The 56,069-nt window shown below is 70.1% G+C and carries 54 protein-coding genes and 2 pseudogenes (1 of these 56 running past the window's edge); 28 read left to right on the top strand and 28 right to left on the bottom strand.

Annotated elements, in window-relative coordinates; genetic code table 11:
* The 6 genes from C468_RS19230 to C468_RS14705 all read left to right on the top strand — a co-directional run.
* Positions 1 to 237 carry the end of a GTP-binding protein gene (locus C468_RS19230; protein WP_008849696.1) on the top strand. 372 nt of this gene lie to the left of the window's left edge, so the window shows 237 of its 609 coding nt (coding positions 373–609); the start codon falls outside the window, past its left edge; the stop codon is at positions 235 to 237.
* Between the two features lie 81 nt (positions 238 to 318).
* The gene (gene hisC, locus C468_RS14725; RefSeq protein ID WP_049912257.1) at positions 319 to 1,413 is read left to right on the top strand and encodes a histidinol-phosphate transaminase; all 1,095 of its coding nucleotides are present in this window, start codon (positions 319 to 321) and stop codon (positions 1,411 to 1,413) included.
* On the top strand, positions 1,410 to 1,952 hold the full coding sequence (locus tag C468_RS14720; RefSeq protein WP_008849694.1) for an adenylate kinase family protein: 543 nt from the start codon (positions 1,410 to 1,412) through the stop codon (positions 1,950 to 1,952). Before hisC ends, C468_RS14720 begins: the two co-directional genes overlap by 4 nt.
* Before the next feature lie 26 nt (positions 1,953 to 1,978).
* Complete coding sequence (locus C468_RS14715) at positions 1,979 to 2,581, top strand: CDP-alcohol phosphatidyltransferase family protein (RefSeq protein ID WP_008849693.1); 603 nt, start codon at positions 1,979 to 1,981, stop codon at positions 2,579 to 2,581.
* 298 nt (positions 2,582 to 2,879) lie between these two features.
* On the top strand, positions 2,880 to 3,224 hold the full coding sequence (locus C468_RS14710) for a carboxymuconolactone decarboxylase family protein (RefSeq protein ID WP_008849692.1): 345 nt from the start codon (positions 2,880 to 2,882) through the stop codon (positions 3,222 to 3,224).
* A 95-nt stretch (positions 3,225 to 3,319) separates the two neighbouring features.
* Positions 3,320 to 3,556: a hypothetical protein gene (locus C468_RS14705; protein WP_008003406.1), complete on the top strand. Its 237-nt coding sequence runs from the start codon at positions 3,320 to 3,322 to the stop codon at positions 3,554 to 3,556.
* A 48-nt stretch (positions 3,557 to 3,604) separates the two neighbouring features.
* Here the strand turns inward: C468_RS14705 and C468_RS14700 are convergent, their stop codons facing one another.
* Entirely contained in the window at positions 3,605 to 4,789 is a 1,185-nt protein-coding gene (locus C468_RS14700; RefSeq protein WP_049912265.1) for an MFS transporter, read from the bottom strand.
* A gap of 69 nt (positions 4,790 to 4,858) precedes the next feature.
* Positions 4,859 to 6,067, bottom strand: coding sequence for a M24 family metallopeptidase (locus C468_RS14695; RefSeq protein WP_008849690.1), 1,209 nt, complete (start codon positions 6,065 to 6,067; stop codon positions 4,859 to 4,861).
* A 312-nt stretch (positions 6,068 to 6,379) separates the two neighbouring features.
* On the opposite strand from C468_RS14695, the pseudogene C468_RS19030 reads away from it, so the two are divergent.
* The 3 genes and pseudogenes from C468_RS19030 (at position 6,380) to C468_RS19440 (ending at position 10,555) form a co-directional block, all read left to right on the top strand.
* Positions 6,380 to 7,494 (top strand): annotated as a pseudogene (locus C468_RS19030) (transcription initiation factor IIB).
* 88 nt (positions 7,495 to 7,582) lie between these two features.
* Positions 7,583 to 8,080 carry an NUDIX hydrolase gene (locus tag C468_RS14685; RefSeq protein ID WP_008849687.1) on the top strand — a complete coding sequence of 166 codons (498 nt, stop codon included), beginning with the start codon at positions 7,583 to 7,585 and terminating at the stop codon, positions 8,078 to 8,080.
* 1,158 nt (positions 8,081 to 9,238) lie between these two features.
* The gene (locus C468_RS19440) at positions 9,239 to 10,555 is read left to right on the top strand and encodes a DUF7527 domain-containing protein (protein WP_008849686.1); all 1,317 of its coding nucleotides are present in this window, start codon (positions 9,239 to 9,241) and stop codon (positions 10,553 to 10,555) included.
* A 256-nt stretch (positions 10,556 to 10,811) separates the two neighbouring features.
* On the opposite strand, the gene C468_RS14675 is transcribed toward C468_RS19440, so the two are convergent.
* Entirely contained in the window at positions 10,812 to 11,117 is a 306-nt protein-coding gene (locus C468_RS14675; protein ID WP_004045854.1) for a hypothetical protein, read from the bottom strand.
* Between the two features lie 271 nt (positions 11,118 to 11,388).
* Between C468_RS14675 and C468_RS14670 the strand changes: the two are divergent.
* Both C468_RS14670 and C468_RS14665 read left to right on the top strand, forming a co-directional pair.
* Positions 11,389 to 12,793: pseudogene (locus tag C468_RS14670) on the top strand (adenylosuccinate synthase).
* 87 nt (positions 12,794 to 12,880) lie between these two features.
* A complete protein-coding gene (locus C468_RS14665) occupies positions 12,881 to 13,696 on the top strand; it encodes a hypothetical protein (RefSeq protein WP_008849685.1) in 816 nt (271 codons plus the stop codon).
* A gap of 46 nt (positions 13,697 to 13,742) precedes the next feature.
* Here the strand turns inward: C468_RS14665 and C468_RS14660 are convergent, their stop codons facing one another.
* Positions 13,743 to 14,606, bottom strand: coding sequence for an aldo/keto reductase (locus C468_RS14660; RefSeq protein WP_008849684.1), 864 nt, complete (start codon positions 14,604 to 14,606; stop codon positions 13,743 to 13,745).
* 135 nt (positions 14,607 to 14,741) lie between these two features.
* Here C468_RS14660 and C468_RS14655 point away from each other — a divergent pair, with 135 nt between their 5' ends.
* From C468_RS14655 to C468_RS14640, 4 genes are all read left to right on the top strand, one after another.
* Positions 14,742 to 15,230: an Lrp/AsnC family transcriptional regulator gene (locus tag C468_RS14655; RefSeq protein WP_008849683.1), complete on the top strand. Its 489-nt coding sequence runs from the start codon at positions 14,742 to 14,744 to the stop codon at positions 15,228 to 15,230.
* Positions 15,227 to 16,366 (top strand): pyridoxal phosphate-dependent aminotransferase, encoded by a 1,140-nt coding sequence (locus tag C468_RS14650; RefSeq protein ID WP_008849682.1) that lies wholly within the window; start codon positions 15,227 to 15,229, stop codon positions 16,364 to 16,366. Before C468_RS14655 ends, C468_RS14650 begins: the two co-directional genes overlap by 4 nt.
* Positions 16,367 to 16,479: 113 nt before the next feature.
* Positions 16,480 to 17,634, top strand: coding sequence for an acyl-CoA dehydrogenase family protein (locus tag C468_RS14645; RefSeq protein ID WP_008849681.1), 1,155 nt, complete (start codon positions 16,480 to 16,482; stop codon positions 17,632 to 17,634).
* A gap of 70 nt (positions 17,635 to 17,704) precedes the next feature.
* Positions 17,705 to 18,616, top strand: coding sequence for an ATP-binding protein (locus C468_RS14640; protein ID WP_008849680.1), 912 nt, complete (start codon positions 17,705 to 17,707; stop codon positions 18,614 to 18,616).
* Between the two features lie 36 nt (positions 18,617 to 18,652).
* Here C468_RS14640 and msrB read toward each other — a convergent pair whose 3' ends face one another.
* The gene (msrB, locus tag C468_RS14635; protein ID WP_008849679.1) at positions 18,653 to 19,072 is read right to left on the bottom strand and encodes a peptide-methionine (R)-S-oxide reductase MsrB; all 420 of its coding nucleotides are present in this window, start codon (positions 19,070 to 19,072) and stop codon (positions 18,653 to 18,655) included.
* A gap of 95 nt (positions 19,073 to 19,167) precedes the next feature.
* On the opposite strand from msrB, the gene C468_RS14630 reads away from it, so the two are divergent.
* Positions 19,168 to 19,404 carry a CDGSH iron-sulfur domain-containing protein gene (locus C468_RS14630; RefSeq protein ID WP_049912263.1) on the top strand — a complete coding sequence of 79 codons (237 nt, stop codon included), beginning with the start codon at positions 19,168 to 19,170 and terminating at the stop codon, positions 19,402 to 19,404.
* An 83-nt stretch (positions 19,405 to 19,487) separates the two neighbouring features.
* On the opposite strand, the gene C468_RS14625 is transcribed toward C468_RS14630, so the two are convergent.
* The 3 genes from C468_RS14625 to C468_RS14615 are packed head-to-tail and all read right to left on the bottom strand — an operon-like array spanning position 19,488 to position 24,065.
* Positions 19,488 to 20,504, bottom strand: coding sequence for a PfkB family carbohydrate kinase (locus C468_RS14625; protein WP_008849677.1), 1,017 nt, complete (start codon positions 20,502 to 20,504; stop codon positions 19,488 to 19,490).
* A gap of 13 nt (positions 20,505 to 20,517) precedes the next feature.
* Entirely contained in the window at positions 20,518 to 21,603 is a 1,086-nt protein-coding gene (locus C468_RS14620; RefSeq protein ID WP_008849676.1) for a DNA topoisomerase IV subunit A, read from the bottom strand.
* On the bottom strand, positions 21,603 to 24,065 hold the full coding sequence (locus C468_RS14615; protein WP_008849675.1) for a DNA topoisomerase VI subunit B: 2,463 nt from the start codon (positions 24,063 to 24,065) through the stop codon (positions 21,603 to 21,605). Before C468_RS14615 ends, C468_RS14620 begins: the two co-directional genes overlap by 1 nt.
* A gap of 170 nt (positions 24,066 to 24,235) precedes the next feature.
* Between C468_RS14615 and C468_RS14610 the strand changes: the two genes are divergently transcribed.
* Positions 24,236 to 25,243: an oxidoreductase gene (locus C468_RS14610; protein ID WP_008849674.1), complete on the top strand. Its 1,008-nt coding sequence runs from the start codon at positions 24,236 to 24,238 to the stop codon at positions 25,241 to 25,243.
* A 42-nt stretch (positions 25,244 to 25,285) separates the two neighbouring features.
* On the opposite strand, the gene C468_RS14605 is transcribed toward C468_RS14610, so the two are convergent.
* On the bottom strand, positions 25,286 to 25,870 hold the full coding sequence (locus C468_RS14605; RefSeq protein ID WP_008849673.1) for a hypothetical protein: 585 nt from the start codon (positions 25,868 to 25,870) through the stop codon (positions 25,286 to 25,288).
* 104 nt (positions 25,871 to 25,974) lie between these two features.
* Entirely contained in the window at positions 25,975 to 26,169 is a 195-nt protein-coding gene (locus C468_RS14600) for a cold-shock protein (RefSeq protein ID WP_004045866.1), read from the bottom strand.
* Positions 26,170 to 26,271: 102 nt separating this feature from the next.
* Here C468_RS14600 and C468_RS14595 point away from each other — a divergent pair, with 102 nt between their 5' ends.
* On the top strand, positions 26,272 to 26,928 hold the full coding sequence (locus C468_RS14595; RefSeq protein ID WP_008849672.1) for an SDR family oxidoreductase: 657 nt from the start codon (positions 26,272 to 26,274) through the stop codon (positions 26,926 to 26,928).
* Between the two features lie 8 nt (positions 26,929 to 26,936).
* Here C468_RS14595 and C468_RS14590 read toward each other — a convergent pair whose 3' ends face one another.
* From C468_RS14590 to C468_RS14545, 11 genes are all read right to left on the bottom strand, one after another.
* Positions 26,937 to 27,206 (bottom strand): hypothetical protein, encoded by a 270-nt coding sequence (locus tag C468_RS14590; RefSeq protein WP_008849671.1) that lies wholly within the window; start codon positions 27,204 to 27,206, stop codon positions 26,937 to 26,939.
* 87 nt (positions 27,207 to 27,293) lie between these two features.
* The gene (locus C468_RS14585) at positions 27,294 to 27,755 is read right to left on the bottom strand and encodes a universal stress protein (protein WP_008849670.1); all 462 of its coding nucleotides are present in this window, start codon (positions 27,753 to 27,755) and stop codon (positions 27,294 to 27,296) included.
* Positions 27,755 to 29,518, bottom strand: a complete 1,764-nt coding sequence (locus C468_RS14580) for a VC_2705 family sodium/solute symporter (protein ID WP_008849669.1) — start codon at positions 29,516 to 29,518, stop codon at positions 27,755 to 27,757. The genes C468_RS14585 and C468_RS14580 overlap by 1 nt, the downstream gene beginning before the upstream one ends.
* A complete protein-coding gene (locus C468_RS14575) occupies positions 29,515 to 30,018 on the bottom strand; it encodes a DUF4212 domain-containing protein (RefSeq protein ID WP_008849668.1) in 504 nt (167 codons plus the stop codon). Before C468_RS14575 ends, C468_RS14580 begins: the two co-directional genes overlap by 4 nt.
* Before the next feature lie 112 nt (positions 30,019 to 30,130).
* Positions 30,131 to 32,125 carry an acetate--CoA ligase gene (gene acs, locus C468_RS14570; RefSeq protein ID WP_008849667.1) on the bottom strand — a complete coding sequence of 665 codons (1,995 nt, stop codon included), beginning with the start codon at positions 32,123 to 32,125 and terminating at the stop codon, positions 30,131 to 30,133.
* Positions 32,126 to 32,235: 110 nt separating this feature from the next.
* Positions 32,236 to 33,018, bottom strand: coding sequence for a bacterio-opsin activator domain-containing protein (locus tag C468_RS19360; protein ID WP_394295481.1), 783 nt, complete (start codon positions 33,016 to 33,018; stop codon positions 32,236 to 32,238).
* 7 nt (positions 33,019 to 33,025) lie between these two features.
* Positions 33,026 to 34,063 (bottom strand): tyrosine-type recombinase/integrase, encoded by a 1,038-nt coding sequence (locus C468_RS19355; RefSeq protein WP_394295480.1) that lies wholly within the window; start codon positions 34,061 to 34,063, stop codon positions 33,026 to 33,028.
* Between the two features lie 218 nt (positions 34,064 to 34,281).
* Complete coding sequence (gene acs, locus C468_RS14560) at positions 34,282 to 36,237, bottom strand: acetate--CoA ligase (RefSeq protein WP_008849666.1); 1,956 nt, start codon at positions 36,235 to 36,237, stop codon at positions 34,282 to 34,284.
* A 129-nt stretch (positions 36,238 to 36,366) separates the two neighbouring features.
* Positions 36,367 to 37,704, bottom strand: coding sequence for a GTPase HflX (gene hflX, locus C468_RS14555; RefSeq protein ID WP_008849665.1), 1,338 nt, complete (start codon positions 37,702 to 37,704; stop codon positions 36,367 to 36,369).
* A 22-nt stretch (positions 37,705 to 37,726) separates the two neighbouring features.
* The gene (locus C468_RS14550) at positions 37,727 to 38,041 is read right to left on the bottom strand and encodes a DUF2209 family protein (protein ID WP_049912261.1); all 315 of its coding nucleotides are present in this window, start codon (positions 38,039 to 38,041) and stop codon (positions 37,727 to 37,729) included.
* A 317-nt stretch (positions 38,042 to 38,358) separates the two neighbouring features.
* Positions 38,359 to 39,597: a mandelate racemase/muconate lactonizing enzyme family protein gene (locus C468_RS14545; protein WP_008849663.1), complete on the bottom strand. Its 1,239-nt coding sequence runs from the start codon at positions 39,595 to 39,597 to the stop codon at positions 38,359 to 38,361.
* Positions 39,598 to 39,758: 161 nt separating this feature from the next.
* On the opposite strand from C468_RS14545, the gene C468_RS14540 reads away from it, so the two are divergent.
* Positions 39,759 to 40,226: a TRAM domain-containing protein gene (locus C468_RS14540; protein WP_008849662.1), complete on the top strand. Its 468-nt coding sequence runs from the start codon at positions 39,759 to 39,761 to the stop codon at positions 40,224 to 40,226.
* A 37-nt stretch (positions 40,227 to 40,263) separates the two neighbouring features.
* On the opposite strand, the gene C468_RS14535 is transcribed toward C468_RS14540, so the two are convergent.
* Together C468_RS14535 and C468_RS14530 are read right to left on the bottom strand one after the other, a co-directional pair.
* Positions 40,264 to 41,373 (bottom strand): geranylgeranyl reductase family protein, encoded by a 1,110-nt coding sequence (locus C468_RS14535; protein ID WP_008849661.1) that lies wholly within the window; start codon positions 41,371 to 41,373, stop codon positions 40,264 to 40,266.
* Positions 41,374 to 41,467: 94 nt separating this feature from the next.
* A complete protein-coding gene (locus C468_RS14530; RefSeq protein ID WP_008849660.1) occupies positions 41,468 to 43,690 on the bottom strand; it encodes a thioredoxin domain-containing protein in 2,223 nt (740 codons plus the stop codon).
* 130 nt (positions 43,691 to 43,820) lie between these two features.
* Here C468_RS14530 and purD point away from each other — a divergent pair, with 130 nt between their 5' ends.
* Positions 43,821 to 45,194 carry a phosphoribosylamine--glycine ligase gene (gene purD, locus C468_RS14525; protein ID WP_008849659.1) on the top strand — a complete coding sequence of 458 codons (1,374 nt, stop codon included), beginning with the start codon at positions 43,821 to 43,823 and terminating at the stop codon, positions 45,192 to 45,194.
* A gap of 183 nt (positions 45,195 to 45,377) precedes the next feature.
* Entirely contained in the window at positions 45,378 to 45,887 is a 510-nt protein-coding gene (locus C468_RS14520) for an acyltransferase (protein WP_049912260.1), read from the top strand.
* Positions 45,888 to 45,925: 38 nt separating this feature from the next.
* On the opposite strand, the gene C468_RS14515 is transcribed toward C468_RS14520, so the two are convergent.
* Positions 45,926 to 46,297, bottom strand: coding sequence for a DUF5798 family protein (locus tag C468_RS14515; protein ID WP_008849657.1), 372 nt, complete (start codon positions 46,295 to 46,297; stop codon positions 45,926 to 45,928).
* Positions 46,298 to 46,431: 134 nt separating this feature from the next.
* Here C468_RS14515 and surE point away from each other — a divergent pair, with 134 nt between their 5' ends.
* Positions 46,432 to 47,241, top strand: a complete 810-nt coding sequence (gene surE / locus C468_RS14510) for a 5'/3'-nucleotidase SurE (RefSeq protein WP_049912256.1) — start codon at positions 46,432 to 46,434, stop codon at positions 47,239 to 47,241.
* A 16-nt stretch (positions 47,242 to 47,257) separates the two neighbouring features.
* Here the strand turns inward: surE and C468_RS14505 are convergent, their stop codons facing one another.
* Complete coding sequence (locus C468_RS14505) at positions 47,258 to 47,932, bottom strand: nucleotide exchange factor GrpE (protein WP_049912255.1); 675 nt, start codon at positions 47,930 to 47,932, stop codon at positions 47,258 to 47,260.
* Between the two features lie 211 nt (positions 47,933 to 48,143).
* Between C468_RS14505 and C468_RS14500 the strand changes: the two genes are divergently transcribed.
* Both C468_RS14500 and menD read left to right on the top strand, forming a co-directional pair.
* Positions 48,144 to 49,112, top strand: a complete 969-nt coding sequence (locus tag C468_RS14500) for a DUF1028 domain-containing protein (RefSeq protein WP_008849654.1) — start codon at positions 48,144 to 48,146, stop codon at positions 49,110 to 49,112.
* Positions 49,113 to 49,172: 60 nt separating this feature from the next.
* Positions 49,173 to 51,026 carry a 2-succinyl-5-enolpyruvyl-6-hydroxy-3-cyclohexene-1-carboxylic-acid synthase gene (gene menD, locus C468_RS14495; protein ID WP_008849653.1) on the top strand — a complete coding sequence of 618 codons (1,854 nt, stop codon included), beginning with the start codon at positions 49,173 to 49,175 and terminating at the stop codon, positions 51,024 to 51,026.
* A gap of 11 nt (positions 51,027 to 51,037) precedes the next feature.
* Here the strand turns inward: menD and C468_RS14490 are convergent, their stop codons facing one another.
* Positions 51,038 to 51,421 carry a BsuPI-related putative proteinase inhibitor gene (locus tag C468_RS14490; protein WP_008849652.1) on the bottom strand — a complete coding sequence of 128 codons (384 nt, stop codon included), beginning with the start codon at positions 51,419 to 51,421 and terminating at the stop codon, positions 51,038 to 51,040.
* 110 nt (positions 51,422 to 51,531) lie between these two features.
* Between C468_RS14490 and C468_RS14485 the strand changes: the two genes are divergently transcribed.
* Entirely contained in the window at positions 51,532 to 52,284 is a 753-nt protein-coding gene (locus tag C468_RS14485; RefSeq protein ID WP_008849651.1) for a DUF2797 domain-containing protein, read from the top strand.
* Positions 52,285 to 52,314: 30 nt separating this feature from the next.
* Here the strand turns inward: C468_RS14485 and C468_RS14480 are convergent, their stop codons facing one another.
* Positions 52,315 to 52,656 (bottom strand): ASCH domain-containing protein, encoded by a 342-nt coding sequence (locus tag C468_RS14480; RefSeq protein ID WP_049912254.1) that lies wholly within the window; start codon positions 52,654 to 52,656, stop codon positions 52,315 to 52,317.
* 188 nt (positions 52,657 to 52,844) lie between these two features.
* Between C468_RS14480 and pyrB the strand changes: the two genes are divergently transcribed.
* From pyrB to C468_RS14465, 3 genes are all read left to right on the top strand, one after another.
* Positions 52,845 to 53,786, top strand: coding sequence for an aspartate carbamoyltransferase (pyrB, locus tag C468_RS14475; protein WP_008849649.1), 942 nt, complete (start codon positions 52,845 to 52,847; stop codon positions 53,784 to 53,786).
* Positions 53,783 to 54,241 carry an aspartate carbamoyltransferase regulatory subunit gene (pyrI, locus tag C468_RS14470; protein WP_008849648.1) on the top strand — a complete coding sequence of 153 codons (459 nt, stop codon included), beginning with the start codon at positions 53,783 to 53,785 and terminating at the stop codon, positions 54,239 to 54,241. Before pyrB ends, pyrI begins: the two co-directional genes overlap by 4 nt.
* A 259-nt stretch (positions 54,242 to 54,500) precedes the next feature.
* Positions 54,501 to 55,361, top strand: a complete 861-nt coding sequence (locus C468_RS14465; RefSeq protein WP_008849647.1) for a hypothetical protein — start codon at positions 54,501 to 54,503, stop codon at positions 55,359 to 55,361.
* A 337-nt stretch (positions 55,362 to 55,698) separates the two neighbouring features.
* On the opposite strand, the gene C468_RS14460 is transcribed toward C468_RS14465, so the two are convergent.
* Positions 55,699 to 56,069 (bottom strand): beta-eliminating lyase-related protein (locus C468_RS14460; RefSeq protein WP_008849646.1); only part of this gene is annotated, 371 nt, incomplete at its 5' end.

Here is a 56,069-nt window from a genome sequence, read left to right as displayed (position 1 = left end):
GCGCGCTCCGGTGAGGGAGTCGACGCGGTTCGGAACGCGGTCCGCGCGGCGCTGCCGACGGCCGAGACGACGCTGCGACTCCCGAATACGGGGGAGACGCAGTCGCTGCTGTCGTGGGCGTACGACCGCGGCGAGGTCCGCGCCGTCGACTACGGGCCGGACGGCGTGGCTATCGACTTCGCCGGCCGCCCGTCACTCGTCGCGGAGGCGGAGCGCCGGGCGTCGGACATCGCTTGAGGCGCCGCGAGCGTCGGTGGTCGCCGATGTCTGCGACCCGGTTCGGCCACTCTTAAGAGCGCCCCGCCCGGATTAGTGGCTATGCAACCACGGGATCTCTCCGATCACTCGCCGTACGTGCCGGGTCGGGGCGTCGAGGAGGTCGCCCGCGAGCGCGGGCTGGACCCCGACGACCTGATCAAGCTCTCCTCGAACGAGAACCCGCACGGCCCGAGCCCGGCGGCCGTCGAGGCGCTCCACGAGCACGCCGATCGCGTCCACCAGTACCCGAAGTCTTCCCACACCGACCTCACCGCGAAGCTGGCCGAGAAGTGGGACGTGACGACCGAGCAGGTGTGGGTCTCGCCGGGCGCCGACGGCTCGATCGACTACCTCTCGCGGGCCGCGTTAGCGCCCGGCGACGAGGTCCTCGTCCCGGAGCCCGGCTTCGCCTACTACGCGATGTCCGCCCGGTACCACCACGGCGGGGTCTCCGAGTACGCGCTCTCGCCCGACGACGGGTTCGCGCAGGACGCCGAGACCGTGCTGACCGCCTACGGCGGCGAGCGGATCGTCTACGTCACCTCCCCGCACAACCCCTCGGGCTCGGTCATGCCCCTCGACGAGGTGCGGGCCATCGCGGACGCGACCGCGGAGGAGACGCTCGTCGTCGTCGACGAGGCGTACGGCGAGTTCGCCGCGGTCGACAGCGCGATCCCGCTGGTCGACGAGCGCGACGACGTGGCGGTGCTCCGCACGTTCTCGAAGGCGTACGGCCTCGCCGGGCTCCGGATCGGGTACAGCGTCGTCCCCGAGGCGTGGGGGGAGGCGTACGCCCGGGTGAACACCCCCTTCGCGGCGAACGAGCTCGCGTGCCGGGCCGCGCTCGCAGCCCTCGACGACGAGGACCACGTCGCGGAGTCGGTCGAGACGGCGCGCTGGGCGCGCGGGTACATCGCGGACGAGCTGGACGCCCCGACCGTCGAGTCGGCCGGGAACTTCGTGCTCGCCGAGGTCGGCGACGCGGAGCGAGTCGCCGAGGCGGCACAGGAGCGCGGCGTGATCATCCGCGACTGCACCTCCTTCGGGCTCCCGAACCACGTCCGGATATCGACCGGTACCCGCGAGGACACGCGCGAGGCGGTCGAGCGGCTCAACGAGACGCTCGCCGACCTCGGACTGGGTGTTCGGGCGTGAGCGAGGGAGCGGATCGCACCGACTCGGCGCCGACTCGCGTCGCCGTCACCGGCACTCCGGGGACCGGGAAGTCGACCGCGACGGACCTGCTCGCGGACGACTACGACGTGATCCACCTCAACGATCTTATAAAGGGCGACGACGCCCTCTGGACCGAGCGCGACGCCGACCGCGACACGCTCGTCGCGGACCTCGACGCGGTGCGCGAGCGCCTCGGCGACTGGACTGGCGTGCTCGACTCGCACCTCGCGCATCGGTTCGACGTCGACCGCGTGATCGTCTTGCGCTGTCACCCGGAGACGATCGAGGCGCGGCTCGAGGCGCGGGGCGAATCGCCGGAGAGCGCCGCCGAAAACGCGGAGAGCGAGGCGCTCGACGTGATCCTCTCGGAGGCCGTCGCCGAACACGGCGCGGAGAACGTCTACGAGATCGACACCACAGACCGCGACCCGGCGGCCGTGGCCGCCGCGATCCGCGCGGCGATCGAGGGCGAGCGCGAGCCGAGCGCGGGCACCGTCGACTTCATCGATTATATATGAGCCCGCCGCGACGGTCGGATCGATAGATGACTCTCGACCAGTACCGGTCCGTCGCCGACCGCCTGCTCGGCCCCTGGGTCCGCGCCGCGGCGCGGCTCGGCCTCTCCCCCGACCAGGTGAGCGTCCTCGCGTTCGGCGTCGCGGTCGCCGCCGCCGGCGCGTTCGCGGTCGGCGAGCCCCTCTTTTACCTCGCCGGGGCGGTCGGCGTCCTGCTCAACGGCTGGCTCGACCTCGTCGACGGCGCGCTCGCGCGTCACCTCGAGGTCTCCTCCGACGGCGGCGACCTCCTCGATCACGTCCTGGACCGCTACGCCGACATCGCGGTGATCGCCGGCTTCACCGTCGGGATCGAGGCGTACGCGCTCGGCTTCGCCGCAGTGACCGGGGTCCTGATGACCTCGTACATGGGCACGCAGATCCAGGCGGTCGGCATCGGCCGCGAGTACGGGGGGCTGCTCGGCCGCGCCGACCGGCTCGCGCTGATGGGGATCGTCGGCGTCGCCGCCGCGGTGTACGCCGCGCCGATCGTCGCCGGCCTGAACGTCGTCGGGCTCCTCCTCGTGCTGTTCGCGGCCGTCGGCCACCTCACCGCGGTCCAGCGGTTCCTCGGCGCGTGGCGCGATTTATAAGCTTCCTCCCGGGGAGCGTTCGGTCACCGGTCTGAGAACGCTTGACTCCAGGATCACGGCGACCGGCTTCGTCGCCGTCGACGGGATCAGCGTGAACGACTGACACAGTGTTCACACGGCATGAGCACCGGACGAGCAGACCGGGTCGGCGCTTTGACCGTGCGTCGGGAATCCGCGAATCGAATCGCCCGAACCGGTGTGATGGGCCCCGCCCCGTCGTGTCACATAGATGACTCCCTTACCGCTCGGTGAGAACGCCCGCCGGCGTATAAATTGTCTCTGGACGACACGTAGACTGATGTCGTACGCCCAAGACCTCGCGGAACTCAACGAGACGTTAGGTGACCTGATCGAAGAGGCTCCGGAACTGGGATCATTCGCCGGGTTCGTGGAATCGGCCGAGGCGACCGGAGCGATCGACAACAAAACGAAGGAGCTGATGTCGCTCGCGATTGCGGTGACGATCCGGTGTGAGGACTGTATCCTCTGGCACACCGACGCGGCGCTCGATGCCGGGGCGACTCACGAGGAGGTCGTCGATGCACTAACAGTCGCCGTCGCGATGGGCGGTGGTCCCGCGATGACCTACGCGGTCGAAGCCTACCGCGTGCTCGACGCGTTCGAGGCGGAACGCGCCGAATAGCGGAACATCCGCCCGGACGCGTGTTCCCGGAACTCCGGCGCGCGCCGGTCACCGGCGAGGGAACGCTTAAAAGCGTCCGGCCGGAACGAGTGCGTATGCCCACCTTCGAGTTGAACCTGTCCGACGACGTGTACGCGGAGTTCCAGCAGCTCGCCGAACAGGAGTTCGTCTCCGAGGAGCAGGCCGCAGAGGACCTGATCGCCTCCGGAATCGAGGCGTACAACGTGAGCGTCGTCGACGACGACCCCCGCGACGAGATGCTGGACGGCGCCGAGAACAACATGTTCGACACGGCGCAGGACCCCGGGAGCCTCGAAGACGACCGCCTGTAGTCGAGTCCGTCTCGCGGACGCCCCCGTTTTGAATCGACGACCGACCCGCTAGTACCCGAGCCGCAGCAGTCGGTTCGCGAGCAACGTGGCGAGCGCCAGCCCCATCACGCCGGCGAGCAGCCCGAACGCGACCGTCCACCCGGCGGCGTCCGAGACCGCGCCGACGACGACGCTCCCCGAGGCGCCGACGACCATGTAGGCGGTCCGGACGAGCCCGAAGCCGGCGCCGCGCTCGGCGTCAGAGAGGAGGTCCATGAACCGCGACTGCACCGGAGCGCCCCACGACATCGCGAGGCCGACGAACCCGACGCCGGCGACGACGACCGGCCGCCCGAAGCCGAACTCCGCCGCCGCGACGAGCAGGCCGTAGCCGACGACACCGGCGGCCATCGTCGCCATCACGGTCTCGTCGCGGCCGATCCGGTCCGAGACGCCGCCCGTCACGGGCTGGGTCGCGCCGTGGACGAGGAAGTACAGCGAGAACAGCAGCGCCGAGAGCCCGCCCGACAGGCCCGTCCCGAACTCGAGGAACGTCGGGAGGAAGGAGGCCGTCGCCTGCCACGTGAACGCGCCCATCGTCGACAACAGGGTTGTGTAGAGGATGCTGGGGCGAGAGAGCAGCTCCGCGAGCGGGCCGAGGGCGAACCGCTCGCGCACGGGTTGGTCCGGGCGGAGCGGCTCGGTCGGGCGCACCCGCCACGCGAACAGGGCGAACACGGGGACCGCGACGGCGACGCCGAGGGCGATGCCGGCGCGCCAGCCGTGCCGCGCCCCGACGAGCGCGGCCAGCGGCGGGGCGGCGAGCCCCGCGACCGGGCCGCCGGCGACGTGGACGCCGATGGCGCGGCCGATGTCGTCGAACTGCCGCGTGAGGAACGTGGTCGCCACCGAGTAGTGGAGCCCGGCGCCGGCGCCGAGCACGACCGTGAAGGCGATGAACGCGAGGACCGACGGCGAGACGGCGATGAGCAGAGAGGCGACCGCGGTGGCGCCGACGGCCGTCAGGATGACGGCGCGCTCGCCGTACCGGTCGCCGAGCACGCCGGAGGGGAACTGTGCGAGCGCGTACGCCAGCCACATCCCCGACAGCCCGAGTCCGACCGTCGCGTTCGTGACGCCGAACTCGACGCGGATCTGCGGGATCAGCGGGCTGATCACCAGCCGCGCGACCATCGTCGCGGTGAACGCGAGGGTGCAGAGCGCGAGCGCGGTGTGTTTATACCGCCAGTTCACGCTCACCGTTCTCGACCCGGGTCAAAGCGGGTTCCGGTCGCGGCCAGCCGGACCGGGTGTCGGGCGCGGTCAGACCTCGAACTCGATCGGGTACGCCGTGAGGTTCTCGTAGCCGTCCTCGGTGACGACGGCGATGTCCTCGATCCGGACGCCGCCCACGTCGGGGTCGTAGAGGCCGGGCTCGACGGTGATGACGTGTCCGGGCTCCAGCTCCTCCCCGCCGCTCGCGAGCCGGGGGGACTCGTGGACGTCGAGGCCGACCCCGTGGCCGGTGGAGTGGATGAACCCGGTCTCCGTCTCGGGGTCGGTCCGGAACGTCGGCTCGCCGGCGTCCTCGTACACCTCGCAGGCCGCCGCGTGGACGTCCTCGCCGGTCGCGCCCGGTTCGACCGCGTCGAGCGCGGCGTCGAGCGCGCGCTCGGTGAGGTCGTACCACTCGCGGAGCGTCTCGCTCGGCTCGCCGACGCAGAACGTCCGGGTCATGTCGGCGTTGTACTTCGTCGCCTTCGACCGCGGGAAGATGTCGACGATGATCGCCTCGTTCGCGCGGAGCGGCCCCGAGCCGCGGTCGTGGGGGTCCGCGGCCTGCGCGCCGCCGGCGACGATCGTCTGGTCGAGCGCGCAGCCGTGCCGGAGGAGGGTCACCTCGATCTCTTCGGTCACCCGCTCGCTGGTGAGCGGTTCGCCCTCGTAGAGGAGGGTTCCGGGCTCGACCTCGCCGTCGTCGGCCGAGGCGTCCCCGCCCTCGACGGGGGCGTCCTCACCGGCCACGTCGGCCTCAGCGATCAGCTCCTCGGCGGCCCGCATCGCCGCCTCGTTGGCGCGCTGGGCGTCGCGGACCGCGTCGACCTCCTCGTCGGTCTTGACCGCGCGGACCTCGCGGATCCGGTCGTCGGTGTCGACGGCGACGTCGATCCCGCGCTCGCGGAGGGCGTCCGCGGTACCGACCGGACCGCGGGGCGGCATCGACACGGACTCGACGCCCTTCTCGCGGACGAACCGGGCGTACATGTCGTTGCGGGCCTCGCGGCCGCCGTACTCGTAGTCGTAGTCGGCGTGGCGCTCGACCGTGTCGGCGGCCGCCTCCTTCCGCGCGCGGCCGTACTCCAGCCCGCCGACGAGGACGTGGACCTCGCCGTCGGCGTACAGCGTGAGGAAGGGGTCGGGACCGGTGAAGCCGGAGAGGTACAGCTGGTTGGCGTCGTCCTGCGAGGCGTCGATCAGGTAGCCGTCCGTCGGGAGGTCGGCGAGCCGGTCGCCGAGGCGTTCGCGGTTCATACCGCACGTGGTCGACCGACCCCCAAATCGGTTGCCCTCGCGGAACGCCGCCCGGGGTCCGCGACGGCTTGCGCTCCGCGAAATAGATATATAGGTGTATGCCGCCGAACGGCGATCCGACTCCGCCTCTGTTAAGGCCGGCCAAAAAACCGGCAATATTCGTCGAATAGCGCCTCGTGAACTCCTCTCTCTGCGCTTCTCCGATCCGAAACTCGACCAAACATTTAAATATTTCAGACGATTACGTGATGGTGAGGAAACCAACCGAGAAACCGCTCTCGGTCCCCTCGTTCCCTCCACTTGAACTAACCAATGAGCGAAAACGTTCGAACGTACACGGCGGAGCACGTCGACGAGACCGAATCCGAGACCGAGTCGGCCGACGAGGAGCTGCGCTGCCCGGAGTGCGGGGGCCAGCTCGCGACCGACACCGAACACGGCGAGACCGTCTGCGTCGACTGCGGGCTCGTCGTCGAGGAGAACGAGATCGACCGCGGGCCGGAGTGGCGCGCGTTCGACTCGAAGGAGAAAGACCAGAAGAGCCGCGTGGGCGCCCCGACGACGAACATGATGCACGACAAGGGGCTCTCGACGAACATCGGCTGGCAGGACAAAGACGCCTACGGCAAGTCGCTGTCNGAACATGATGCACGACAAGGGGCTCTCGACGAACATCGGCTGGCAGGACAAAGACGCCTACGGCAAGTCGCTGTCGAGCCGCCAGCGCGAGAAGATGCAGCGGCTCCGCACCTGGAACGAGCGGTTCCGCACCCGCGACTCGAAGGAACGGAACCTGAAGCAGGCGCTCGGCGAGGTCGATCGAATGGCCTCGGCGCTCGGGCTCCCGGACAACGTCCGCGAGACCGCCTCGGTCATCTACCGCCGCGCGCTCGACGAGGACCTGCTCCCCGGCCGCTCCATCNGAGACCGCCTCGGTCATCTACCGCCGCGCGCTCGACGAGGACCTGCTCCCCGGCCGCTCCATCGAGGGCGTCTCGACGGCGTCGCTGTACGCCGCGGCCCGACAGGCTGGGACCCCGCGGAGCCTCGACGAGATCGCGGCCGTCTCCCGCGTTGAGAAAGACGAGATCGCCCGGACGTACCGCTACGTCGTCCGCGAGCTCAAGCTGGAGATCCAGCCCGCCGACCCCGAGAGCTACGTCCCCCGGTTCGCCTCCGACCTGGGCCTCTCCGACGAGGCCGAGCGCCGGGCGCGCTCCCTGCTCGACACCGCGAAGTCGCAGGGGATCCACTCGGGCAAGTCGCCGGTCGGCCTCGCGGCCGCCGCCGTCTACGCCGCCTCGCTGCTCGTCAACGAGAAGGTGACCCAGAGCGAGGTCAGCGACGTCGCGAACATCAGCGAGGTCACCATCCGGAACCGGTACCACGAGCTGTTAGAGGCCGAGGACGGCGTCGCGCTGAACTGACGCCGTTCCCGTTCTCGATCCCGATTCGGTCGCGTCGACGCCCGCCGTTTTTCCGAACGCCCAAGCCAATACGGACCGAGCCACGGGTATGGAGACCACTCGCCACTTCACGGCGACGACGTACGTCGTCAACGACGGCGCGACCGCGCTCCACGCCCACGAGCGGCTCGGGATCCGACTCCCGCCGGGCGGACACGTGGACCGCGACGAGCTGCCCCACGAGGCCGCCCTTCGGGAGGTCCGCGAGGAGACGGGGTTGGACGCCGAGCTCGTCGCGACCGAGTCGTCGATCGAGGGCCCGAACACGCGCGGGATCCCGGAGCCGGCCCACCTCATGCTTCACGACATCAACGTCCACGAGGACGGGTCGGTCGGCCACCAGCACATCGATCACCTCTACTACGCCCGGGTCGACTCCCGCGAGATCGCGCCGAACGGCGCGGACGAGGTCGACCCCGACGGCTGGCGCTGGTACACGCCGGCGGAGCTGGCCGCGAGCGACCTCCAGTCGGACGTGATCGACCTCGGCCGCGAGGCGATCGCCGCCGTCGGCGGAGAGCGTCGCGGCGATTCGGGGACGAACTGACGAGATTGAGGGACTGCGGGGCCGCGAGCGCCCTCGGAGGGCCCGTCCCCCGGCGTCAGACGGCCGTCTCACGCTCCGGAAGGTATTTGGGTCGTTGCAGGCGACGTAAACGCAAATGGACGCAGAGCGAAGAGCGGAGATAACCGGGTGGGACGCCCGGGAATTCTCGGACGGGTTCGAGGGCCTCGGGCGTCTCGTCGACCGGGGGTTCTCCGGCGCGGTGACGAACGGCACGGGGTGGCTGTTCGTGTTCGAGGGCCGCGTCGTCGGTACCGCCGACGCCGATCTCGACGCGTTCGCGGACGCCTCCGGGACGGTTTATAATGCCCCCGAGGGGGTCCTCCCGGTCCTGTTCGCCATGCAGGAGCAGGGCGGGGAGCCGCGGGCGCAGTACTACACGAACGACACGCCGCTCTCCGAGGCCGATCGGAAGCTCTCGCAGGGCGGGTTCACCGGCTACGTCGAGCTGTCGGAGAACGTGCTCTCGGGCGACTACTACGTGACCTACACCGCGGGCGAATCGATGGCCGCGGCGTACGTCGGGAACTCGCGCCGGCTCGAAACCGGCGACGACGCCTTCGATCTGGCCGACGACGAGGTCGGGATCTACACCGTGTACGAGGTCGACCTGGACGTGCAGGAAATCCCCGACCCCGGCGCGGCCGGCGACGCGACCGGCGTCGGCGGAGGGGCCGCCGGCGACGAGGAGACCGAAAGCGACGCCGCGGGACGCGAGGACGAGGCAGCCGGCGAGGAGGCCGCTCGCGATGAGGCCGACGGCGACGTGACCGCCGTCGACACCGCTCGCGACGAACCGGGCGAAGACGACACCGCCCGTGACGAACCGCGGCCTTCCGCTCGGGAGCGGGCGGACGAGTCGAGCGCGGCCGACACGCCGGACTCGGCCGATGAGGCTCCGGTCGAGAAAGCACCGACCGGAGGGCAGCGAACCGAACGGCCCGCGTCGCGCTCGGTGGACGACGGCGACGCGGCCGGCGACGACCCGCTGTCGGCCCGGTCGGGCGCCGATCGAGCCGACGGACGCGACGCGTCGGGAGCGGCCGACGCGGCCGAGATCGCCGACGCGGCCGAGACCGCCGACGCGGCCGACTCCGAGGGTGACCGCCCGGACGACGACGTGTTCTCGGAGGAGGAGCAGTGGCGCGAGCAGAAGTCGATCCCGGCGCTCGACCCATCGGAAGCGAGCGACCCGCCGGGCGGCCGGGGGCGCGGCGAGCGGGCGCCGGACGCGAGCGGACGCTCCTCGCGCGAGGCGACCGACCGGCAGCGCTCCGGAAGCCCCGGCCGAGGCGGAGACGCCGGCNACGCTCCTCGCGCGAGGCGACCGACCGGCAGCGCTCCGGAAGCCCCGGCCGAGGCGGAGACGCCGGCGCGGCCGACGGCGAGAACCGGTCTCCCGAGCCCAGATCGACCGAGCGCGACCGGTCGAACCGTGCGAACCGGTCGGCCGTCTCGCAGCGGGCCTCGAGCGCGAACGCGGGCAAGCGCGGCGGCGAACGGGTCGAACGGCTCCGGGCTCAGCTCGACGCCGCGGAGGAGAAACGTGCGTCGCTGGCGGCCGAACGCGACCGGATCGCGGCCGACCGCGACGAGATCGCCGACGAGCGGGACGAGTTCGCGTCCGAGGTCGACAGGCTGGAGTCCGAGCTGTCGGCGCTCCGCGAGGAGCGCGACCGGCTGGAGTCCCAGCTCGCCGCCGCCCGCGAGCGGCTCCCGGAGAGCGACCGAACCATCTCCCCGGCGGAGGCGCGGAGCGGGACGAACCTCTTCGTCAGGTACGAGTCCAAGGGCGGCGCGACGCTCGAGGACGCCCACGACGGGACGGTCGACCGCGAGGAGCTCCGCGAGAACCTCCGGATCGAACACCACACCAGCTTCGAGACGGACGGGCTCGCGGTCGACGGACGCCCCTTCGAGGAGTTCCTCGAGGGGACGATCGAGTACGGCTTCACCCGCTGGCTCGTCGAGGACCTCCCGTTCGAGGTGAGCGGCACCGGCAACCAGAGCGTGCTCCGCGACCTCTACGACGCCATCCCGGAGGTCGACCGCGCGGAGATCGGCGGCTCCGTGTCGATCGCGATCCGCGAAAACGGCGAGGAGACCCGCGAGCAGCGCTCGTTCGACCTCGTGTTGCGCGACCGGATGGGGAACCCGCTGTTCGTCGCCGACCTCAACGACAGCCGCGACCCGACCGCCGAGGGGACTCTGGAGTCGCTCGTCGGGAACGGCCGCGACATCGCGGAGTCGAGCGACGCCTTCGCGGCCGCGTTCGCGGTGACGGAGAGCTTCTTCGAGCCGGGCGCGTTGGAGACCGCGAGCGACGCGGTGGGCGGCGGGCTGTTCAGCCGGTCCAAGCGCGCGAGCTTCGTGAAGCTCTCGCGCAAGCGGGGGTACCACCTCTGCCTGGTCGAGGCCCGCGACGGCGGCTTCCACATGACCGTCCCGGACCTGTAGCGGGCCACGAGCCCTCGGGGCGCGCGTCCGATCGGGCGCGGAGACCGAGCAAGAGACCGATCGGGCGCGGAGACCGCGCCGGCGCAGGACCGAACCCCGACCGCGATCCGAACGCAGCTCAGCCGCGATTCGGAGTCAGTGTAACTGTAGTTTAAACACGGTTTAACTGCGGTTCGAACGCGATTCAAACGCACGCTAAACGCGTCTCGAACGCGTCACAAACGCGTCCCGTCGCCTCACGCGAAGTCGAAGCGGTTCAGTTCTCGAGTTCCGCGGCGTCGTCGATCCGCATGGAGCCGAGCTTATCGACCGTCTCGTCGAGCTTCTCGTCGAGCTCGTCGACGAACTCGTGGGTGCGTTCGGTCGTGATCGCGCCCTGACTGGACGGCTCGATGAGGTTCTCCTCCTCGAGCACGCGCAGCGAGTAGCGGACTTTGTGATGGGGGTACCCCGTCTCGTTCGACATCTTCACGATGCCGATCGGCTCGTTTTCGATGACCATTCGCAGGACCTGGAGGTGACGTTCCAGCATATCTACCTCCTTCTCTAATCGATCTATCATGGCACATGTTAACTTGTCATGCCCCGGTTTAAAAGTTGCTGTCGACGGCCGCCCGGAATCGCTCGACCCGACGCTTTGACGTGGCAGTAGTTAACGCATTCGATCGCGACGGCGCCCCGCCGAACGACCCGGTCCGGCCCCCGAGTGTGCAAGTATCAGCACGAATGACGATAACGACACCCACGCGTCACGCGTCTGATGCACGTTCGTGGTGTGTTCCCGGCCCCGGACCGTAATCTGTTTTACCCCCCGCCGGGAACCACCGGGTCGTATGACACTCACCATCGTCGGCTCCCAGCTGGGAGACGAGGGCAAGGGTGCGCTCGTCGACCGGTGGGGAGGGGACGCGGACGTCGTAGTCCGTTATCAGGGCGGCGACAACGCCGGCCACACCGTCGTCGAGGGCGGCGCGGAGTACAAGCTGTCGTTAGTGCCGAGCGGCGCTGTCCGAGGGACGACCGGTATCCTCGGCAACGGCTGCGTCGTCAACCCGAAGACGCTGTTCACCGAGATCGACGACCTGCGCGAGCGCGGGCTCGACCCCGACGTGCGAGTCGCCCGCCGAGCGCACGTCATCCTCCCGTACCACCGCGTGCTCGACGGGATCGAAGAGGAGGTCAAGGCGGACGACGACGCCGGCGAGGAGGTCGGCACGACCGGCCGCGGGATCGGCCCGACGTACGAGGACAAGGCCGGCCGCCGCGGGATCCGCGTCGCCGACCTGCTCGACCCCGACGTGCTCCGCGAGAAGCTCGAGTACGCCGTCCCGCAGAAGCGCGCGCTCGTCGAGGACGTGTACGGACTCGACCTCGACGACGCCGAGCCGCAGCGCGCCGAGGCGTTCGACGTGGACGCGCTCCACGAGGAGTTCGCCGCGATCGGCGAGCGCCTCGCGGACGAGGGGATGACCGTCAACTGCTCCGACTACCTCCACCGCCGCCACGAGGCGGGCGACGAGATCCTCTTCGAGGGGGCGCAGGGCACCCACATCGACGTCGACCACGGGAACTACCCGTTCGTCACCTCCTCGAACCCGACCGCCGGCGCCGCGTCAGTCGGCTCCGGGCTCGGCATCACGACGGTCGGAGACGGCGAGGTCGTCGGCATCGTGAAGGNCGTACCTCTCGCGGGTCGGCGAGGGGCCGCTCCCGACCGAGCTCGACGGCGACGCCGACGAGGAGGCGCTCGCCGACGAGATCCGCGAGAAGGGCGGCGAGTTCGGGACGGTCACCGGGCGCCCGCGCCGGATCGGCTGGCTCGACCTTCCGATGCTCCGGCACGCCGCGCGCGTCTCCGGCTTCACGGGCGTCGCGGTCAACCACGTCGACGTGCTCGCCGGCCTCGACGAGCTGAAGGTGTGTACGGGGTACGAGCTTGACAGCGAGGCGCAAGGCGCCTCTGGCAGCCGGACGCAGTCCGGCGACGGGGAAGAGCTCGACACGGTGCCGACCACCACCGACCGGTGGGAGCGGTGCGAGCCCGTCTACGAGACGCTCGACACGTGGGAGCCGTTCGACTCGGCCGCGGTCGCCGAGACGGGCTACGACGCGCTCCCCGAGGCGGCCCGCGAGTACCTCGAGTTCGTCGCCGACGAGATCGACACCCCGGTCTACGCGGTCGGCGTCGGCCCCGACCGCGAGGAGACGGTGACGCTGACGGACCCGTTCGACGAGTAGACCCGCGAGACGGGCCCGACGACCGCAGCGTGCCCACGTGTACCGCGGCCGGATGACGTTTTTGACGGTCGAACGTGAACCGCCGATATGGCCCAGCCCTCCGGCAGCCCGCGAGACGACGCGCCGTCCCCGCCGGAACCGATCTTCGAACGCACCTTCGCGCACGTTTCTCGGTTGCTTCCGCTCGCTCTGGTCCCGCTCGCGACGGCCCTATTGAACGTCAGCGACCTGCTGGCGACGGCGCGGATGGACGGGTTCTCCGTCCGAGCGTCATTTCCCGTCTATCGGTACGATCTCTGGAGCTTCGTCGAGTCCCCTGACCACGGCGGCCTCTCCGTGTCGGTCCCGTTCGGAACGCTGGAGTCGCTCCCGGTGCTCGTTCCCCTTCTCGGGGCGTACGTCGTCGTCTCCGGCGTGCTGAGTGCGGGGTACTTCGGAAGCATCGCGGACGGGCTCACTACCGGTCGGTTCGATTTCGTCGCTGGTGTCCGCCGATTCGCGGTTCGGATGGTCGTACTGGAGGCGCTCGTCGTCGTCGCGCTGGCGGCGGTCTTCCTCCCGCTGGTCGTGGTTCCGCCGCTGTTCGTGGTCGCGGTTCTCGCGGTGTTGGCACTCTCTTACCTGTTCTTCCCGACGGTGTACGTCCTCGTGTTGGAGGATCGCGGCATCGAGTCCGCGGCCCGCCGGGCACGCGAACTCGTCCGGCGCCAGCAACCGATCGGGTTCTTTCTTTTCGTCGCGGTCGTCACGGCGATCTGTTCCGTCCCCGTGAGCCTCCTGGCTCACGCCGGGGCGGTCGGCGCCGTCCTCGCAGCAATCGTCGCCGCGCCGCTCGGACTCGCGTTCAACGTCGCGACCGCCCTGAAGGTCGCCGAGATGGCCGGCGTCGAGACGATCGAGTGACGCTCGCCGCGTCGCGGGTTCGGACGCGACCCGAGGCGTTCCGCGGTTACTGCGGGTCGATGTCGTTCAGCGCGGCCATGTCATCAGCCGTCAGCGACAGCTCCGCGGCTGCGAGGTTCGATTCGAGGTGATCGACGCTCGACGTGCCCGGAATCGGGAGCGTCACGTCCGAGTGACCGAGGAGCCACGCGAGCGCGACCTGTCGGGTCGTCGCGTCGTGGCGCACGGCGACCTCGTCGAGCGCGGCGGCGGACTCCTCCTCGTCGACGGCGTACATCGGCCCCCACGGGATGAACCCCACGTCCGTTTCCTCGCAGGCCCGCAGTACGTCCTCGTCGTCGCGGTGGCCGACGTTGTACTGGTTCTGGACCGTGGCGACGTCGACGATCTCCATCGCGGTCTCCAGCTGCTCGACGCTGACGTTCGAGAGGCCGACGTGGGCGATCTGGCCGGCGTCTTTCATTTCCGCGAACGCGTGAACGGCCTCCTCGAAGTCGGTGTCGGGGTCCGGGCGATGGTACTGGTACAAATCGATCCTGTCGGTGTCGAGCCGATCGAGGCTACACAGCACCTGATTCCTCAGGAAGTCGGGGTCGCCGTGGTGAAGCCACTCGCCCTCGCGGTTGCGGAGCAGTCCGGCCTTCGAGGCGACGACCACGGCGTCGGGATCGCCGAGGGCTTCGCCGATCAGTCGCTCCGAGACGCCCGGTCCGTAGGAGTCGGCCGTATCGACGAAGTCGACGCCGAGGTCGACCGCGCGCTTGAGGACCGCCTTCGCGTCGTCCTCGTCGTCGGGTCGGCCGACGATGTCTTCGCCCGTGATCCGCATCGCGCCGAAGCCGAGGCGGTTGACGGTCAAGTCGCCGCCGATGTCGAACGTCTCGCTCCGGCTAGTGGTGTCTGAAGCCATGGGCGAGCGATCGCGGGCCACGCTGAAAGCCGTGGGGATGGCGGAAGCCCGCGCCGCCCGCCGCGCGTCCCCGAACCGGGTCGCCCGTCTTGCGCCCGTCGCTACTCATAAACCGCCCCCGCGTGATCGTAGGGTATGGACGCCGAGCGCGAGGTACTCGACGTGTTGGCGCGGAACGCCCGCGAGGACATCGACGACATCGCGGCCCAGACGGGCCTCGACGCGGAAGCGGTAGCGGACGCGATCGACGCGCTGGAGGCGGACAACGTGGTTCACGGCTACCAGGCGGTCGTCGACTGGGACCGCGTCGACGAGGGGAAGATCCGGGCGCTCGTGGAGATCAACGTCGAACTCGACCGGGAGACCGGCTACGAGCAGGTGGCCGACCGGATCGCGAAGTTCCCGGCCGTCGACGCCCTCCACCTCGTCTCCGGCGACTACGACTTCGCCGTCGAGGTGCTCGGCGAGACGATGCAGGACGTCTCGCGGTTCATCTCCGAGCAGGTCGCGCCCATGCCGGAGGTCACCCAGACGGTGACCCACTACATCATGGAGACCTACAAGGACGGCGGGATCCGGTTCGAAGACGGCGACGACGACGACCGTCTCTCCGTGTCTCCATGAGGCTGTCCGACCGCGCGCGCGACCTCCCGGAGTCGGGGATCCGGAAGTTCTTCGAGCTCGCGGAGGCGCGCGACGACGTGATCTCGCTGGGGGTCGGCGAGCCCGACTTCTCCGCCCCGTGGGCGGCCCGGACGGCCGCGATCGACTCGCTCGAACGCGGGAAGACGTCGTACACGTCGAACCGCGGGATGGCGGCGCTCCGCGAGCGCGTCGCGGCCCACCACGAGCGGTACGACCAGTCGTACGACCCGGCCGAGGAGGTCCTCGTCACGACCGGCGCGAGCGAGGCGGTCGACCTCGCGTTCCGCGCCTTGGTCGACCCGGGCGACACGGTCGCCGTCCACGAGCCGACGTACATCTCCTACGGGCCGGGGATCGAACTCGCCGGCGGCGAGCAGCTGACGGTCCCCACGCGGGCCGAGGACGACTTCGCGCTCACGCGGGGATCGCTGGAGGCGGCGGGCGCCGCCGAGGCCGACCTGCTCGTCCTCTGTTACCCGAACAACCCGACCGGCGCGACGATGACCGAGGAAGAGCACGCCGCGGTCGCGGCGTTCTGCCGCGACAACGACCTCCGCGTGATCGCCGACGAGATCTACGCCGCGCTCACCTACGGCGACGACCACGCCTCGATCGCCACGCAGCCGGGAATGCGCGAGCGCACCGTCGTCGTCAACGGGTTCTCGAAGGCGTACGCGATGACCGGCCTCCGGCTCGGGTACGCTCTGGGACCGATCGAGGCGATCGACGCGATGAACCGGATCCACCAGTACACGATGCTGTCGGCGCCGACGACGCCCCAGTACGCCGCGATCGAGGCGCTCGACCGGTGCGACGACGAGGTGACCGAGATGGTCGACGAGTACAACCGCCGGCGGCGGCTGGTCGTCTCCCGGTTCAACGAGATGGGGCTCGACACGTTCGAGCCGGGCGGCGCGTTCTACGCGTTCCCCGACTGCGGCGGCGACGACGAATTTTTCGCCGAAGAGCTGCTGGAGGCGCAGGGCGTCGCGGTCGTCCCCGGCTCCGTCTTCGGCGAGGGCGGCGAGGGCCACCTCCGGGTGTCGTACGCGACCTCGATGCGCGATCTGAAGGAGGCCACCGACCGGATCGCGACGTTCGTCGAGAACCGCTGAGGCGGGCCTCGCGGCCGACGACCGTCGCCGGTTTCGATCCGTAAACGAACAACTCTCCGCCAATTGTTCTCTGTTCGCCAACGATTATCACGTATTATCCTGATGGTTCGCGTATGGAGTTCCAGCTAACGGACGAGCAGAAGCAGCTACGCGACGAGGTACGGAAGTTCGCCGACGAGGAGATCCGACCGGTCGCGACCGAGTACGACGTCGAGGAGGAGTACCCCTACGAGGTCATGGACAAGGCCGCCGACATGGGGCTGCTCGCGCCGCACGTCCCGGTCGAGTACGGCGGCGTCGGCTACACCTCGCTGGAGAACGCGATCCTCACAGAGGAGCTGTTCGCCGCCGACCCCGGCATCGGCCTCTGCGTCTCCAGCGCCGGCTTCGGCGCGGAGGCGCTGATGGAGTTCGGCACCGAAGACCAGAAGGAGCGCGTCCTGCCGGAGGTGACCGCGGGCGACGCGGTGATGGGTTCGGCTATCTCGGAGCCGCAGGCGGGGTCGGACGTGACCTCGGTCGCGACGCGCGCCGAGAAGGACGGCGACGAGTGGGTGATCAACGGCTCGAAGATGTGGATCACGAACGGCACCGTCGCAGACTACTTCGTCGTCGTCTGCGAGACGGACCCCGAGATCGACGACCGCTACTCCGGCTACTCGCAGATCCTCGTCGAGGGCGACCGCGACGGGCTTACCCGCGACAAGATCACCGGGAAGCTCGGGATCCGCGCGAGCGACACCGCCGAGCTGCGGTTCGACGACGTCAGGGTGCCCGAGGAGAATCTCATCGGCCAGCGCGGGATGGGCTTTCTCCAGCTCATGCAGTTCTTCGACGAGACGCGCACCGCCGTCGCCGCGCAGGGCGTCGGGATCGCCCGCGGCGCGGCCGAGCGCGCGCTTGAGTACGCCGAGGAGCGCGAGCAGTTCGGGCGCTCCATCTCCGACTTCCAGGCGATCAAACACAAGCTCGCCGAGATGCACACCAACACCGAGGCCGCCCGCTGGCTCACCTACCGCTCCGCGTGGGCGGTCGACAACGAGGCCGGCGATCTCACCGCGCTCGCGTCGATGGCCAAGGAGTTCGCGTCGCGGATCGCCGTCGACGTCGCCGACGAGGCGGTCCAAGTCCACGGCGGGGCCGGCTTCGTCAACGACCACGACGTCGAACGGCTCTACCGCGACGCGAAGATCACCCAGATCTACGAGGGGACCACCGAGATCCAGAAGAACATCATCGCCCGCGAACTGCTGGACGAGGGGATCTGAGCGGCGAACACCCGGACCGCGTCGGCCCCCGATCGGTATTTAAAAACCTCCGGCAGACGTACGAGTTCTCATGGGCGAAGAGGCGAACGCGCCAGGGGGAGACGAGGCGAACGCGCCGGGGGGAGACGAGGCGAACGCGCCGGGGGGAGACGAAGCGGGGTCGGGAGCGAGGTGTACCGGGTCGGGAGCGAGGGGTACCGGGTCGGGGGCGAGTGACGCGCCCGAGTCGGGCACGAGAGGCGGCCCGGGCGCCGTGCGTTCGGACGGCGAGGCCGGCGAACTGACCGACGACGCGGACCCCGAGGAGCGCCTCAAGCGCCAGCGCGACGACCTCCGACTGCTGAACCAGGTGATGCGCCACGACATCCGCAACGACCTCCAGCTCGTCGGCGCGTACGCCGAACTGCTCGACGACCACGTCGACGAGGAGGGTAGAGAGTACTTGGACGTGATCAAGCGGAACACCCAGAGCGCCGTCTCCCTCACCACGACGGTCCGCGACCTCGCGGAGGTGATGCTCCGCGAGGAGACCGAGCCGAGTCGCGTCTCGCTCGAACGGGTCCTCTCACAGCAGGTCGAGGAGGTCCGATCGGCCTACTCGGAGGCCGTCTTCACCGTGGACGGGTCGTTCCCCGGCGCGGACGTCGTCGCCGACGAGATGCTGAGCTCTGTCTTCCGGAACCTCCTCCGGAACGCGGTCCAGCACAACGACGAGACGCCGCCGAAGGTGACGGTCTCGGCCCGGGTCGACGAGGCCCGCGGCGTCGCCGAGGTGCGTGTCGCCGACAACGGCCCGGGGATCCCCGAGAGCCACCGCGACGAGGTCTTCGGGAAGGGCGAGAAGGGACTCGACAGCCCGGGCGCCGGGATCGGGCTGTACCTGGTCCGGTCGCTCGTGGAGATCTACGGCGGGGACGTGTGGATCGAGGACAACGAGCCGAAGGGCACGGTGTTCGTCGTCCAACTGCCGCTGGCGGCGTAGCGGGCGGTCGCGCCGACTCGGCCCGCTGAGACCGAGCTACTCCTCGTCGTACTCCATCGCGACCGAGTTGATGCAGAACCGCTTGCCGGTGGGCTCGGGGCCGTCGTCGAACACGTGCCCTAGATGCGAGTCGCAGTTCGCGCACCGGACCTCGGTGCGGCGCATCCCGTGGCTCGTGTCGACCGTCGTCGTCACCGACTCCTCCTCGGCGGCGTAGAAGGCGGGCCAGCCGCAGCCGGACTCGTACTTCGTCTCGGCGTCGAAGAGGACGGTCCCGCAGGCCCGACAGCGGTACTCCCCGTCGTCGGGGTGGTGGTCGACGTACTCGCCGGAGAACTTCGCCTCCGTGCCGCTCTCGCGGAGCACGCGGTACTCCTCCTCGGAGAGCCGCTCGCGCCACTCCGCGTCGGTCAGCTCTCGCGGGTCGATCTCGTCTCGCTCGTCGGTCTCGCTCATACCACGGGTACGGGACCCACGCCCAAGGCGGTTCCGGCGGTCGTCCCGCCCCGACCGGCCCCAAACCGTATGGGTGCGGCCACGGATCGATGGACATGACACGAGAGGTCACTCACGAGGAGCGCGGGCCGGCGATACTCGACGAATCCGACACCGGCGACGACGGCAAGATATACGTCTGCCAGTGCGGGCTCTCGGACTCGAAGCCGCTCTGTGACGGCTCGCATAACGCGACCGCCGACGAGGCGGACGGCGTCGTCTATAAGTACGCGAACGACGACGCCGACGGCGAGCGGCGCGAGGTCGGGAAGGTCGAGGACGACGACCAGTAAGCGGCCGTGAAACGGTCGGGTATAAGCGGGAGCGACGGTCGGGTGGTAGCGGGAGCGACGGTCGGGTGGTAGGAGATGTCCGGTCAGGACTCGAGGGGGGACCGTTCTTCGAGGAACGCGGCGATGTCGGTCGCATCGCCGGTGCTGCCGGATTCGACGTAGTAGACCGCACAGGCGTTTCCGCACGCCAACGCGACGTCCCACTCCCACCCGCACGCCAGCGCGTGGCCGAGTCCGCCGGAGAACCGATCGCCGCCACCGGTGTGTCGCGCCGGGCGCTCGACGCGATAGTTGCTGACCCGCAGCCGCTCGTCGCCCGTGACGACGGCGGCCTCGTCTCTCGCGTGCATCACCGCGGCCGTGATACCCGTCTCCTCCCGGATCGCGGCGAGTCGGGCGAGGTCGCCGTCGAACGGTCCGGACAGGGGGGCGGCCGTCGTCCGAACTTCCCCCCGGTTGGCGGAGTACACCACGTCGAACGTTTCTTGCAGCGCGGTGACCGCGTCGAGTAACGCACCGATCTCCTCGGGCGGGTGTCCGACGATATCGCCCGGGTCGAAAACGAAGGGAGCTCGCGGCGCGTCTGCGTCGCTCAGCTGGTGAAACGCGCTCTCGAGCCCTCCCACCGAGCCCCAGTTACTGCAGCAGATGGCGTCGCCCCCGAATGCCTCCGAGAGGTCACCGACTCTCCGTAACTCCGCGAGGGTCCACTCCGCGACCTCGGACGTCTCGACGAACATCACGTCCCGATCGCCGAAGCCGAACACGTACACGATCGCGGGGTCCCCCATGGACACGGTGTCGAAGGGCAACGATTCGAACACCGGCGCGTCGAGATGTCCGTAACAGGTGACCGATCCGCCGAGCGCGTGCAGCTGTTTCGCCGTGTTGACCGCTTGGCCGCCGGGCTCAGTCGTCTCGACGGCGAACGAGAACGACGACCGGTCTCCCAGAATCTCTCGGCCGAACGCGTCACGGGTCTCGAGCGACCCCGCGGCGTCTTCGACGGTACAGAAGTGGTCGATGCTCCCGTCGGGGAGCGTCGTCACCGTCGGGGACCCCGACTCACCGAGACGTCGCTGCAGCCGATCGTAGGGCATGCTACACTCCCGTTTAGATCACGCCCATCTCGCCGAGCCGCTCGGGGAGGTAAGTGTCGGTGACGAAGTCGAGGCCGCGGCTCGCCAGCGACTGCTGTTCGGACTTCTTCCCGATGTCGAGCTGCAGTTCGATCTGCTCCTCCCAGTAGTCCGTCTGGAACCGCGGGTCGTCGAGCTCCGACTCGAGGGCGTTCACGTCCGAGTCGGAGAGCGGATCGGCCGGGAGGTCGTATTCGACGATGTCCTCGGGCTGGATCCCGACGAACTGCGCCTCCGGCGTCGCGAGGTACTTCGAGAGGTGCGCGGACTTGATCGAGCCGTACGCCACGGAGCCGTAGATCCGGTAGGACCACGGGTCGCCGTCGGCGAAGACGGCGATCGGAACGTCCAGTTCGTCGTGGACGCGCTTCGTGATCCGCCGGGTCGCCCGCGCCGGCTGGCCTTTTAAGTGAATGACGAGGCAGTTGTACGCCTCGTCGAACCCGTTCTCGACGAGCCGGTCGCGCATCCCGCCGGTCTCGACCGCGAGCGCGAAGTCGATGTCGTCGTCGAGGAACTCGATCATGTCGGGGTTGTTCGGGATCTGGTACCCGCCCTCGCCGACGTCCTCCTGACAGTGGATCTCGCGCTCGCCGCGGCGGGTCTGCTCGCGGATCTCCAGCGGTCCCATCAGGGTCGCGCCGGACTCCTCCGGGCGCATGTGGAAGTCCTCGCGGGTGACGCCCGTGACGATCTCTAAGTCCTCCACGAGGTCGTTCGACTCGTCCTGCGACGTGAACTGCGCCTCGTCGTTGTCCCACGACTCCGAGAGGTAGTACAGCTCCCGCAGCGTCGAGGAGCGGTCGTCGTCGAGCTGGTCCGCGAGGAACTCGATCGTGTACGCCGCCTTCAGCAGCTTGCGGGCGCCCCGCACCGAGTTGGCGCTCCGCGTCGACGTGCGGTCGCCGTAGGTCCAGACGCCGCTTTCGGTGTCGTACTCGATGTTGCTCTTCGTCCGCGTCGGCAGCGTCATCTCCGGGATGTTCCCCGCGGCGAACTGGTCGTAGAAGTCCGCCGCCAGGTCGATCAGCTCGTCTCGTGCGTCGCTTTCGGTCGTCATTATGCGTTCACCGTGAGTTTCTCAGTCTCCACGCCGCCGACGCTGACCTCGAAGTCGGCGTCGCCGTCGACCGCGTACGTCAGTTCCCGCTCGTCGCCCGAGGGCACCTCGGGCTTCCACTGGACGAACCACTCGCCGTCCATGTCCACCACCGTCCCGTCGGAGAGGTCGGTCGGCTCCGTCGAGACGATGTCCGTGATCTCCAACCGCTCGTTCACGTCCGAGTGGTTCTCGACGACGAGCGTCACCGTCTCGCCGTTCACCTCCCGCTCGACGCTGACGTTGTTCATGATCCGCGCGAGCGCGCCGTCGATGTCGGGACGTGACCGGCCCGTGACCTCCGAGACCTTGTCGGCCATCTCCGGGAGGATCCTGCCGAGCACGTCCTGCTTCTCCCGGCGCTGCTGCATCGAGCGCCGCTTGTTGAGGTACGACTTCAGCTCGCGGGCGGCCTCCCGCACCGCGAGTTCGATCTCGTCTTCGATCGCGGGGACGTTCGCGAGCGCGTCCTTCGACTCGCTCGTGAACGGGACGTTCGTGGAGGCAACGTGGATACTTATGACGGCCGGGCCGTTGGGGAGCCCCGACCCGCCGGGCTGGTCGAGCCCGTAGTTGCGCCACCCGATGTTCTTGATCACGTCGGTCGTCGCACACGCGCCGCGCTGGTACACGAGCGGGACGCGGTTCGCGAAGCGGAGCAGTTCCACCGACCCCTCGGCCGGGATCTCGCCCCCGTAGGCGATGCCGGCCTCGACGATGAACGGGTCGCCGCCGTGGACCTCGGCGTCGCGGGTCGCCGCGGCGTAGAAGTCGGCGTCGTACTCCTTCCGCAGCCCGGCCTCGACCAGTTCGGCCGTGATCGGCGCGAGGCAGTCGGTCGGCGGCGCGAGGATGTCGGTCGTCCGCATCGCGTCGAGCAGGTCGGCCGCGGCGTCGCGGTCCCCCGCGATCGCCTTCACTTTCGGCGGGTCGTCCGGGACCGTGCGCGCCCGCGACCAGAACGCCTCGACGACGTTCTCGCGGGCCGTCTCGCCGAACGTCGCGTCGTGCTGTTCGGCGACGTAGGTGGCCGCGTCGGCGACGAGGCGGTCGAGGTCGTCGCGGGTGATCCGGAACGCGTCGCCGTCGAGGTTCTCGAACCGGCGCGCGAGCGCCTCGGCCATCGCCCGCACCGCGGCGTCGTCCTTCCGGGTCGAGGTGGCGTCGTCGACGAGGGCGTAGGCGTCGGGGACGAGCGGCGATTCGGTCGCGTCGTCGCCCTCGCCGTCCTCGTCGTCCGCTCCGTTACCAGCTCCGTCGTCACCGGCCCCGGTGATCGCCCGCCACGCGGCGTCGACCGCGTTCTCGCGGACGGTCCCGCCGAACGTCTTGCCCGTGTCGCCCGCGACGGTCTCAGCGACGTTGTCCACGATTTCCGCGAGCTCGGACCGGGAGAGCCGGTCGTTGTTCGCGACCGTCTCGGCGACGCCCTCCGCGAAGGCGGTCGTCGCGTCCCTGCCCTTGTTGGCGACCGCGTCCGCGACCGCGGCCGCGACGTCGCGGTCGTCGTGGGCCCGGGGGGGCGACCACGCGAGCTCGCGGCCGTAGTAGACGTCGCGGAAGTTGTCGATCACGCTGTCGGCGGTCTTCTTGCCGACTCGGGTGAACTCCTCCTGGAGGAACCCGGAGACCGAATACGACTCGGTCGCCTCCAGCATCTTGATCAGCGCGCCGAGCTCGACGCCGTGGGGGTGTGGGCGGATCTCCTTCGTCTCCGCCGGGAGCTCGTCGGTCGCGCGCTCGAACTTCATCGGCTCGTCGAGCCCCGGCTCGCGGAGTTCGAGCCGCGCGTGGGGGTTGACGACCGCGGTGTGTTTCACGTAGTCGTGGAGCTGCTGACGGGCGCGCATGTTCGCCTCCATCTCCAGCTCGATCCGGGTGCCGTGGGGGCGGTCCCACGTCGTCTCCTCGTCCGCCTTGATCTCCGGCTCGTTCGTGTCGGTGTCGATGATGAGCTCGAAGTACTGCGCGCGGGACTGCCCCTTGGGACGCGAGGTGATCTTCGCGGGCTGGCCGGACGTGAGCTGCGAGTAGAGCACGGCCGCCGAGATCCCGATTCCCTGCTGGCCACGTGACTGCTCGCGGGCGTGGAAACGGCTACCATACAGGAGCTTCCCGAAAACTTTCGGCAGCTGTTCCTTCGTGATGCCCGGGCCGTTGTCCTCGATAATGAGCCGGTAGTAGTCGCCCACCTCCTCGATCTCGATGTAGATATCGGGGAGGACGGCGGCCTCCTCGGTCGCGTCGAGGGCGTTGTCGACCGCCTCCTTGACGGCGGTGACGAGCCCGCGGGCGCCCGAGTCGAACCCGAGCATGTGTTTGTTCTTCTCGAAGAACTCGGCGATGGAGATCTCGCGCTGGCCCTCGGCCAGTTCCTCCGCGATCCCCTCCTCGTCGCCGATCGTCGACTGGAAGGACGTCATTCGGTACCCTCCCCTTTCGCCGAGGCACCTAAAAACGCACCGCCGGCGCGGTGAAAGTGGATCCCGGCGTCAGACGCCGTCTCGTCGCTCTGATCGGGAACGGCTCGCACGAAACGGCACCGTCGGATCCCGCCGACAGATTTCTCCCCGTGACGCCCCAACTGATGCGCATGACCGGATGGACCGCCGAGGACATGCCGCGACTGGACGGAAAGACGGTGGTCGTCACCGGCGCGAACAGCGGCCTCGGCTACGAGGGGACGCGCGCGTTCGCCGCGAAGGGCGCCACGGTGGTGATGGCGTGTCGCAGCGTCGAGCGCGCCGAGGACGCCGCCGCCGAGATTCGCGCCGACGCCGGCGGCGACGTCGCCGGCGACCTCGACGTGCGCGAGTGCGACCTCGCCTCCCTGGACTCGGTGGCGGCGTTCGCCGACGGGCTCGCCGCCGACTACGATGCGGTCGACGTCCTCTGTAACAACGCGGGCGTGATGGCGATCCCACGGAGCGAGACCGCGGACGGCTTCGAGACGCAGTTCGGCGTCAACCACCTCGGGCACTTCGCGCTCACCGGGCGGCTGTTCGACCTCCTCGAAAGAGCCGAGGGGATCGACGGCGTCGGGGCGGCGCGCAGCGCCCCTGGAAGCCGGACGGAGTCAGGCGTCGCACGCGTCGTCACGCAGTCGTCAGGCGCCCACGAGCAGGGGGAGATGGACTTCTCCGATCTCAACTGGGAACAGTCGTACGGCAAGTGGAAGGCGTACGGTCGGAGCAAGCTCTCGAACCTGCTGTTCGCCTACGAACTCCAGCGCCGGATCGACGCCGCGAACCGCGAGACCGACGCCGGCCTCGACGTCCGCAGCGTCGCCTGCCACCCGGGGTACACAGACACCAACCTCCAGATGCGGACCGCCGAGGAGAGCGGCAACCCCCTGATGAAGGTCGGGATGAAGGCCGCGAACGCCGTTCTCGGACAGGACGCCGAAACCGGGGCCGAGCCGATGCTGTACGCGGCCACCGCCGACGTCGACGGCGGCGCGTACGTCGAGCCCGGCGGGCTGATGAACATGCGCGGACACCCGACCGTCGGCCGGTCGAACGACGCCTCTTACGACCGCGAGGACGCCCGCAAGCTCTGGGACTACTCGACGGACGCGACCGGCGTCGAGTTCCCTATTTAAATACGCGCGGCCGGTTCGCGTCCCGCCGGCCCCGGGCAGGAGCTAGTGTAACGTCCCCTCGCGCACGTGGTCGTCGTGCGCGAACAGCGCGTAGCCCACGTCGACCGGCCGATACCCGGTCCGGTCGGCGATCTCACGGATCGGCTCGATCATCGCGACGTAGTCCGCGGCGTCGAAGCTCTCCTTGCGGCCGTCGACGTAGCCGAGCCGTTCCAGCGAGGCCCACACGCGGGTGTCGACGACGGCGTGGCGGTCGCCGTCGAGCGCGGCCAGCACGCACGACGCGGTCGGCGCTTTGAACCCCGATAACCCCGTTATCAGGTGGATCACGGAGAAGTCGCCGTCGACCGCGCGGGCGTTGCGGGTCACCTCTCGGCACCGGTCCTCCGGGTTCGTCTCGACGTGGTACGCGCTCCGCGTCGACGACTCGTAGGCGATCTCGTACAGCTGGTCGCGGGTCAGGTGCCCCTGCGAGCGGTACCGCTCGCCGAACGCGTCGAGCCGCTCGGGCAGAACGCCCTGCGTCTCGGCGTAGCGCTCGAGGTACTCGGCGACGAACGCCTCGAGGTCGGTCGCGTCGGAGTCGGTCGCGTCGGGGTCGGTCGCGTCGGAGTCGTCGACGTCCATGCCGGATCGCCTCGCTCTGCGACCAAAATCCCGGCGCCGTCGCTCGGCGTGTGATATACACGGAACGCGTTTCGAGAGCTGTCCGAGCGCGTCGAAGCCGACGATTACAGCCGGGTGAGGTTCGTCGCGCGCGGCCCTTTGTCCGCCTCCTCGATCTCGAACTCTACCTCCTGTCCTTCCTCGAGATCCGGGCCGCCGACGTCTTCCATGTGGAAGAATACGTCCTCGTCAGCGTCGTCAGTCTCGATGAATCCGTAGCCGCCGGTGTCGTTGAAGAAGTCGACCTTGCCTGTCGCCATCGCGTGTGGATCCACTCCCGACTGGGTGATAAGTGTTGTGTGGGTCGCGCGATCGCGGTCGTCGACCGAAACGGCAAGGGCGATGCGCACCAATGCCCACCCATGTCGACCCTCCTCGTCGTCGGCGGCAGCGGATTCATCGGCCGCGAGATCTGCCGGCTCGCGGTCCGGGACGGTCACGACGTACGGAGCGTCTCGCGCGGCGGGCGGCCGGCCGCCGACTCGCCGTGGGTCGATGCGGTCTCGTGGACCAGCGCAGACCTCTTCCGGCCCAACGCGTGGCGGGACCGACTCGACGGCGTCGACGCCGTCGTCCACGCGGTCGGGACGAGCGACGAGGCGCCGGACGCGGGAGTCACCTTCGAGCGGCTCAACGGTGACAGCGCGATTCTCACCGCGCTGGAGGCCGAACGCGCGGGCGTCGAGACGTACGTGTTCCTCTCGGCCGCGGTAGCGCCCCCGCGGACCCGTCACGCGTACCTGAACGCCAAGCGGCGCGCCGAGGCGGCCGTCGCCGACCTGGCGTTCGAGCAGGTCACGCTCCGTCCGGGGCCGGTGTACGGCACCGACCGTGTCCGGGGTTCTCGGGCGGTGAACGCCGGGCTCCGACTCGCCGACTCCGTCTCGCCGATCGCGGACCGCCTCGGCGAGTCGCGGCCGCTCCCGGTCGAGACGGTCGCGCGGGCCGCCTACCGTGCGGCGCTCGACCCGGGGGAGTCGCTGCTCGACGTCGGGGACATCCGGGATCTCGGGCGGTAGCGCTCCCGTCAGCGGTCACTCTCCTGTGCTCTCGCCATCTCCAGCGAGATGAAGAAGCCGAAGTACGCCGGAATGCCGGCGAGCATGAACATGTACAACACCCACTGCGGCGAGGTCGAAAACAGGAAATCGTACAGCAGCGACGCGATCGTCACCCAGACGACCGCGAACGCGAGGTCCTGTACCATTCCGGTTCGGTTCCCCCTGACGTGAGACCGGACCCGATCGGCGAGGCTCTCGTCCGCGTCTGACTCGTCGAGGCGTTCGGCGTCTGTCATGGGTGAGCGTCGGTGTCGAAATACGTCGGTGTTCCGGAACGGTACGGGGGTCGAGCGCCTCCGAGTCGGGCGACGCTCGGCGGCGGTTCACTCCTCGTCGAGGTAGTCGACGACGAGGACGGGGACGTGCGTGGACCGCAGCGTCCGCTCGGTGACGCTTCCGAGGAGCGCACGCCGGACGCCCGCGCGCCCGTGGCTCCCCATCACGATGAGGTCGATGCCGTGGGTCTCGGCGTAGTCGCCGATCACCTTGTGCGGCCGACCGCCGGAGACGTGTTCGACGATCTCGACGCCCCGCTCGGCTCCGCGCTCGGCGACCACGCCGGTCGCCTCGTCCGCCTGTTCTTTCAGTTCCCCCATCTCGTCGAACCGGCCCTGCTTGAGCCGGTCGACCTGTTCGGTTCCGAGGCTGAAGTTCACGGAGTCGATGTCGACCACGTACAGCGCGTGGACCTCAGCGCCGTACTTCTCCGCGAGGTCGAGCGCGTGGTCGACGGCGGCCTCCGCGACGTCGCTTCCGTCCGTGGGAACAAGGATGCGTTCGTACATTATCGCTCCTCCGTGGCTTCGTCGTCGTCAACTGCGCGGCCCCCGTCGGCGGCCGCGTCGTCAACTGCGCGGCCCCCGTCGGTCGCAACGTCCTCGCCGCCGTCGGCGACGACGTCCTCGGCGGTCTCCTGTTGCCCCATCGGCTCGGGGCTGTGACACTGCCGGACGATCCGCTTCGTTTCGAGCGACGGCTCGTCGGTCGCCATCGAGACGGCGATGGTGACGACGAACACGACCGGGAGCGTGATGAGCGCCGAGCCGATGGCGGGCATCCACGTCGCCAGCCCCGCCGACAGCGGCGCCTCGAGCGAGCCGATGTACGTCGGGACGATCTGGTTGATCATCGGGATGGACCAGAGCGTCAGTCCGGTCGTCATGCCGGCGAGCGCGCCCTGGCGGTTGGCGTTCTCCCACCACATACCGAGGAAGAACATCGGGAAGAGGACGGAGCCGGCGAGCGAGAACGCGTACCCCACGAGCGCCGCGATCGACGACGCGGGATTGAGCGCGGCCAGCGTGGTCAGCGCGCCCAGGGCGACGATCGAGAGGCGGCCGACGAGGATCTGCTGGCGCTGCGTCGCGTCCTCGTTGATGATGTTCGTGTAGATGTCGTGGCTGATCGCCGACGAGCCGGCGATGAACAGGCCCGCGACCGTCGCGATGGCCGCGGCGATACCGCCCGCCGCGACGATGCCGACGAACCAGTCCGGGAGCCCGGACAGCTGCGTCGCCAGCACGACGATGACCTCGCTGGCCGCGCTCGTCATGCCGGGGTCGCCGTACGTCGCACCGACGTTCTGCGTGTAGAGGTCGGTGCCGAACGCCGCGAACGCCGGGGCGCTCCAGTAGAGGATACAGATGAAGAACAGCCCCCAGACCGTCGACCAGCGGGCCGTCCGCTCGCTCTCGACCGTGTAGAACCGGACGAGCACGTGCGGGAGCCCGCAGGTGCCGACGATCAGCGAGAACGTCGTGGCGACCCAGAGGTAGTAGCTCGAGGAGGCGAACGGCTCGGAGAACTCGCTGCCGAGCTCGCTGATCAGCATTCCGTACTCGAGCTGCGGCAGCACCGTGGAGTAGCCGTTGGTGTAGCCGACGACGAACAGCCCGACGACGAACGCGAGGATGAGGATGACGTACTGGACGGCCTGGTTCTTCGTGGCGCCCAGCATCCCGGACAGCGTCAGGTAGCCGACGGTGACGACCATCATAGCGACGACCATCACCTGGTACCCGTCGAGGCCGGGGATGAGACCCCCGTAGTTACCGAAGATGTACAGGCCGACGAGCGCCATCCCCTTCGCCTGCCCGATGGCGTAGACGAAGCCGATGAGGAACGTCGTCACCGCCGCGATGGCGCGCGCGGTGTCGGAGTTGAACCGGTCGCCGACGAAGTCCGGCGCGGTGTACTTCCCGAACCGGCGCAGCTGCGCGGCCAGGAAGATGAGCAGGATGAAGTACCCCGTCGTCCAGCCGACGACGAACACCAGCCCGTAGAACCCCGCGAGCGCGATCGACGCCGCCATTCCGAGATAGGACGCCGCCGACATCCAGTTGGCGCCGATCGCCATCCCGTTCTCGACGTTGCCGATGGACCGGCCGGCGACCCACATGTCGTCGGTGTCGGCCACGCGGAAGACGAAGCCGATCGTGAGGAACAGTCCCAACATCCCGAGCACGAGGAGCGCCGGCGCCAGCTTGAACGAGATGTCGAGCGCCTCCGGGAGGAGGTCGCTCTGCAGGAGGAGCGAGCTCCCCGTCATTCCTCTGTCCCTCCGTCGGCCGCCGCGACCCCGGCACCACTCTTACTCTCCGCGACGTCGGCGTGATCGATACCGTACTTCTCGTCGAGCGCGTCCCGCTTACGCGAGTACCAGAACGCTAAGATCAGCGCGCTGGTCGGAGCGCCGAACGCGACGAGGAAGTAGTGGAGCGGGAAGCCCAAGATCGGCATCTGGCTCGTCATCGGACCGGGCGCGATCCGCGTCAGGGTCACCGGCCCCCACACCGCGAGTACCCAGACGGCGAACCCCGACCAGACGATGCGGAGGTGATCGCGCATGTACGGCGTGCTCGGATTGAGGATGTTCACTTCCGCTCCGAGGTAATCGGTGTCGTTGTGCGCCTGTGCCGCGCTCGCGGCGACGCCGCCGTCGGTGGCCGCGTCGTCCGCTGCGCGGCCCCCATCCGTGACCGCGTCGTCCGCTGCGCGGCCACCGTCCGTGACCGCGTCGTCCGACTGTTGTGAGCTATTATCTGTCATGTGTTGTGGTGTGTATTGTCGTGGTGCGTTTGTACGATTTTATCGTGATATTTATTCGCGGTGTCGAGCGCGTCGTCTCTCGTTGGGTGTCTCGAAAACGGTGGTGCCGCGGTCAGTCGCCTTCCGCCTTCCGCTGGATCTCCTCGACGATCTCCGGGTTCCGGAGGGTGCTGGTGTTACCCAACTCCTTCCCGTCGGCGATGTTCTCCAGCAGGCGGCGCATGATCTTCCCGGACCGGGTCTTCGGCAGGTCGGGCGTGAACACGACCTGCTCCGGGCGGGCGATCGGGCCGATGGCGTCCTCGACGCCCGCGATAATCGCGTCGCGGAGCTCGTCGTTGCCCTCGTACCCGTCTTCGGTCGTCACGTACGCGTAGACGGCCTCGCCTTTGATGTCGTGGTCGCCGCCGACGACGGCGGCCTCGGCGACGCCCTCGACGCCGACGATGGCCGACTCGATCTCCATCGTCCCGAGCCGGTGGCCGGAGACGTTGAGCACGTCGTCGACGCGCCCGAGGACGGTGATGTAGCCGTCCTCGTCGATCTTCGCCCCGTCCTCCGGGAAGTACACCCAGTCTTCGGGGTCGTCGCTGTCGGTGTCGGAGTACTCCGCCCAGTACTCGTCGATGTAACGCTCGTCGTTCTTGTACAGCGTCCGGAGCATGCCGGGCCACGGCTTCTGTACCGTGAGGTAGCCGGCCTTTCCGGGCTCTACCTCGTCGCCGAGCGTGTCGAGGATCTGAACGTCGAGCCCCGGGAGCGGCGGTCCGGCCGCCCCGGGCTTCATGTCTTTGACCCCGGGCAGCGTCGTCACCATCATGCCGCCGGTCTCTGTCTGCCACCAAGTGTCGACGATCGGGCACTCCTCGTCCCCGATGTGCTGGTAGTACCACTTCCACGCGCGGGGGTTGATCGGCTCGCCGACCGTGCCGAGCAGCCGCAGCGAGGAGAGGTCGTGGGCGTCGGGGTACTCCGAGCCCCACTTCATGAACGCCCGGATGGCGGTGGGCGCGGTGTACAGCTGGGTCGCGTCGTGCTCCTCGACGATCTCCCAGAGGCGGTCGCGCTCCGGGTGGTCGGGCGTCCCCTCGTACATCATCGTCGTCGTCCCGAGCGCGAGCGGCCCGTAGACGATGTAGGAGTGACCCGTGATCCAGCCGATGTCGGCCGAACAGAAGTACGTGTCATCCGGCTTGATGTCGAGGACCGACTGCGAGGTCCACGACACCCACGAGAGGTAGCCGCCGGTCGTGTGTTTCACGCCCTTCGGCTTCCCGGTCGTCCCCGAGGTGTACATCAGGAACAGCATGTCCTCGGCGTCGCGGGTGACCGGCTCGACTTCCGCGCCCTCGTGTGCCGCGACGAGGTCGCCGTAGTCGAGCTGGTCGTCACCGAGGTCGTGACCGAAGTCGTCGCCGTTCGGACCGAGCCGGTCGACGACGACCGTGGTCGTGTCGTGTTCGACGCCCGCGAGCCCCTTATTCGCCTTGTCGAGGTGGTCGAGCGGGTCGCCGCGCCGGTAGTAGCCGTCGCAGGTGACGAGGTACTCCGAGTCCGCGGAGTTCATCCGCGTCGCGAGCGCGTCCGCCGAGAACCCGGCGAAGACGACGCTGTGGGGAGCGCCGATGCGGGCGCACGCCAGCATCGCGATCGGCAGCTCCGGGATCATCGGCATGTACATCGTCACCACGTCGTCCTCCTCGACGCCCTGCTCGCGGAGCGCGGCCGCGAACTCGTTCACCTCCCGGTGGAGCTCTTCGTACGTGTACGTGCGGTCGTCCTCGTCGACGGGCTCGCCGACCCACTCGATCGCGGCCTCGTCGCCGCGCTCGTCTAGGTGTCGGTCGAGGCAGTTGGCCGACGCGTTCAGCTCGCCGCCCGTGAACCACTCGTAGAAGGGAGGGTTGCTGTCGTCCAGCACCTGGTCGTAGTCCGTCTCCCAATCGAGCAGATCGGCGGCCGCCTCCCAGCACTCCGGCCAGTTCTCGTCGAACTCCTCGTAGACGCCGGGATCGGACGCGTTCGCCTGCTCGACGAACGACTCCGGCGGCTCGAACACCTCCTGCTCTGCGAGTCTCGCTTCCAGTTGACCGTCTCCCTCTGTCATGGTACGCTCTGTAGCAAACCGATCTCACCCCTTAAACGATGGCGCTAAATACGAAAAATCGTGATAGATTCTCCCTCCGTGCCGGAGCGTCTCGACCGCTCGGAAGTAATTCACCCCTGATCGACGCGACGAGCGCGCTGCCCGTCCTCGAACAGCTCGTCGAGCAGGCGGCGTTGGGCCTTCCGGAGGTGGTTGTGGAACGTCGGCGAAGAGACGTCCATGGCGTCGGCGACCTCCTCCGCGGTGCTCCCCCGCGGCCAGTCGAAGTACCCGCCGTGGTACGCGGCCGACAGCGCGGCCCACTGGCGGTCGGTGAACCGGTCCGCGACTCCTTCCCGAAGCGAGTCCTCGCTCTGTGGCGACCGCGGCACCGACTCCTTGCTCGCGAGCCGGGCGTCGGCGAAGGCGTCTCGGAACCCGTCGGCGACGGGGCGTACGTCGGCGCCTTCGGGGAGATCGGCGACGACTCGGACCGTCCCGTTCTCCGCGGTCGCGTCGCGAACGGTCGCGCCGTGCTCGGTGAGCGTCCGGACCGCTGAGCCGCCCGCCACACGCGCAGACACGTCGCAGCCGTCCTCGCGCGTCTCGATCACGCGGAGGTCGGAGACCCCGGACGCGCCCGCGACCGCGTCGGCCACCGCCTGCGGACGCGCCCCCTCCACGGAGAGGTAGAACCGGGAGGCGTCGTCGTCGACGGCCACCGTCGAGGCCAGTTTGATCCGACAGCCCAGCGCCGCGCTCGCCCGGGCGAGGAACGCCCCCTCGTCGCCGGTGTGGAACTCCACCTCGATCACCGCGTCGGAGTGGAGCAGATCGCGCCAGCGGCCCGCGGTCACCGCCCACCCGAGACACCGCCCGAGCGCGGCGATCTCGCGTCGTTCGACGGGCGACACGGGGCGTTCACCGTCGGCGACGACGCACAGCGCCCCGTGCGTCACGTCGCGGTACCGGAGGGGCGCCGCGACCGCCGGCCGACCGGCGGNGGTACCGGAGGGGCGCCGCGCCCGCCGGCCGACCGGCGGTCGCCGGGGACCCGTCCGTCGCGACCGGCTCCCCCTCCTCGATCGCGTCTCGCCACGGTCCGTCGGCGGTCGCGCCGCGGTCGACGAGCGCTTCTCGTTCGACCCCGGCCGTGCCTGCGATCTCGACGCGGTCGCGGTCCCCCGTCCCGCGGACGACCCACGCCTCGGCCCAGCGGTCGGCCTCGATCGCGCCCTCGGGGACCGTCGCGAGGGGCGTCGCCCGGTCGTCACCGCCGGCGAGCGACTCGAACCCCCCGAGGGCAGTCGGTCCAGAGCCACCTCCCGGTCCGACGGGTCCCCCGTCGCGGTCGCCGGCGACCGCCTCGGCGATGGCGTCCCCGTCGAGCGGTCCGAGGTAGTCGTCGAGCGTCGCCATCGTCTCCCATCCGCCGGCCTCGCGGACGACGTGCGGGTCCACGCCGCGGTCGACGAGGAGCCGACGCGCGAAGGTCCGTCGGAGGTCGCGCGGGGTCACGTCGGGGCCGACGAGCCCGTCGGTCCGCGCCGCCGCGCGCTCCGCGGTCTCGCTCACGATCATCTGGACGCGGCGGGGCGACACGTCGACGAACGGCTCCGACTCGGCGAGGTCGACGCTCTCGGCGTACCGACGCAGTTCCGCCGCCAGCGACGCCGGGACCGCCGTCTCGCGGTCGACCCCGTCTCGGGACCGCGGCGCGCGACCCGCCTCGCCGCTATCGCCCGGTTCGGGTTCCGGCCCCGGGCCGTCCGAGGGAACCGCGAGGAGAGAGAAATCGCTGTCCCCCTCGGGCTCGCGGAGGTGCCGCGGCGTGACGCGCGTTATCTCGCCGGTTCGGAGGCCAGCCTCGCCGCCGAGACGGACGACCAGCGCGGCGCGGTACGTCTCCGCCGCGGTCACGAGCGCCTCGTACGCGTCGGCGTCCAGTCCCTCGACCATTCGTTTCGTATTCACAGCGAAACACGAAGTAAATCTTTCCCCGGAAGACACACCCGAACGACCGGTCAACGCTCGCGTCAACCCTCGGCCCGATCTCTCGGCCGTCTCTCCGCGAGTGGATCGCCGACTAACTTCGCTTCTGTAAACAGATCCGAAACGAAGGCGACGTCCGACTCACACATGAGCCGGTGACCGCCGTCACTCCTCGCGGACCACCGTCACTCCTCGCGGACCGCAGACTCGATCTCGCCGACGACCTCGGGGTTGCGGAGGGCGCTCACGTCGCCGAACTCGTCGCCGCGCGCGATGTCTTCCAACAGGCGGCGCATGATCTTCCCGGACCGGGTTTTCGGCAGGTCGGGCGTGAACACGACTCGGTCGGGACGCGCCACGTCGCCGACCGCGCGCGCCAGCCGCTCGCCGATGGCGCCGCGGAGCGTCTCGTCTGGGTCCACGTCGCCGCGAGTCGTCACGTACGCGACGATCCGCCCGTCGCCGTCGCCGACGACCGCGGCCTCGGTGACGCCCTCGGCCCCGACGATGGCCGACTCCAGCTCGGCGGTGTTGAACCGGTGCGTCCTGACGTTGATTACGTCGTCGACGCGCCCGAGGATCGTCACATACCCGTCCTCGTCGACGGTCGCGCCGTCCCCGGTGCGGTACCGCCACCCGTGGTCGCCCTCCAGCCAGTACTCCCGGCGGTACCGCTCGTCGCCCTCGCGCAGCCCCCGGAGCATGCCGGGCCACGGGGCGGCGATCGTGAGGTACCCGGGCTCGCCGGGCTCGACGGGCTCACCGTCCTCGTCGACGACGCGCGCGTCGATCCCCGGCAGCGGCGGCCCGACCTTCCCGGGCTTCATCGGGGTGACCCCCGGCAGCGTCGCGAGCGAGATGGCGCCGGTCTCGGTCTGCCACCAGGTGTCGACGACCGGGGCCTCGCCGCCGCCGACGTGATCGCGGTACCACCGCCACGCCTTCGGGGTGATCGACTCGCCGACGGTCCCCAGCAGGCGGATCGACGACAGGTCGTGGGCCTCCGGGTACTCCGCGCCCCACTTCATGAACGACCGGATGGCGGTCGGCGAGGTGTAGAAGACGCTGACGGCGTTGCGCTCGATCAGATCCCACACGCGCTCGCGGTCGGGGTAGTCGGGCGACCCCTCGTAGAGGACGCTCGTGGTCCCCACCGAGAGCGGGCCGTACACGCCGTAGGAGTGGCCCGTGATCCACCCGATGTCGGCGGCGCACCAGTAGGTGTCGTCCGGGCGCACGTCGAGCACGTTGCGGGTCGTCCACGCGACGTGCGCGAGGTAGCCGCCGGTCGCGTGTTCGACGCCCTTCGGGCGCCCCGTGGTCCCGGAGGTGTACATCACGAAGAGGAGGTCGGTGGCGTCGCGCGCGACGGGGTCGACCGCCTCCCCGTCGTGCGCCTCCACGATCGCCTCGTACGCGTGTTCGTCGGTCCCGAGCGACACGTCGAGCGCGTCGCCGAGCCGGTCGACGACGACCGTCGCGGACAGGTCGGCGTCGGCCCGGAGCCGGGCGTTGTCCGCCTTCGACTTCTGGTTGAACGCGTCCTCCCGCCGGTAGTAGCCGTCGCAGGTGACGAGGTACTCCGAGTCGGCCGCGTCGATCCGGGTGGCGAGCGCCTCCGCCGAGAGCCCCGCGAAGACGACGTTGTGGGGCGCGCCGATCCGGGCGCACGCCAGCATCGCGATCGGCAGCTCCGGGACCATCGGGAGGTACAGCGTCACCACGTCGTCCTCCTCGACCCCCAGTTCGCGGAGCCCGGCCGCGAGCGCGTTCACCTCGCGGTGGAGGTCGAGGTAGGTGTACGACCGGCGCTCCCCGCGTTTCCCGAACCAGCGGATCGCGAGCTGGTTCCGGCGCTCGTCGAGGTGGCGGTCGACGCAGTTCGCGGCGGCGTTGAGTCGCCCGTCCGGAAACCACTCGTAGAAGGGGGGGTCGTCGTCGTCCAGCACTCGGTCGTACTCCGTCTCCCAGTCGAGCAGGTCGGCGGCGCGGCGCCACGCCGACGGTCCCTCGTCGTCGAACGCCTCGTACAGCTCCGGGTCGCTCGCGACGGCCCGGTCGCTGAACGAGGCGGGCGGCTCGACGACCTCGTCGCCGGCGGTCCCGTCCGCCCGCCGGCCGTCGACTCCGGCGTAATCCATGATACTATCTCGCAAGCGAAGGAATGTATACTTTGTCCGACTGTGCGGCGGTGGGCGGGCTGCCACGGTCGACTCGGCGGGCGCGAGCCCGGACGCCTACGTCGACTCGGCGGGCGCGAGCCCGGACGCCTACGTCGACTCGGCGGGCGCGAGCCCGGACGCTTTCGACCGAGCGCGCGCGACGATCGACGGCTTCGCCTCGAAGTCGAGCGTGACCTGGTCGTCCGCGTACGTCTCCTCCTCGACGTGACCGTGGTCGTGGACCCACGAGACGAGGCTCATCGCGTCGTCGGAGAGGGGGAGGACGAGCCGCTCGCGCTCCCAGTCCGGGAGCTCGTCCTCGACGCGGTCGCGGAGCTCCGCCACGCCCGCGCCCGTCTTCGCCGAGACGGCGACGGGGTTCGGCGCGACCCCCGAGAGCGCGGCGCGCTTGTCCGCTAGCACGCCGGGCGCCAGCCGGTCGACCTTGTTGAACACGGTGACGATCGGCGCCTCGTTGCGCTCGTAGAGGGTGTCGTGGCTCGTGACGAGCTTCTCGCGCATCTCCGCGACCGGCTCGCTGGCGTCGACGACGAGCAGCACGAGGTCGGCGCGGTACACGGAGTCGAGCGTGGACTCGAACGACTCCACGAGCCAGTGCGGGAGGTCCGCGATGAACCCGACCGTGTCGGTGAGCAGGACGTCGCGCTTCTCCATCTCGGCCCGGCGGGTGGTGGTGCCCAGCGTGGTGAACAGCATGTCCTGCGACTCGGCGGTCGTGTCGAGGTCGGGGTGGCGCTCGGCGTTCTCGTCGACGTCGATCTCGGCCGCCAGCCGGCGCATCAGCGTCGATTTGCCGGCGTTCGTGTAGCCCGCGAGCGCGACCAGGTCGAACCCGGAGTCGCGGCGCTGCTCGCGGCGCGCCTCCTCCTTCGCCGCGATCGACTCCAGCTCGTCGCGGATCTCGGAGATCTGGCGTTTGATGTCCCGCTCGACGCTCTCGTCGTACTCGCCGAGCCCCATGAACCCCGGGCGCTCGTCGCGCTTCGCGAGGCTCGCCTTCGCCTCGGCGCGCGGGAGCTCGTACCGCAGCTCCGCCAGCTCGACCTGCAGCTGGGCCTTCCGGGTGTTGGCGCGCTGGCCGAATATCTCGAGGATGAGCGTGAACCGGTCGATCACCTCGACGCCCTCGGGGAGCTCGCCCCCGATGTTGAACGTCTGGTACGGCCCCACGTCGTTGTCGATGATCACGGCGGTGGCGTCGCTCCGGCGGACCAGATCGCGGAGCTCCGCCACCTTCCCCTTCCCGAACATGAACGCGGCGTCCTCGGTGCGGGTCTGGGTGAGCTCGCCGACCACGTCGTAGCCCGCGGCGGCCGCGAGCTGGGTGATCTCCGTCAGGTCCGCCGATCCGGACTCGACGCGCTTGGCGACGACCGCGCGCCGCTCGGCGGTGTCGGTGGCCACCCCCTCGGCGCTCCTGGTCATGTCGCCCCCTCGGTGTTCCCGGTCATAACAGGAGGTCCCGGGCGGCGTACGCGGCGTGATGTGCTGCCTGCACTGTTTCGCGTTCCCCTATGCTCTCGACGTATTTAAACTCGGGTCGGAAGTGCAGCCCCACCCGCGCCGCGGGCTCCTCGTAGAACTCGCCGCCCTCCGCGACGATCGGTCCCGCGGGCGGCTCCGGGAGGTTCCCGACCGCCTCGGCCGTGAGCGCGACGGTCGCCTCGAGCGTCGGGCCCTCCCGCGCGGCGGCGAAGCCCACTCCCTCGACCGTCCGGATCCGCGCCGAGTCGATCCGGGCGTGGACAGCGGCCGCGACCATCAGGTACTCGCCCGCCTCCTCGTGGCGGCCGCTGATGTCGACGCCGACGACCTCAGGGGCGGGCGCCNGGTTCGACCGCAACGCGACCCCGGTCCCGCGGCTGTCGTGTCCATAGCTCCGGGTAGACCGCCCGCCGGATTGAACGTTTCCGTGGTCGGCAGGCGGTCGTATTTAAAAAGAACCGCGGTGTCGGCGACGGCCGTTTATAAATAAAGCGCGAGACGGCGTTCGACGAAGCTGCGCTCGTCTATCGAGCTCGATCCGGCGTAGGCCGGATCGAACTGCGAAAATCGGAGATTTTTGCGCTTGATTTCGGCTTACGCCTCGTCAAACAACGTCTCGCCCTCGACCATGTGCTCCTCCACGGCGTCCATGTCGAGCGTGAGGCCGATACCGGGATCCTCCGGCACCTCGATGTAGCCGTCCTCGATGACGTCCTCCTCGACGAGGTCCTCCCACCAGCCGAGCTCGTAGGAGTGGTACTCGATCGCGAGCGAGTTCGGGATCGAGGCGCCGACGTGCGTCGCCGCCATCGTCGCGATCGGGGAGGCGACGTTGTGCATCGCCACCGGGACGTAGTACTGGTTCGCCACGTCCGCGATCTTGCGGGTCTCGCGCATCCCGCCGACCTTCGGGAGGTCGGGCGCGACGATGTCGACCGCCTGGTTCTCGATGAGGCGGCGCAGCTCGGTGACGCGGTAGCGGTTCTCGCCGACTGCGATCGGCGTGACCGTGTTCTTCGTCACCTCCTCCTGGACCTCGAGGTTCTCCGGCGGGACGGGGTCTTCGAGCCACCACACGTCGTACTCCTCGATGGCGTCCGCGAGGCGCTTCGCGGAGCCGCCCGAGAACGTCCAGTGGCAGTCGAAGGCGACGTCGGCCTTGTCCTTCACGCGCTCGGTGACCGTCTCGACGATCTCCGCCTTGTGGCGGATCTCGCCGGGGCGCAGGTGACGGTTCGCGCGGTCCTTCTCGAAGCCGCTCGGCACGTCGAGGTCGAACTTCAGGGCGTCGTAGCCGAGCTCGTCGACGACGCGCTCCGCCTCGTCGGCGCACGCCTCGGGGTCCGCCTCCTCCTCGGTGTGGCAGTCGCAGTAGACGCGCATCTCGTCGCGGTACTTCCCGCCGAGCAGCTGATAGGCGGGCACGTCGAGGATCTTCCCGGCGACGTCGTGGAGCGCCACCTCGATCCCGGAGATCGCGGTGACGGTGACGCCCTCGACGGAGCCCTCGCCCGACATCTTCTGGATGAGGTGCTCGTACAGCCGGTCGATGTCGAGCGGGTTCTCGCCGATCACGAACGGCTTCATGCGCTCGATCAGCTCCGGCACGCCGGCGCCCCAGTACGCCTCGCCCGTGCCGACGACGCCGGCGTCGGTGTACACGCGGACCAGCGTCCACGGGAAGTTCCCGTCGACCATCGTCGTCTGCACGTCCGTGATCTCGACGTCGCGGCCGCCGCCGCGCGCGCCCGTCGTCCCCATCGTCTCGGCGGAGAGCTCTCGCATCGTGTACTCCGCGTTCGGGTCGTGGAGCGACTCGTAGTTCCGGCTCATGCCCTCCGATTAATTCGGAACAGGGTAAATGTTTATGTTCACCCGGCGGAGGAGGTCGCGACGGCGCCCCCGCCGTAGCCATGGTTCCTTGCACCAGCAGAACAGCCATCGTCCCCTGCGCGAATAGGGAGTTTTTCATTCGCGTACCCAAAAGGAGAGTCATGGTCGAACTCACGGATTCACTGAAGTGTCTCTTTACCGGGACTATCGAGGAGCGCGGCGACGAGGCCGTCGTCAGGATCCCCGCCACGGAGATCGAACACGGCACGATCGAGGCTGGCGCGTCGTACCGCGTGGCGCTTATCAAACGCGAGGCGGACGGCGACGGCGCAGCCGCCGCCACAGACGGCAACGCGAACCGCGCGGTCGCCGGCGACGGCGCCGGCGGTGGCCCCACGTCGACGACGACACGCTCGAGGGGCGACGCCGACGGGTCCGGCCCGCCGGTCTCCGAGGGCGACGTCCGAGAGGTGACGATCGAGACGCTCGGCGACAAAGGCGACGGGATCGCGAAGATCGAGCGCGGGTACGTCGTCATCGTCCCGGACTCCCAGCCGGGCGACGAGCCGACCGTCGAGATCACGAGCGTCCGCCAGAACGTCTCGTTCGCGGAAGTAGTCGAGGAGTAGCCGTCGAGGAGTAGCCCACGAGACGCACCGGCGACCGCTACCGCGGCGCGTCGTCGGGATCGCTCCGCGAGAACAGCTTCCTGAGGTGCCCCGGGGAGAAGAAGGAGCTCGGTCGGTCCATGTGGACCCCGATCTCGCCCGACAGCGCCCACAGCCCGGCCCGCTGGACCGGCTCCGGGAGGGAGTAACACCGACGGATAGCCGAGCCGAGCCGGATCTCGGTGCCGATCGCGTCGCGCCACCCCGACTCGTAGTCGGCGAGCGTCGCCGGCTCCGTCGGGTCGATCACGTCGGCCGCCACGTCGGCCGCCGTCATCCCGTAGAGGATTCCGCCACCGGTGAACGGCTTTGTCTGCGCGGCCGCGTCCCCGATGAGGAACGCCCGATCGCTCGTCACGCGGTCCGGCGGGCCGACGGGGATCGCCCCCGAACAGAAGTGGTCCGTCGTCACGTCGTACGTGTCGGTGAGCCGGTCGAACATCGCGGACACGTCGTCGCTCGGCGGCGCGGCGAGCCCGTACTCCACGCCGGCGTCACCGCGGGGGATCCGCCACGCGAAGAACGTCGGCGCGGTGAGGTGGACGTCGACCAGGTCGCCCGCGTCGGGCGCGTCGTCGAACGCGAGCACGCCGTGGAGTAGCTCGTCCGGCTCCGGGAGCCCGAGCGAGCGGCGGACGCGCGACGTGGGGCCGTCGCAGCCCGCGACCATCCGCGCCTCGACGTCCTCCACGTCGCCCCCGGGCGTTCGGACCTCGACGACGACCCGATCCGGGCGGTCGTCGACGCCGACGACCGTGTGGTCTTCCCGCACGTCGGCGCCGGCGTCTCGCGCGCAGTCGGCGAGGGTGCGGTCGAGCCCGACGCGGTCGATCACGTTCGAGACGGGCTCGGACTTATAAAACGGGTACGCCTTCGACTCCGGGCCGCCGACGCGGAAGCGCGCGCCGTAAACCCGGTTCTGGAGGAGGTCGTCGCGAGCGTCGTCCGGGACGTACTCCCACACGTCGTCGGAGACGTGTCCGGAGCAGGCCAGCGGGGTCCCGACCGACCCCTTCTCGAAGACGACGACATCGCGGCCGGCGGCGGCGGCGCGCCGGGCGAACCGCGACCCCGGAGGCCCCGCGCCTACGACGACGAAATCGTGCATGCACGGAGCGTGGTGACGGGGACATATAATTACGACGCGGCTTACTCGAGGCGAGCGGGCGAGGCGGGGACGGAATCGGTCGGGAGCGTCGTCGCTACTCCGGCGAGTCCCGCGCCGCCAGCCACTCCAACGCCGCGTCGATGTCGGTCTCCGGCGGCGAGCACGTCCGCCCCTCGCAGACGTAGGCGGTCGGCTCGCCGTCGACGGCGTCGCGGTCGGCCCAGATCGGCGGGGCTTCGTCCATGCCGAGCCGGTCGAGCCACGCCGCGAGCCCGTCTTCGGTCGGCGGGCGCGGGGCGACGAGCGCGCCCGGCAGGTACCGCTCCGCCAGCGTCTCCCGCCACGCGTCGGGCACCGCGTCGGCGGCGACGGTCACTTCTATCCCCCCGGACGCGACGCGGTCGGCGGCGCGCACCAGCGAGACGTGCTCCAGCGGGCTCGCGCGGATCCGGTCCGCGTGGGTCGTCACGACTCGTTCCGCGACGTCGGCGAACTCGCGGTCGGTCCGGAAGCCGTCGAGGAGCGCGAGCGTCTCCGCCGCCACGCCGAGGCTCGACGGGGTCGACCGGTCGGTGAACTCCTGCGGCCGGGCGAAGAGGGTGTCGTCGCCTTGTTCAGTCTCCTCGTCCGGGTCGCGGGTGAAGTAGATCGTCCCGTCGTCGGCGTCGTAGAAGTCGGAGACGACCGTCTCGGCCAGGTCGAGCGCGAACCCGAGCGCCGCCGGGTCGCCCGTGGCCGAGTAGGCGTCGAGCGCGCCGCGCGCGAGGAACGCGTGGTCGTCGAGGTAGCCCGGCCCGCGCACGTCGCCGTCGAGCCAGCGCCGCGCGAGGCCACCCGTCTCCTCGTCGTACAGGCGCTCGCGGCAGAACGCGAGCGCGTCGCTCGCGATGTCGGCGTACGGCTTGCCGAGGACCTGCCCGGCGGCGGCGAACGCCGAGATCGCCCGGCCGTTCCACGACGCGAGCACCTTCTCGTCGCGGGCGGGGCGCGGCCGCGACTCGCGCGCCTCGAACAGCGCGACGCGGGCCGCCGTCAGCGCCTCTCGGACGTCCGCCGTCGACATGTCGCGCTGGTCGGCGAGCTCCGGGACTGAGGCCGCGATCGTCGGGACCGTGGTGCCGCGCTCGAAGTTCCCGCCGGACGCTATCCCGTACCGCTCCTTCGCGAGCGACGCCGCGGGCTCGTCGAGCGCCGCGTCGACCTCTCCGGGCGTCCAGACGTAGAAGGCGCCCTCCACGTCGGCGACGTCCTCGGCGGCGTCGCTCCCGTCGGAGCCCGCGTTTCCGCGCCTGCTCTCCGGCGGTCGGCTCCGGGCGTCGAGCGTGCTGAAGAACCCTCCGTCGTCGTGCCGGAGCTCGCGGTCGATAAAGCCGAGCGTCTCGCTCGCGACGCGGGCGTACGAGGCGTCGCCCGTGAGTCGGTGGGCGTCGAGGTACGCCATCGGGAGCTCCGCGTTGTCGTACAGCATCTTCTCGAAGTGCGGCACCGTCCACTGCCGGTCCACCGCATACCGGTGGAACCCCCCGCCGATCTGGTCGTACATCCCGCCGCGGGCCATCCCGTCGAGCGTGCCCGTCGCGGCGGTGAGGGCGGCGTCGCGGCCGGTCCGCGCGTACGCCCGCATGAGCACGTCGATCCGGCCGGGCATCGGGAACTTCGCGCCGCCGCTCCCGAAGCCGCCGTACTCGTCGTCGTACCCGCGGACCGCGGCGGCCGCGGCCTCGTCGAGGAGGTTGGGACCGGGCGCCTCGGAGCCGCCCGCGTCGCCGGCGAGGCTCGGATCCGGCACGGACTCCAGCTCGTCGCGGGCGCTCGTCGTCCACTGGTCGGCGCGGCGCTCCATCTCCTCGCGTTGCTCCGGGTCCGCCCACGAGTCGGCGATCCGCTCGCAGAGGTCGCGGAACCCCGGCTGGTTCCGGCGCGGCTCGGGCGGGAAGTAGGTCCCCACGTAGAACGGCTCGCCCTCCGGCGTACACCACGCGGAGAGGGGCCACCCGCCCCCGCCGGTGACGAGCTGCGAGACGGTCATGAAGGTGCTGTCGACGTCGGGGCGCTCCTCGCGGTCGACCTTCACGGGGACGAACTCATCGTTGAGCACCGCGGCGATCGACTCGTCCTCGAAGCTCTCCTCGGCCATCACGTGACACCAGTGACACGAGGAGTAGCCGATCGAGACGAACACCGGCACGTCGTGCTCCCGGGCGCGCTCGAACGCCTCCTCGCCCCACGGCTGCCAGTTGACGGGGTTGTCGGCGTGCTGCTGGAGGTACGGGCTCGCCTCCCCGTCGAGACGGTTCCGCTCGGTCGGCTGTGACATACGCCCGATTCGGCCCGGCGCGGCAAAAACCCGTCACACGAGCGTCGCCGCGGGGATATAACCACGAACGTGGATATCCGAGCGCAGATAGAGAGTAAAGTTTACACTACCGTGTTGTTATCGGTCGCACATGACGGAGACCGTACTTCTGGTGGGGGGCGGCGGACGCGAGCACGCGATCGCCCGCGCCGTCGCCGACGACTGCGCGCTGTACGCCTGCGCGAGCAACCGCAACCCGGGGATTCGCCGGCTCGCCGACGGGTTCGAGACGATCGACGAGACCGACGCCGAGGCGGTCGCCGACTACGCGACGACGGTCGGCGCGGATCTCGCGGTGATCGGTCCGGAGTCCGCGCTCGCGGCGGGCGTCGCCGACGCGCTCGACGAGGCCGGCGTGTACGCGTTCGGCCCGCGGGCCGAGGAGGCCCGGCTGGAGACGGACAAGGCGTACCAGCGCGAGTTCATGGACGACAACGCGATCCCCGGCTGTCCGGACTACGCGGTGTTCGACGACGTCGAGGCCGCCTGCGACCACATCGACGCGTACGACGGCGACCTCGCGGTGAAGCCGGCCGGGCTCACCGGCGGCAAGGGCGTGAAGGTGATCGGCGATCAGGTGACCGCCGAGGAGGCGAAGGCGTACCTCCGAGACTCCGACTACGACCGCGTCGTGTTGGAGGAGCGGCTCGTCGGCGAGGAGTTCACCGTGCAGGCGTTTGTCGCGAACGGCGAGCTCCGCGCGACGCCCGCGGTGCAGGACCACAAGCGCGCCTACGAGGGCGACGAGGGACCGAACACCGGCGGCATGGGCTCGTACACCGCCACCGGGCGCTCGCTCCCGTTCATGGCCGAGGGCGACTACGACGACGCCGTCGACGTGCTGGAGGCGGTCGTCGACGCGCTGCCCGACTACAAGGGCGTCCTCTACGGCCAGTTCATGCTCACCGACGCGGGCCCGAAGGTGGTCGAGTTCAACGCGCGCTTCGGCGACCCGGAGGCGATGAACACGCTCCCGGTCCTGGAAACCCCCTTCCTCGACGTGCTCACGGCCGCCCGCGACGGAAGCAGCGAGGCGCAACGCGCCTCTAGCAGCGAGGGACAGAGTCCCTCGGGCAACCGGGCTTCGCCCGGTGACAGCCGGACGCAGTCCGGCGACGACCTCCCCGAGCTCGCCTTCTCCGGGGAGGCGACCGTCTGTAAGTACGCCGTGCCGGACGGGTACCCGACCGACCCCGACGCGGGCGCGAAGATCGCGGTCGACGAGGAGAGCGTCGGCGACGCGCTCCTGTACTACGCCAGCGTCGACGAGCGCGACGACGGGCTGTACACCACCACCTCCCGCTCGTTCGCGGTCGTCGGCCGCGGCGACTCGATCGCCGCCGCGGAGGCCCAGGCCGAAGCCGCGCTCGCCGCCGCGGGCGACCGGGTCCGCATCCGCCACGACATCGGCACGGCCGACCTCGTCGAGCGCCGCATCGACCACATGGCCGAGCTCCGCGAGTAGCGGGCGCCGGCAGCGACCCTTTTACCGGAGCCGTCCGAAGGCACGCTCGTGACTCACGAGGACGACCGGTCCGGCGCCGCGGGTACCGACTCCGCGGGGGCTGACACCGCGGAAGCCGACAGCGCGGAAGCCGACGCTGCGGATACCGACGCCGCGGAGGCCGACGGCTCCCGCGGCGACAGGCTGGAACGCCACCCCACCGGCGGGGTGCGGAACTCGCTCTGGTCGTGGCCCGACGCGAAGTCGCCGCTCGCGGTCGTCCGCAACTACGTCGTGATCGTGCTCGCGCGAATCTGCCCGAGCCTCCGGCTGAAGAACTGGCTGTTGCGTCGGATCGGCGTGACCGTCGGCGCCGGCGTCTCGTGGGGGTTGGAGTCGACACCGGACGTGTTCTGGCCCGAGCGGATCACGGTCGGGAACGACGCCATCATCGGCTACGACGCCACGCTGCTCTGTCACGAGTTCCTCCAGAACGAGTACCGCCTCGGCGACGTGGTCGTCGGGGACCGTGCGATGGTCGGCGCGGGGACGATCGTCCTCCCCGGCGTCACGATCGGCGAGGACGCCCGCGTCGCCGCCAACTCGCTCGTCGCCGAGGACGTGCCGCCCGGGACGACGGTCGCCGGGGTCCCGGCGGAGGTCGTCTCGCGGGCAGGCGAACAGGGTGGAGACCCGAACGAGGCCGACGACTGACCGGAGCGAGCCGACGGCTGACCGGAGCGGTTCGGCTCTTATTTGTCGTCGTCCCCGGATTCGTCGTCGGGGGACTCGTCGGCGTCGGGTCCGGCGTCACCGTGTTCAGCGTCGCCCTGTTCGTCGCCGCCGTCCTCGCCTCTCTTCGTCGCGGCCACCTCCTCGGCGTCGGTGATGTGCGCCTCGGTGCTCACGCTCTCGAGGTCGACGCCCACTTCGGTCGCGACCGCGTCGAGGACGGCCCGCTGTTCGGCCATCTCGTTCTCCAGCGCCTGCACCCGGTCGGAGGTCTCGACGACGGTCGACTGCGTCTCCTCGACCTCGGTACGGAGCTCGTTGATCTTCTGGTACGTGCGCTCCGCCTTGTCGGCGAGCGTCTGGATCTTCTTCGCCGTGTCCCCGAATCCCATACCGGTCGATCGAATCCGAGGTACGTGGGCCTTTCCGTTCGGCGCGGCGGGTCCGCGAGCTTCCCGTCGGTCGACCGCTCGCCGCTCCGCGCCCGCGACGGTGGACTTTTGTCCGAACCGCCCGAAGGATGTACATGAGCGTCGAACGCGTCCTGTTAACGAACGACGACGGGATCGACGCCGTCGGTCTCAGAGCCCTCTACGACGAACTCACCGACGACTATGACGTGGTGGCGGTCGCCCCGACAGGGGACCGGTCGTCGGCCGGCCGCGCCCTCTCCGAGGGCGTCGATATCGCGGAGCACGAGCTCGGCTACGCCGTCGACGGCACGCCGGTCGACTGCGTCGTCGCGGGGCTCGACGCCTTGGTCCCGGACGCCGACGTCGTGGTCGCGGGCTGTAACAAGGGGGCGAACCTCGGCGCGTACACGCTCGGGCGGTCCGGAACCGTCTCCGCCGCGGTCGAGGCGGCGTTCTTCGACGTGCCCGCCGTGGCGGCCTCCATGTACGTCCCCGGCGGGGACGACTGGTGGAAGCGGGAGCTGGAGCCGGCGGAGTTCGCGAACGCGACCCGCGCGACCCGGTACCTCGTCGCGGAGGCGACCGCGTCGGGCGCGTTCGACCGCGTCGACTACCTCAACGTCAACGCCCCGGTCGCTGACGGCGAGCGCGATTCCCCGGCGCCGATGCGCGTCACGTCCCCCTCGCCGTGGTACGGGATGGAGGCGGCACACGACGGAAACGGCCGCGTGCGCTTCTCGGACCCGATCTGGGGGAAAATGAACGACGGCGACGTCCCGGACTCGGTCGGCACCGACCGCCGGGCGGTCGTCGACGGGGAGGTGTCCGTCTCGCCGCTGTCGGTGCCGCACACGGCCGAGCCGGACGCGGGGTTCGACGAGCTGGCGGCGGCGTACGGTCGCGCGACGGAGAACGTCCGGTAGCTGACCGCCCTCGGCGCTACTCGTCGCCGGCGCTGACGGTGACCTTCGCTTCGCTCACCACGCGGTCGCCCATCTCGTAGCCGGGCTCGTACACCTCGTGGACCGTCCCCTCGGGCTGGTCGCTCTCGACGCGCAGCATCACCTGATGGCGTGCCGGATCGACTTCCTCGCCGGGATCGGGGGCGATGGGCTCGACGCCCTCGTCGGCGAGCACATCGTCGAACTTCTCCAGCGTCGACTCGACGCCCGGACGGAGGTCGCTCCCTTCCTCCTGATCGAGCGCGCGCAGCAGGTCGTTCCGCACCGGCGTGATGCGCTCGACGAGCGCCTCGGAGGCGCGCTCGCGGATCTCGTCTTGCTTGCGCTTGGCGCGCTGCTTGTAGTTGCTGAAGTCGGCCTTCACCCGGGCGAGCTTGCTCGTCAGCTCCTCGACCTCCTCCTCGGCCTCGAGGAGCTCCGCTCGCGTCTCCGCGAGGTCCGCCTCCAGGGCCGCGACCTCCCGAGCGAGGGCCTCGTCGTGCTCGGCGACGGCGGCGGCCAGCGCCTCGTCGCGGGCGTCGCCGCTCGCCTCGCCCGACTCGTCGCTCGGTTCCTCGGCGGCCGCCTCGGCCGTGCCGTTCGCGCTCGCCGCGTCGGCCGCGGCGTCGTCGGGGGACTCGACCTCGACGTCGACGGCGTCGTCGTCGCTCATGTCCGATCGAAGTCGGTCGGCGTGCATAAGCGTTGCAGAACGGGACCGAGTCGCGGGGTGGGACCGAGTCGCGGGGTGGGACCGAGTCGCAGGGCGGGACCGAGTCGCAGGGCGGGACCGCCTTCGCGAGCGGCGGCGCGGGATCCGCGCGTGGCGCGGACGCCGGCGCCAGCCCGGATTTATACGTGTCCCGGCCGACCGATCGATCCGCATGCCAGTCCGCCCCTCGACCTTCTCGATCGTCGCGCGCGACCCGGAGACCGACGCCGTCGGCGTCGCGGTCCAGTCGAAGTTCGTCGGCGTCGGCGCCGTCGTCCCGTTCGCGAGTGCCGACGCCGGCGCGGTCGCCACGCAGAGCTACGCGAACGTCGCCTACGGCCCGGACGGGCTCGACCTGTTGCGCGAGGGGCACGACGCCGCCGATGTCGTCGAGCGACTCACCGAGGGCGACGACGAGGCGCCCTCGCGACAGGTCGGCGTCGTCGGCGCGGACGGCTCGGTGGCCGCGTTCACCGGCGAGGAGTGCCACGACCACGCCGGCGACCTGCAGGGCGAGCAGTACACCGTGCAGGGGAACATCCTGGAGAACGCCGAGACGCTCACCGCGATGGCCGAGGCGTTCGAGGGGGCCGACGGCGGGCTCCCCGAGCGGCTGATCGCGGCGCTCCACGCCGGCAACGAGGCCGGCGGCGACAAGCGCGGCGAACAGGCCGCGGCGCTGTACGTCGCCAAGCCCGAGGGGGGCTACGACGGGCGCAACGACCGGTGGGTCGACGTGCGCGTCGACGACCACGAGGCCCCGATCGACGAGCTCGAGCGGGTGTTCAAGCTGTACGACGTGACCCTGCTGGAGCGCGAGGCGCCCGAGGACACCCGGGAGCTGACCGGCGAGACCGCCGCGGCGGTGTCGGCCGCGCTCGCGGACCTCGGGTTTCTCGACGAGGAGGCCGGCGACGAGGCCACTGGCGACGAGGCCGCTGCTAGCGACGGCCCCGCGTCGTTCGGCGAGGCCGAGCGCGACGCCTTAGAGACGTTCCGCGGGATGAACAACTTCGAGAACCACCCGGCCCCCGTGCTCGAGGACGCGCTCGCTCGCGGGTGGGCCGACGCCGAGGGCGAGGGCGAAGACCGACTCGTCGACGCGGTGTGGCACGGGCTCTCGCGGCTCGAGCGAGTGTAGCCGAACCCCGCCGCGTCCGACCCGCGGGTGTATTTAAATCGCGACCCCCAAGCGGTCGTAATGACCGCGCCGAACCGGAACACGCTGTGGGCGCGCGCCCTCGTCGACGAGCTCGTCGCCGCGGGCGTCGACGCCGTCGTGGCATCGCCCGGAAGCCGCTCGACGCCGCTGACGGTGGCCGCCGCGCGCAACGACGACCTGCGAGTCTTCTCCCAACTGGACGAGCGCTCGGCCGCCTACTTCGCGCTGGGGCGCGCGCGCCGGACCGGGGAGGTGACGCCGCTGATCTGCACCTCCGGCACCGCCGCCGCCAACTACCACCCCGCCGTGATGGAGGCGAGCGAGGCCCGCGTCCCCCTGCTCGCGCTCACGGCCGACCGTCCCCCGGAGCTGCGCGACTCCGGCGCGAACCAGACCGCGGACCAGGAGAAGCTGTACGGCGACGCCGTCCGCTTTTATAAGGACCTGCCCGAACCCGCGGCGAACGACCGCGCCCTCCGGTCACTCCGGACCACCGTCGCCCGCGCCTTGGGGGCCGCCGAGGGCGCCGACCCCGGGCCGGTCCACCTCAACGTTCCCTTCAAGAAGCCGCTGGAGCCGACCCGAGTCCCCGACGACGTGCCCCCCGACCTCGATCCGACCGCCGAGCGCGGCCGCGACGGCCCCTACGTCGAGGTGACGCCCGGGTCGCCCGAGCCGGGCGACGACGAACTGCGGCTGCTCGCCAACGCGCTGTCGACGGCCGACCGCGGGCTGATCGTCGCCGGCCCCGCGGACCCGCCCGGGCTCGACGCCGAGGCCGTCACCGCGCTGTCGCACGCGACGGGGTTCCCGGTCCTCGCCGACCCGCTCTCCGGCGTCCGGTTCGGCGGTCACACCCGCGTCGCGCCCGTGATCGGCGCCTACGACGCGTACCTCTCGGCGGCGGTTGCCGGTGAGTCCCATCGCTGGACCGACCCCGATGTCGTCCTCCGCCTCGGCGCGTCGCCCACCTCCAAGCGCCTCCGGAAGTACCTCGCCGGCACCGGCGCCGACCAGTACCAGGTCGACCCCGCCGGGCGCTGGCGCGAGGCGGAGTTCGCGGCGACCGGCCTCGTCGTCGCCGAGCCGAGCCGCCTCTGCGCCCGCCTCTCTCGGCTCGTCGCCGGGGGCGGCGGCGACGGCGACTGGCGCGCGCAGTGGGAGGAGGCCGACCGCGTCGCGCGTGAGATTCACGGTCGAGAGGGCGAAGCGGAGGTCTCGGCCGACGACGCCGACCCCCTCCCCTTCCACGAGGGCGACGCGCTCCGGGTCGTCGCCGAGGCGCTCCCCGACCCCGCGACGCTGTTCGTCTCCAACTCGATGCCCGTCCGCGACCTCGACCGCTTCGTCGGCCCGACGACCACGAGCGTCACCGCGCTCGGTAACCGCGGCGTCTCCGGCATCGACGGGGTCGTCTCCAGCGCGCTCGGCGCCGGCTCCGCGACGACCGACGACCTCACGCTCGTCGTCGGCGACCTGGCGCTGTACCACGACGGCAACGGCCTGCTCGCGCTCGACCGCTGCGACGTGGACGCGACGGTCGTGCTGATCAACAACGACGGCGGCGGCATCTTCCACAAGCTCCCGATCGAGTCGTTCGAGCCGGAGTTCACGGAGGCGTTCAAAACGCCGCACGGCATCGAGTTCGAGCCGCTGGCCGACCTCCACGGGTTGGCGTACGCCCGGATCGACGCGCGACCGGACGCCGCGGACTCCGCCGCGGGCGTCGCCGACGACCTCGCCGAGGCGTACACGAGGGCTCGCGACGCGGACGGGTCGCACCTGATCGAGGTGCGGACGGACGCCGAGCCGAGCCACCGGACCCGCGAGCGCCTCGAAGCGGCGGTCGAGCGCGCGGTCCACGGTGAGCCCGTCGGCAACGACTCGGAATAACCGGACGCGGCTCAGTCGACCGCGGCGGTCGCCGTCGCGCTCAGGTCGCGCCCCTCTGCGGTCACCTCGCCGACGATCCGGTACCGCCCCGGCGGCGGGTCCCCCCACGTCGCCTTGTAGGTGGTAGAATCGCCCGGCTCCAGCGTCTCGCTGCCGAGCACCTGGGTGAACAGCCGGTCGGTGCCGTACCGCCAGACGGGGTCGGCCTCGCCGCCCTCCTCGTCAGCTCCGCCCTCACCGTCGATTCGATAGGCCGCGAAGTCGGCGCGCTGACCGGTCCTGAACCGCAGGGTCTCGGGCGATTCTCCGGCGTTGCGGACCGTCAGCGCGAGGCCGATCCCGGCGACATTGCCGGCATCGGCGTCGTCGGTCATCGAGAGCGCGACGTCGAGCATGCGAACGTCTCGCTCGGCCGTCGGCTTAAAAACACGTGGCGGTGGGCGTGCCCGCTCCCGCCCGTTCCGCTGACGACGCGCCTAAGTCGCCGCTTCCCCTACGGGACCGCGTGCAGGTCGTCGGCTACGAGTCGGGCGAAGGGCTCTCCGTCGCCAGCGGCGGCGCGGTCGAGTTCGTCGAGGCGACCCCGGGCACGGAGCTCGCCTTCGGGCTCGGCGACCGCCGCTGTGCGGGGACGGTCCACGACGGCGACCACGTCGCCTGCGACGCCGCCGACGCCCCCTACTGCGACGCGCACCGGCACGTCTGGGTCTGCGCTCGCTGTACGGGGACGTGTCTGAAAGACGAGATGGACTGCCACGAGGAGCACGCGGTGTACCTCGCGGCGTTCGCGCCCGACGTGTTGAAGGTGGGTGTCACGCGCCTGTGGCGGCTGGAGACTCGGCTCCGCGAGCAGGGCGCCGACCGCGCGGCCCACATCCGGACGTACCCGGACGGTCGGATCGCGCGGGAGGTCGAGGCCGAACTCGCCGACCGAGACGACCTGGTCGACCGGGTGCGCGTCCCGACGAAGCTCGCGGGGTTCGGCCGCGACGTCGACGCCGAGGCGTGGGAGGCGCTTCTGGAGGGGTTCGACCCGATCGAGCGGTTCGCGTTCGACGACGGCCTCGACCTCGACGACCGCCCGGTCGCGGAGACGATGGCGGCCGGGACGGTCCGCGGCTGGAAGGGCCGCGTGCTCGTGCTCGACCGCGGCGGGTCCACGTACGCGGTCGACGCCAGGGAGCTGGTGGGGTACGAGCTCACCGAGGAGGTGCCGGACCGCGAGCTGCAGTCGAGTCTGGGCGCGTTCGGCGGCTGATGCCGGGCGTGCCGGGCACGCGTGCGTCGCTCACTCCGCCCGCTCGAACCGGTGTCGCACCACGTCGGCGTCGTCGTCCCAGTCGAAGCTCCCGCCGTGCGCGTGGACCATCCGCTCTTTGTACGCCTCCAGCGACGGGGACCCCTCCCGCTTCGCGTCCTCGTCGGTCATGTCGCCGAGGGTTCGCTCCGTCACCTCGGTGAGTTCGAACGTCACGCCGTCGATCTCGAAGGTATCGCCTTCCTCGCCGTACCGGTTCCCGCGGTGGAGCTGGGTCACGTCGCCGTCGAGCGCGCTCTGCTTCACGCGGTCGTTCGGGAGCAGGTCGGCCGGGTCGTTGGCGGCTTCGTCCGCCGAGTCGGTCTCGGACATACCCGTCCGTTGGGCGCGGATCGGTTTATAAGCGCGGGCGGCGGACCGAGCGGACGCGGAGAGTGCTGACGCGCCCCGCGTTCTGCGAATCTCGAAGCCGTCGATCGCGGCGATCGACACGGACGTGAACACCCTCGTCGGCGGCCGAGCCGAGGGATTCAAGATACTGCCGACCCCCTGCTTCGACAATGCGTCAGGACCATCTCATCACCGCGACCCAGCTCTCGCGAGATGACATCGAGGCGGTGCTCGACCGGGCCCGCGAGGTGGACGACGACCCCGCCGCCTACGCGGACCGGCACGCCGGGCGCGTGCTCGCGCTCTGTTTCTTCGAGCCGAGCACGCGCACCCGGATGAGCTTCGACAGCGCGGCCAAACGCCTCGGGATCGACACGATCGGCATGGGCGACGTCGACTCCTCGTCGGTCTCGAAGGGGGAGTCGCTCTCCGACACCGTCCGCGTCATCGAGGGGTACGCGGACGCGTTGGTGCTCCGCCACCCGAGCGAGGGCGCCGCGACGCTCGCCGCCGAGAACGTCTCCGTCCCAGTGGTCAACGCCGGCGACGGCGCCGGTCAACACCCCTCGCAGACGCTCCTCGACCTCCACACGATCCGAGAGAATCACGGCCTCGACGACCTCACTATCGGGATCATGGGTGACCTGAAGTACGGCCGCACCGTGCACTCGCTGGCGGCGGCGCTCACGGAGTTCGACGCCAACCAGCACTTCATCAGCCCGGAGTCGCTGCGACTCCCGCGTTCCGTCCGGTTCGACCTCCACGAGACCGGCGCGCAGATCCGCGAACACGAGGAGCTCGACCCGGTCCTCAACGAGCTCGACGTGCTGTACGTCACCCGGATCCAGAAGGAGCGGTTCCCGGACGAGAACGAGTACCACCGCGTCGCGGGCGAGTATCAGATCGACGCCGAGACGCTCGAGGTCGCCTCGGACGACCTCACCGTGATGCACCCGCTCCCGCGCGTCGACGAGATCGCGCCGGACGTCGACGAGACCGACCACGCGACGTACTTCGAACAGGCGCACAACGGGATCCCGGTGCGGATGGCGCTGCTCGACACCTTGCTGGAGAACGCCGAGGCCGCCGAGGGGGCGGAGGTGGGCCGATGAGCGACCACGAGCTGCGCGTCTCGAAGATCCGCGACGGCACCGTGATCGACCACGTCGAGGGCGGGCAGGCGCTCAACGTGCTCGCGATCCTCGGCATCGACGGCTCCGAGGGGTTCGGCGTCTCGGTGGGGATGAACGTCCCCTCGGACCGACTCGGACGCAAGGACATCGTGAAAGTCGAGGAGCGGGAGCTCTCGCAGTCCGAGGTCGACGTGCTCTCGCTCATCGCGCCCGAGGCGACCATCAACATCGTCCGCGACTTCGAGGTCGTCGAGAAGAACCGGGTGACGCGCCCCGACAGCGTGACCGGCGTGCTCTCGTGTCCGAACCGCAACTGCATCACGAACGCCGGCGAACCGGTCGAGACGCGGTTCGACGTCGTCGCCGACGGCGTCCGCTGCGACTACTGCTCGACGATCCTCCGGGCCGACATCGCCGATCACATCGACGTGTGACGGGGGGCGCCCCGCCCGCGATCGACGAGGGCTCCGGTAGATTTTAGCGCCCGCCGCTCGACGCGTCAGGTATGAGCAAGAAACTGAAGCTCGTCCTGGTCCTGTCGCTGGTCGCACTCGCGTACTTCCTGTTCGCCGGCGACAAGGAGCCGGTGACAGTCGAGTAACGAGCGAGCGCGAGAACCGGACGCGCCGAACCACCACCTCTCCCGCGGGCGGATGCCCGCCGTTTTTACCCGTCAGTCCCGTAGCGGCGTCCATGTACGGGGTCGTCACGCGCAACGCCGACGAGGTCGAGATGGAGCCGTTCGATCTCGGCTTCTACGAGGTCAAAGACGTCACGGGGCGGGCGGCCGCGCCTCTGCCGAACGCCGTGAACATGGTGTCGTGTTTCGGCGACAACGCCGCGGCGAGCGAGGACCCCGACCTCGTCCCGGTCGACGGGCGCGGCGAGCCGGCGACCCGCGACCGCGACTACTTCGACTGGGCGTACATCTGTCCGACCCACCCGGAGTACCGCGAGGGGTTACTGGAGATCATCGAGGACTGCGCCGCCGAGAACGACGACGTGCGCCTCGACGACGTGGGGTTCCCGCGGGAGGGGTTCTGCCGCTGCGACCGCTGCGAGCGGCTGTTCGCCGAGAGCGACAGCGAAGACCGAGTCGATTGGCGCGCGGACGTGATCACCGAGTTCGTCGCCGACGCCGCCGAGCGGGTCCCCGGCCGGGTGTTGCTCACGCTGTACCCCGACCCCTACCCCGGTCACCTGCGGGCGCGGGCCGGGCTCGACCTCGACCGGCTCGCCGAGCACGTCGACGAGTTCGTGGTCCCGCTGTACGACACCGAGTACGCCACGACCTACTGGCTGGAGACCATCGCCCGCGGGTTCCGCTCGCGGCTCGGCGGCGACTACGACGTGCACGGCGCGCCCCCGGAGACGCCGTTCTCGCTGGAGCTGTACGCGGTGGAGGTCGACGTCGACGATCTGATCCACGCCACGGAGGTCGCCGAGACGTACGCGAAGGACGTGTTCTTCGGCTACGACGCCAGCAACGCGGCCGCCGCGCTGCGCCGGAAGGACGCGGACGAGCGCGACGGCGAGGTCCACCGCCCGGACTGACTCGCCGGACGGAGTCACTCCGTCGACCCGGCCGACGCGACCGGAGCCGCGTGAACGAGGGTTTAAATACTCGAGCGGCTGACGTTCACTCGACCGGCCGCCGGTGTGCGACACAACTGGTCGTCTCGCGTTCGCGTGAGGCGGTCACCTTTCAACGTCCGCACCGTAGCGGCGGTCGCCCTACAACCCTGAGCCGTCGGCTCGCCGATCCGCTTTCGATCAGTCGAATGACGGACAGACGGAGATGACTGAATCCCGTTCTCGCCGACGACCCGGACGCGATCGAGTACACCTCCTACGAACTCGTCGCCGGCGGGACCGCGGAGTAGTCCCGAGACTACGCCAGCTCCGCGACCACGTCGCCGATCCGGTCGATCGCGGCGTCGACGTCGTCGACGTCGAGGTCGAGGTGCGTGGTGAACCGCGTCGTGTGCTCGTCGAACTCCACGCAGCCGACGCCCGCGTCCTTGCAGGCCCTCACGAGGTCGGCCGCCGCGATTCCGGCGTCCTCGGTGTGCGCGACGACGATGTTGGTGTCGGGCTCGGGCGCGCGGACCCCGTCGAGCGCGTCGAGGCCGGCCGCGAGCCGCTCTGCGTTGGCGTGGTCGTCGACGAGCCGATCGACGTTCTCCAGCGCGAGGAGGCCCGGCGCGGCGATCATCCCTGCCTGTCGCATCCCGCCGCCGAACAGCTTGCGGACGCGGCGGG

The sequence above is a fragment of the Halorubrum kocurii JCM 14978 genome (assembly GCF_000337355.1).
Taxonomy (GTDB): domain Archaea; phylum Halobacteriota; class Halobacteria; order Halobacteriales; family Haloferacaceae; genus Halorubrum; species Halorubrum kocurii.
The sequence above is the reverse complement of the archived record's forward strand: the minus strand, read 5'-3'. Positions and strand labels throughout refer to the sequence as shown.

Coding starts and splice junctions, on each gene's coding strand:
- hisC (WP_049912257.1), top strand. CDS start 319: ATGCAACCACGGGATCTCTCCGATCACTCGCCGTACGTGCCGGGTCGG.
- C468_RS14715 (WP_008849693.1), top strand. CDS start 1,979: ATGACTCTCGACCAGTACCGGTCCGTCGCCGACCGCCTGCTCGGCCCC.
- C468_RS14710 (WP_008849692.1), top strand. CDS start 2,880: ATGTCGTACGCCCAAGACCTCGCGGAACTCAACGAGACGTTAGGTGAC.
- C468_RS14705 (WP_008003406.1), top strand. CDS start 3,320: ATGCCCACCTTCGAGTTGAACCTGTCCGACGACGTGTACGCGGAGTTC.
- C468_RS14695 (WP_008849690.1), bottom strand. CDS start 6,067: ATGAACCGCGAACGCCTCGGCGACCGGCTCGCCGACCTCCCGACGGAC.
- C468_RS14685 (WP_008849687.1), top strand. CDS start 7,583: ATGGAGACCACTCGCCACTTCACGGCGACGACGTACGTCGTCAACGAC.
- C468_RS14675 (WP_004045854.1), bottom strand. CDS start 11,117: ATGATAGATCGATTAGAGAAGGAGGTAGATATGCTGGAACGTCACCTC.
- C468_RS14665 (WP_008849685.1), top strand. CDS start 12,881: ATGGCCCAGCCCTCCGGCAGCCCGCGAGACGACGCGCCGTCCCCGCCG.
- C468_RS14660 (WP_008849684.1), bottom strand. CDS start 14,606: ATGGCTTCAGACACCACTAGCCGGAGCGAGACGTTCGACATCGGCGGC.
- C468_RS14655 (WP_008849683.1), top strand. CDS start 14,742: ATGGACGCCGAGCGCGAGGTACTCGACGTGTTGGCGCGGAACGCCCGC.
- C468_RS14650 (WP_008849682.1), top strand. CDS start 15,227: ATGAGGCTGTCCGACCGCGCGCGCGACCTCCCGGAGTCGGGGATCCGG.
- C468_RS14645 (WP_008849681.1), top strand. CDS start 16,480: ATGGAGTTCCAGCTAACGGACGAGCAGAAGCAGCTACGCGACGAGGTA.
- C468_RS14640 (WP_008849680.1), top strand. CDS start 17,705: ATGGGCGAAGAGGCGAACGCGCCAGGGGGAGACGAGGCGAACGCGCCG.
- msrB (WP_008849679.1), bottom strand. CDS start 19,072: ATGAGCGAGACCGACGAGCGAGACGAGATCGACCCGCGAGAGCTGACC.
- C468_RS14630 (WP_049912263.1), top strand. CDS start 19,168: ATGACACGAGAGGTCACTCACGAGGAGCGCGGGCCGGCGATACTCGAC.
- C468_RS14625 (WP_008849677.1), bottom strand. CDS start 20,504: ATGCCCTACGATCGGCTGCAGCGACGTCTCGGTGAGTCGGGGTCCCCG.
- C468_RS14620 (WP_008849676.1), bottom strand. CDS start 21,603: ATGACGACCGAAAGCGACGCACGAGACGAGCTGATCGACCTGGCGGCG.
- C468_RS14615 (WP_008849675.1), bottom strand. CDS start 24,065: ATGACGTCCTTCCAGTCGACGATCGGCGACGAGGAGGGGATCGCGGAG.
- C468_RS14610 (WP_008849674.1), top strand. CDS start 24,236: ATGACCGGATGGACCGCCGAGGACATGCCGCGACTGGACGGAAAGACG.
- C468_RS14605 (WP_008849673.1), bottom strand. CDS start 25,870: ATGGACGTCGACGACTCCGACGCGACCGACCCCGACGCGACCGACTCC.
- C468_RS14600 (WP_004045866.1), bottom strand. CDS start 26,169: ATGGCGACAGGCAAGGTCGACTTCTTCAACGACACCGGCGGCTACGGA.
- C468_RS14595 (WP_008849672.1), top strand. CDS start 26,272: ATGTCGACCCTCCTCGTCGTCGGCGGCAGCGGATTCATCGGCCGCGAG.
- C468_RS14590 (WP_008849671.1), bottom strand. CDS start 27,206: ATGACAGACGCCGAACGCCTCGACGAGTCAGACGCGGACGAGAGCCTC.
- C468_RS14585 (WP_008849670.1), bottom strand. CDS start 27,755: ATGTACGAACGCATCCTTGTTCCCACGGACGGAAGCGACGTCGCGGAG.
- C468_RS14580 (WP_008849669.1), bottom strand. CDS start 29,518: ATGACGGGGAGCTCGCTCCTCCTGCAGAGCGACCTCCTCCCGGAGGCG.
- C468_RS14575 (WP_008849668.1), bottom strand. CDS start 30,018: ATGACAGATAATAGCTCACAACAGTCGGACGACGCGGTCACGGACGGT.
- acs (WP_008849667.1), bottom strand. CDS start 32,125: ATGACAGAGGGAGACGGTCAACTGGAAGCGAGACTCGCAGAGCAGGAG.
- acs (WP_008849666.1), bottom strand. CDS start 36,237: ATGGATTACGCCGGAGTCGACGGCCGGCGGGCGGACGGGACCGCCGGC.
- hflX (WP_008849665.1), bottom strand. CDS start 37,704: ATGACCAGGAGCGCCGAGGGGGTGGCCACCGACACCGCCGAGCGGCGC.
- C468_RS14550 (WP_049912261.1), bottom strand. CDS start 38,041: ATGGTCGCGGCCGCTGTCCACGCCCGGATCGACTCGGCGCGGATCCGG.
- C468_RS14545 (WP_008849663.1), bottom strand. CDS start 39,597: ATGAGCCGGAACTACGAGTCGCTCCACGACCCGAACGCGGAGTACACG.
- C468_RS14540 (WP_008849662.1), top strand. CDS start 39,759: ATGGTCGAACTCACGGATTCACTGAAGTGTCTCTTTACCGGGACTATC.
- C468_RS14535 (WP_008849661.1), bottom strand. CDS start 41,373: ATGCACGATTTCGTCGTCGTAGGCGCGGGGCCTCCGGGGTCGCGGTTC.
- C468_RS14530 (WP_008849660.1), bottom strand. CDS start 43,690: ATGTCACAGCCGACCGAGCGGAACCGTCTCGACGGGGAGGCGAGCCCG.
- purD (WP_008849659.1), top strand. CDS start 43,821: ATGACGGAGACCGTACTTCTGGTGGGGGGCGGCGGACGCGAGCACGCG.
- C468_RS14515 (WP_008849657.1), bottom strand. CDS start 46,297: ATGGGATTCGGGGACACGGCGAAGAAGATCCAGACGCTCGCCGACAAG.
- surE (WP_049912256.1), top strand. CDS start 46,432: ATGAGCGTCGAACGCGTCCTGTTAACGAACGACGACGGGATCGACGCC.
- C468_RS14505 (WP_049912255.1), bottom strand. CDS start 47,932: ATGAGCGACGACGACGCCGTCGACGTCGAGGTCGAGTCCCCCGACGAC.
- C468_RS14500 (WP_008849654.1), top strand. CDS start 48,144: ATGCCAGTCCGCCCCTCGACCTTCTCGATCGTCGCGCGCGACCCGGAG.
- menD (WP_008849653.1), top strand. CDS start 49,173: ATGACCGCGCCGAACCGGAACACGCTGTGGGCGCGCGCCCTCGTCGAC.
- C468_RS14490 (WP_008849652.1), bottom strand. CDS start 51,421: ATGCTCGACGTCGCGCTCTCGATGACCGACGACGCCGATGCCGGCAAT.
- C468_RS14480 (WP_049912254.1), bottom strand. CDS start 52,656: ATGTCCGAGACCGACTCGGCGGACGAAGCCGCCAACGACCCGGCCGAC.
- pyrB (WP_008849649.1), top strand. CDS start 52,845: ATGCGTCAGGACCATCTCATCACCGCGACCCAGCTCTCGCGAGATGAC.
- pyrI (WP_008849648.1), top strand. CDS start 53,783: ATGAGCGACCACGAGCTGCGCGTCTCGAAGATCCGCGACGGCACCGTG.
- C468_RS14465 (WP_008849647.1), top strand. CDS start 54,501: ATGTACGGGGTCGTCACGCGCAACGCCGACGAGGTCGAGATGGAGCCG.